Consider the following 56,433-nt stretch of genomic DNA (forward strand, 5'->3'; position numbering starts at 1 on the left):
TTCTGAGAGGCGGCGTTGTGTGATGCCATCAACTCTTGCCGTCAGCCACTGAGCTCAACCTTGCTCTCTGTACTGACTCTCTGCTCAGCTGTCTCACAGCGTGAAGCCACCATCGACGGCGATGGCCTGCCCTGTCACGTGTTCGGCCTGGGCGAGGTAGACCACCAGCTGCCCCATGTCCTCCGGTGTCTGGGCGACTCCCTGGGGTAACAGGCTCTTCTGCAGGCGCTCCCATGCAGCGGGCTCGCTTTCGCCTTCTTCGCTCCAGCGCGCGGAGAGTCCGCTCTCGCCCCGCCACATGCCGGTGCCCACCACGCCAGGGCAGAGCGCATTGACGGTGATGCCTTCCGCTGCCACTTCCTTGGCGACGGCGTTGGTAAAGCCGATGACCGCGAACTTCGAGGCACAGTAGTGCGACAGATCAGGAAAGCCGACCTTGCCGGCCATCGAGGCCACGTTGATGATCCGCCCGACGCGGCGTGAGCGCATCACGGCGACCTCGGCCTGAGTGCACAGGAAGGTACCGCGGGCGTTGACGTTCATGACGCGGTCCCACTCCTCCACTGTCAGCGCATCGATGGAATGGATGCCGATGATGCCAGCATTGTTGACGGCGATATCAAGTGGGCCAAGTCCGGCTTCGGCCTCCTCGATCAAGCGCCGCACGGATGCCACATCCGAGACATCGACTTGTAGCGCCAGACACCGTCTACCCAGTGCCTCCACTTTTGCCGCCGTATCGCGGGCGATGGCGAGATCCAGATCCGCCACCACGACATCCGCGCCCGCCTTGGCCAATGCCAGCGCAATCCCCTGACCAATACCGCGCCCACCCCCTGTCACCAGTGCAATCCTGTCGTTCAGTTGCATGAGTCGTCTCCTGAATCTCTCACTGAAATCTGCAAATGCCGCGCTGCTGCCATGACGCTGGCACACGGTCCAGCGCCACTGGCGTCAGCTCAGGTGGTGGACTTCCTGAAGGCCGTAGACCGGCGTCGGGATACCCTCGAGCCGCGCCTTGAGCTGCAATGCCAGATACTGGGAATAGTGGCGGGACTGGTGCAGGTTGCCGCCGTGGAACCATAACGCCTGCTGCTGGGTCGGCTTCCACATATTGCGCAGCTCGCCCTCCCAGGGGCCGGGGTCCTTGAGCGTATCGGAGCCCATGCCCCAGCATTTACCGACCTTGTCAGCGACCTCCTGCGAGATGATTCTTGCCGCCCAGCCATTCATCGAGCCGTAGCCGGTGGCATAGACGATCAGATCGGCGGGCAATTCCGAGCCGTCGGTCAGAGTGACCGAGCGCGGATTGATGCACTCGATGCCGACGCCACTGCGCAGCTTGATATCGCCATTGGCGACCAGATCACAGGCGCCCACATCGATGTAGTAGCCGGAGCCGCGCCGCAGGTATTTCAGGAACAGACCCGAATCGTCATCACCGAAATCGAGCAGGAAGCCCGCCGCCTCCAGCCGACGGTAGTAGTCGGCGTCGCGCTTGCGGATCGCCTCGAAGATCGGGCGCTGGAAATCGGGCAGTATCCGGTAGGGAATCGAGGCAAAGATCAGGTCCGCCTTGTGGTGATCGATGCCGTTTTGCACCGCCTGCTCGGAATAGAGCGGCCCCAGCGCCTCTTCCATCAAAGAGTTGGACTTCACCACATGCGTGGAGGAGCGCTGCAGCATGGTCACGTCTGCATCGTGCTCCCACAGCGCGGCGCAGATATCGTGAGCGGAATTGTTGGCCCCCACCACGACCACTTTCTTGCCACGGTAGGCGTCCGGTCCCGGGTGCTGACTGGAGTGTTGCTGCTCGCCTTCGAAGGACTCGGCCCCCGGGAAGTGCGGTACGTTGGGCATGCCCGACATGCCCGTGGCCAGCACCAACTGTTTGGGCCGCAAAGTCACGGGCTTGCCGTCGCGCACCACCTCGACCACCCACTCGCCGCTCGCCTCATCGAATTGCGCACTCTCGCAGGCCGTGGAGTTCCAGTAATTGAGCTCCATGATCCTGGTGTACATCTCCAGCCAGTCCGCGACCTTGTCCTTGGGCGCGAACACCGGCCAGTTTGCCGGGAATGGGATGTAAGGCATGTGGTCGTACCACACCGGATCATGCAGACATAGGGACTTGTAGCGATTGCGCCAGGCATCGCCCGCACGCGGATTCTTGTCGATCACGATGGTCGGCACATCCATCTGTCGAAGCCTTGCCGCCAGCCCGATGCCGCCCTGACCACCACCGATGATCACGCAATACGGCTGGCGCTCGTAGCCCAGTTCAGCCTCTTCGCGCTGACGCGACTCAAGCCAGGTCTCACGCTGCTTGTTGGCTCCATGCTCGGCGCCCTTGGGGCGTTGCATGCCCAGCGGCTCAGGGAATTCCTTGAGTTCGCGCATGGCGGTCAACAGCGTCCAGCAGCGCCCCTCTTTCAGCCGCAACAAGCCCTTGCCGCGTGCATCGGCGGTCTCGAAGGCGAACCAGGCTTCGACGATGCCGCCGGCCTCACTGGCCTCACCATCCAGTTGCCAGCGAGAGGGAGCGACATGCTCGAGGGTCGCCGCGAGCATCGACTGGATCTCGTCCTTACCCTCTGAGGTCTTGATATTCCAAGTGAAGGCGATCAAATCGCGCCAGAAGCATTCCTCGCCAAACAACGAGAGAACCCGGGCGATATCGCGCTGAGTCAGGGAGGACTCGAAATCATCGAGCCATTGCTGAGCGATCTGAGTTGGCGTGCGTGCGGTCATGGCGTCTCTCCGCGTGTTGTTGGATGTTGTAGTCACGCCTTCCATCCAAGGCATCAAGCATGCCAGCTTCGTCATGCACGACTGACAAAGCTCGTAACCACTTGTCATCAATGACAAATATTCGCCACTACCGCACCATCACCCTCCTCGTCTCGCGGGGCATTCCCCCTTCCTCGTGACAACTGTACGCCGTACGCCTGACACGGGGCGTTACACCTGTAACGCCCCGACCAAGGATGCAGGACAGGGTGATTGACGCTCCCGCCACACCGCATACGCTTTAAGGAGCACACGCCGCTTTTGCTATGGACGCTGTTGTGACAAGCGCGATTGCCATCGCCACCTGCACAAGAGTCATCGCCACTTTCACAAGCGCCATAGCCACTATCAAAAGAGCCGTCCTGAGACGGCCAGCGCCGAGGCAGCCATGATCCGCCAACTCGATACGATGCCGCCCGACAAGCGGCAGCATATTCAGACCCTGATGCAACTGGGCGAAGGCCGCGACGCCTTCCCTGAGACTCAGCGCGATGTCATCCGCCGTTCCTGGCAGCGCTGTCTGGAGGAATACCAGCTCGACCCCAGCCGCCCTCGCCCCGTCCGCGTTCTCACTCAGCAGGCGCTGCGCGATCACCAAGAATCGGCGGATGAGCTGCTGCACGTGGCGCGTGCCGGTGTGGAGCGGCTCTATAGTCAGATCGCACAACATGGCTACGCGCTGATCCTCACCGATCAACGCGGTATCGCGGTGGATTTTCGGGGTCAACGTGATCAGTTGAGTGAGCTGCGGCGGGCCGGGCTCTACCTCGGCTCGGACTGGAACGAGCGCTATGCCGGCACCTCGGCGGCAGGCACCTGTCTGCACGATGGCGCAGCCGTCACCTGCCATCAGCGTGAGCACTTCGATGCTACCCACATCGACCTGACCTGTACGGCGGCCCCCATCACCGATCCCCAGGGCCGTGTGATCGCCGCCCTCGACATCTCGGCACTGAAATCGCCACGCCCGCAGGAGAGCCAGACCTTTGCCCTCTCCCTGGTCACCCTGCATGCCCGCATGATCGAGGACGCCTACTTCCTGCATCGCTATCGGGATTGCCTGATCCTGCGCTTCGACACGGCGCGGGAATTCGTGCACCTGAATGGTCGTGGCCTGTTTGCCATTCAGGAAGATGGCAAGGTGGTCGCCGCCAATCACGAAGGCCGACGCCTGATCGATGCACATCTGGCGCGCTGGCCACCGTGGACGGTCTCTACCCTGCCCGCGGTCACGCAGCTGTTTGATGGGGAGCTCAATGAGCTGCTGAGCATTCCGCACGCCAGCTTGGATCAGATTCGCGCCTTCCGTCTGCGGGCGGATGACGCCACCGTCTTCGTGACCCTGATCGAGCCACGCGGCTATCCGGTGCGGGCCCTCCCCACCGTCAGTCAGCAGGATGACCCGGTGCCCGAGCTGGACCAGCTCGCGGGAGATGACCCATCCATGCACCGGCTACTCAAGCTGGCGCGCCGCATGCGCCACGAGAACGTGAGCATCCTGATTCGTGGCGAGACGGGTACTGGCAAGGAAGTGTTGGCGCGGGCGCTGCATGACAGCGGGCCACGCGCCAAGGCGCCCTTCGTGGCGGTGAACTGCGCGGCCATTCCGGAATCGCTGATTGAAAGTGAGCTCTTCGGCTATCTGCCGGGTGCCTTCACGGGAGGAAGGCCCAAGGGCATGCGCGGTCTGATCCAACAAGCCGACGGTGGCACGCTGTTCCTGGATGAGATCGGCGATATGCCATTGCCGCTCCAGCCACGCCTGCTGCGCGTACTTGCCGAGCGGGAGGTGTCACCCCTGGGGGCCGAGACGCCCATCAAGGTGGATATTCGCGTCATCACTGCCACGCATCGTGATGTCATGGAGCTGATCGCCAGCGGGCAATTCCGCGAAGACCTCTACTACCGACTCAACGGCGCCGAACTCCTGCTGCCCGCGCTACGTGAGCGCGCCGACCGCCACTACCTCATTCGCAAGCTGCATGCGGAGCTGCAAGCTGAACGTGACCAAGCACTCCATCTCCGCGCCGATGCCATCAGTGCGCTGCTGAGTCATCACTGGCCGGGCAACATACGCCAACTGCGCAATGCGATTGCCTTCGCGATGGCCACCGCGGAAGGTGATGAAATCACTCTGCATGATCTGCCAGAGACCTGCCAGACCCACACCGACAGCACTCGCGAGGCTGCCAGTCCGCTTGCCGCCTTCTCCCCCATTGCATCCAGCGCTTCCTCGAGCACTACCTCTCCAGCGTTCGCGTCTGCAGGGGCTGATGCGGACGCCAGCGAATTACTCGAGCTGTTGCGTCACACAGACTGGAACGTCAGTCAGGTCGCCCGCCAACTCGGCGTCTCGCGGCCCACCATCTACCGCCGCATGCGCCGTCATGGCCTGGTCGCGCCTAATCATCAGCCGCTCGCCTCATGAACCAGCTGCATCTTCATGGCCGAGCGTGAAGAGCATGAAGAGTGCATGAGGATGTTGTGCTCTGAAGCGTCAGGTACCTGCCACACCAGCTGGCCCGAGCGGAAGTTTGGGCTAGCTTGTGCTTACCATTCTTTCCCCTCTTACCCCTCTTACCCCTCTTACCCTTCTTACCCACTCCTCACGTCAACGTCTCTGCGGCTCACATTGCGCACTTGCTGAGCCCGCCTCCTCCGCTCGTTTCGCCTGCTTTCTCAGCGGCAAACATGACGCTCGCCACCATCATGAATTTCACTCAACTTGAACATTAAAAAATCCAGTTTGTCTCATGGAGCTGAGGAATGGATACTCACCTGCATCAGATCGTTGATGAAGACTTCCCATGGCGCTGCACTTCACCGCCGCCAGAGCCTTCACACGGAACGTGATGGCGAGCAGCGTGCCTCTCCCGGCATGGATGCATTCTCACAGAGAGCAACCCGCTCACGAGACGCCTGAAAGATCACGGGAAGATGTCGACGACACAGTGAATTATCTCTCTCAGGATCAAGGTGAACGCCATGAGCAACGAATTCGGTTTCAGCATCAAGAGTCTGCGCTTCGACGAGAACTACACGCCGGCGGAAAACACCCGCCTGACCACCAACTTCGCCAACCTGGCGCGTGGTGAGAGCCGTCAGCAGAACCTGCGCAGCACGCTGAACATGATCAACAACCGATTCAATGCGCTGGCCAACTGGGACAACCCCAAGGGCGATCGTTACTCCGTCGAGCTGGACATCATCTCCGTCGAGCTGAACATCGATGCGGCACGTTCCGACAATGCCCTGCCGATCATCGAGATCCTGCAGACCACCATCGTCGACCACCAGACGAATCAGCGCATTGACGGCGTGACCGGCAACAACTTCTCGTCATACGTACGCGATTATGACTTCAGCGTGCGTCTGCTGGAGCACAACAAGGGCAAGGACTCCTTCAGCGTACCGGAGCAGTTCGGCGAGCTGCACGGCAATCTGTTCCAGGCCTTCGTGGGTTCCCCCGCCTACAAGGAATGCTTCAAGAAGCCGCCGGTCATCTGCATCAGCGTCTCGACCACCAAGACCTATCAACAGACCGAGAACGTGCACCCGATCCTCGGGGTGGAATATCGCCAGGACGACGATTCCCTGACCGATGCCTACTTCAGCAAGATGGGCCTGAAGGTACGTTACTTCATGCCGCCGGGCAGCGTTGCGCCGCTGGCCTTCTATCACACCGGCGACCTGCTCAACGATTACAGCAATCTGGAACTGATCAGCACCATCAGCACCATGGATACCTTCCAGAAGATCTATCGTCCCGAGGTCTACAACGCCAATTCCGTGGCCGGCAAATCCTATCAGGCGAGCCTGAAGCAGCAGGACCACTCACTGACGCGCATCGTGTACGACCGCGAAGAGCGCAGCCAGCTCGCCATCGAGCAGGGCAAATTCGTGGAAGAGAGCTTCATCAAGCCTTACCAGAACCTGCTCGAGCAGTGGTCCGCCAAATGGTCCGCCAACCGATAAATCCATTATTGGTCAGCTCACTGAGCCGCAAACAGCGCGCGCTGATCGACGAACGACTTCCGCTATCTGAACCATTCCAAGGACAAGGTTATTCATCATGACGAGATTACTCCCGACCTCCACCGCTGGCAGCCTGCCGAAACCGTCCTGGCTCGCCGAACCGGAGGTCCTCTGGTCCCCCTGGAAGCTCGAAGGTGAGGCACTGATCGCGGGCAAGCAAGATGCCCTGCGCGTCTCCCTGCAGGAGCAGCAACACGCCGGGATCGACATCGTCAGCGATGGCGAGCAATCGCGTCAGCACTTCGTCACCACCTTCATCGAGCACCTGAATGGTGTGGATTTCGAGAAGCGCGAAACCGTCAAGATCCGGGATCGCTACGAAGCCAGCGTGCCGTCCGTGGTCGGCCCGGTCTCCCGCCAGAAGCCGGTGTTCGTCGAGGATGCCAAGTTCCTGCGCTCGCAGACCGATCAACCGATCAAGTGGGCACTGCCGGGACCGATGACCATGGTCGACACCCTCTTCGATGGTCATTACAAGAGCCGCGAGAAGCTGGCATGGGAATTCGCCAAGATCCTCAACGAGGAAGCCAAGGAACTCGAAGCGGCAGGCGTCGACATCATTCAGTTCGATGAACCGGCCTTCAACGTGTTCTTCGATGAAGTGAATGAATGGGGTATTGCCACGCTGGAGCGCGCGATCGAAGGCCTCAAGTGCGAGACCGCCATCCACATCTGTTACGGCTACGGCATCAAGGCCAACACCGATTGGAAGAACACCCTGGGCTCCGAATGGCGCCAGTACGAAGAAGCCTTCCCCAAGCTTCAGCAATCCAACATTGATATCGTCTCGCTGGAGTGCCACAACTCCCACGTGCCGATGGAGCTAATCGAGCTGATTCGTGGCAAGAAGGTCATGGTTGGCGCCATCGATGTCGCCAGCAACACCATCGAGACGCCGAAAGAGGTCGCCGAGACCCTGCGCAAGGCGTTGCAGTTCGTGGATGCCGACAAGCTCTACCCCTGCACCAACTGCGGCATGGCCCCGCTCTCCCGTGAAGTCGCCCGCGGCAAGCTGCAGGCACTCAGCGCCGGCGCCGCCATCGTGCGCAAGGAACTCGAAGCACAGCGCTGATCGCTTGCCGAGACACTGAACTGGCCAATGCATAGAGCGGGCCCGGACACAGCACTGACAGATAGCGCCAGGCTAGTACCGACCCGAGTTGGCCCGACGATAGTGCTCAAGAGTGGAAGCAGCTGCGGCTGATACCGCCGCAAACAAAAATGGCCATCGTGAAGGATTCACGACGGCCATTTTTTCATCACTTGCCCCCTTGTCACTCAAACTCTCAGTCCCGCGCTATCGCTGCAGCCCCTCCCCCACGGCTGCTCGTTACCACCTCCCCAATTCTCAGGACCTGTCATGTCGCTCTCCAACACTCACTCAGCCCCCACCATCGAACCTGCCAGTTTCCGTGAAGCCCTCGGTCACTTCGCCTCCGGCATCACGATCATCACTACCCAGGTCGACGACGAACCGATTGGCTTCACCTGCCAGTCGTTCTACAGCGTCTCGATGAACCCGCCGCTGGTCTCCTTCAGCGTCAAGGCAAGCTCCTTCAGCTACCCGAAGATCCGCCAGGCAGAGCGCTTTGCCGTCAACATCCTCTCCAGTGAGCAAAGCCATGTCTCCAACCAGTTCGCCATGCGCGGCGCGGATAAATGGCAAGGCATCGACTGGCAGCTCTCCCCTCTCGGCAACCCGGTCATCAATGACAGCCTGCACTGGCTCGACTGCAAGATTCACGCTGAGCACCCCGCAGGTGATCACCTGATCGTGATCGGGGAAGTGAAGGGACTAAATCTGGATGTTGCAGCGACCTCACGGCCGCTACTTTATTTCAAGGGGAAGTATGGAGACTTGGCTTGGGAAGAATGACCCAGCCTCACGCCGGAAATTTCCGCACCACTCGCCAACGCTTACGTGCCCTGTCCGACGGAGCTGATACCGAGCTTCATAAAATTCCTACGCCTACGTAAGACATTGCCAACAAACCCCCAAAATCCACTTTCCCCAGCCCCACGGGAAATTTCCGCCCCGGCACGGAAAATTCCGGTTTTTCCTTTACGTGGAGAGCACAATGACTCAACAACCTGCCTGGTCTGAGTTGGTCCCGACGACACCTGCCGCGATGTTCGATGTCTGGAAGCTGGGGACGACGTCGGTGGAGATGTGGTCGACGGCGATGTCCACCATCATGTCGCGCACGCAGCTGTGGGGAACGCAGTCGCCGCTGGATCCGAAGATGATCGCGGAGAACCAGAAGATGGTGTCGGAGAAGATCGCCGCCAGCTGGGAGATGTGGTTCGTGATGCAGAAGGCGTGGATGAACGCGATGTCGGGTGGCAAGGTCGTGCCGTGGTGGACGACGGGTACGCAGTTCATCAAGCCGCTGCACAAGCGCACGACGGCCAATTCACGGCGCCTATCGTAAGGCTTGCATGTCCAGGCAGGCTTGCCAGATGCGCTCCGCGACCTGTTGTTCGTGCTCGGCATGCCGAAACAGGCAGATATCCAGAGGAGCGGTGTGGCGGTCATCCCCGACGATGCGCAGGCGACCGGCGTTGAGTTCATCCCGTACGGCGCGCTCCGGCACCCAGGCGATACCGCTGCCGGCCAGGGCCCCGCGCTTGAGCACGTCTGACATCGAGCATTCGTAGCAGAAGTTGAGGCGTGTCGAGAGGGATTCCCGATTGAGGATCAGCGCGGTGAGTCGCCCGAGATAGCTGTCACTGGAGTAGCAGAGGTACGGTTGCGCCGTGTCGCTTTCCAGCGAGAACAACGCCTGCCCTGCCCCATCCACTGCACTCACCGGCACCAGACGCTCGGATTCCAGCACGATGGAGGGATAGCGCACCATGTCGGTGAGCGTCGGCAGCAGTGGGCTGTTGTAGGCGAGCATCAGATCACAGTTGCCGCTGATCAGCGCATCGACACAGCCGGCGACGTGGTCCGGCACGATACGCGCCTTGAGCTTGCCCAGCCGGGTCTGGAGCTGTTCATGCCAGTCGACGAAGAAGCTGACCGCCAGCGTATGGGAGGCGGAAATCGACACCACCTCTTCGATCTTGGGCACGAAGCCCAGTGCTTCTTCCCGCCCGACCCGCAAGACTGAGAGCGCATCCTGCGCCGTCCGCTGGAAGGACTCGCCGGCCGGTGTCAGCCCTACCGGAAACAGGCTGCGATCAATCAGGGTCGCGCCCACCCAGTATTCCAGATTGCGTATCCGGCGGCTGAAGGCCGGCTGAGTCACGTTGCGCAACTCAGCCGCGCGCGAGAAATTGCGCGTGACGGCCAGCGTGAGGAAGTCTTCCAGCCAGTTCATTTCCACAGCGATTTCCTGGAGTGAGGCATGTTGCGCCATGGCGATGCAGCGGCGAGCCAGTATCTCCGAGGGGTCCAGCAAGGCCACGCGCTCACGCAACGCGATCGGCAACTCGATCAGCGGCAGCTCCGTACAGCCCAGAATGACCACCTCTGCCCCCTGGGCCAGCAGGTGCTCGATGGCGGCTTCCAACTTCAGACTGCATTCGCCTGAGGTGTGGCCCGCCTTGACGCCCTGCTGCCCGTAGATGGCGTCCATCACGCAAGCCTGATGGGAGGCGTCCGGCACCAGCGTCTCACGCCCCGAGGCTTCGAGGATGTCGTGGTAGACCCGACTGGCCACGGTGCCACTGGTCGCGAGCAGCCCGACCCGCGCCACCGGCGTCTCCCGCGCGGCGATATGATCAACCACCGCCGTCAGCATGTTGATGATCGGGATGCCGATATAGGGCTGGATACGCGCCACGAAGGCATGCGCGGTATTGCAGGGAATCGCGATGGCATTGGCACCGTCCGCTTCCAGTCGCTGACAGGTGGCGAGCATCGGGATGCTCGGGTCTTCCCCGTTGCCGATCAGATTGGCGGTGCGATCGGGAATCTGCGGATTCTGCTCCACCACCATCTTGAGGTGATCCTGATCGCGCTCAGCACGTGTCAGTCCCACCACCTTGCGCATGAAGTCCACCGTCGCAGCGGGCCCGACGCCGCCCAGCACGCCCAGCTTGAACTGCCGCCCTTCCTGCTCGCGATCATGTCCCAGCGCGTACTCGGCGTAGATTCGATTGGAATCCAGCAACGGCACCGGAATCAGGGGCTGCAGCGAGGCCATCATCACCGGGATCTCGCTCAGGCCCGGCACGATGATCTCGGCTCCCTGACGAATGAGATCATCGCAGGCTTCCATCAGCTGCTGCAGACATTCACCGCCATGATGGCCGCTCTTGATGCCGGTCGGGCCATAGATGGCCTCCATCAATGCCTCACGCTGTACGCGCGCCTCCGGGTAGAGCACCTCGAGAGACGACGCGTGAAGATGCCAGAGGCGCGCACGTAGCTTGAGGTCAGCACGCCGATCTTGCGAACGTCAGGGTACTCGCGGCGAATGCGGTCCTGCAGTGCCTCGAAGATATCCACCACGTTCACGCTGATTTCCGGGGTGATCTCGGCCAGGAAGGTATGCGAGAGAAAGCATGGCACCAGCGCATTCTCGACCTTGCCCTGCATGTCCTTGAGCACGTTGTAGACATAGAACTTGCGGCGCAGCGGGTCATAGCCCTCTTCCGCGATGCCGGGGCCATCCTCGAAGTGACGTTGTTCGAAGGCGATGTCCACTCGGCGCGGGGGCTTGCAGTACTGGGCCGCTCGCACGGTCTTGAGCAATACATCCGCGCTGCCCAGCGCTCCGAGCCCGCCGACCACACCGTAGCGGGTGACGGACGCTCAGCTCAAGGTCGAACGCATCACGTGCGGGGTGTTGAACACCTCTTCATCGAGTGCCTTCTCGCTCTTGGCGACCAGACAGCTGACCGCGCAGTCACCGGCCACGTTCAGCCCGGTGCGCGCCATGTCGAGTACGCGGTCGATCCCGGCGATGATGGCGACCCCTTCCAGCGGCAGACCGACGGAGGTCAGCACCAGCGACAGCATGATCAGCCCCGCCCCCGGCACGCCCGCCGTGCCGATGGAGCCCAGAGTGGCGGTCATGATGATGGTGACGTACTCGGTCATGCCCAGATCGACACCGTAGGCCTGGGCGATGAACAGCGCGCAGACACCCTGATACAGCGCGGTGCCATCCATGTTGATGGTCGCGCCCAGCGGCAGCACGAAGCTCGAGACGCTGCGCTTGACGCCCAGATTCTGCTCGGCGGCCATCATGGTCACCGGCAGGGTGCCGGAGCTTGAGGTGCTGGTGAAGGCGAGCATGATCGGCTCGACACTGCCCTGGAAATACCGCACGGGATTGAGGCGCGCGACGAAGCGCAGCAGGCCGCCATACACCACCACGGCGTGCACGATGCAGCCCAGATAGACGATGGCGATCACCTTGGCCAGCGGCGCGAGCATCGCCAGCCCGTAGGTTCCGGCGACCCAGGCCATCAGCGCGAAGACACCGTAGGGCGTGAAGGCGATGACGATGCTGGTCATGCGGTAGATGATTTCCGCCGCGGATTCGAAGAATACCCGTACCGGACGCGCCTTCTCCCCGACCAGCGTGATGGAGAGGCCGAACAGGATCGCGAAGACGATGATCTGCAGCACATTGCCCTCGGCGAAGGCCTCGACGGCATTGGTCGGCACTAGGCCAAGCAATGTCTCGACGGCGGTCGGCGCTTCCCGCACCTCGACACCGGCGGCGCTGCCCAGGTCGATGCCCACGCCCGGCTGGAAGAGAGCCGCCAGCCCCAGGCCGATGGTGATCGCCACCGCCGTCATGCCCAGATACAGCCCCAGTGTCTTGAGACTCAGTCGCCCCAGGCGGGCAAGGTTGTCGAGCGATGCCACGCCGGTGACCAGCGAGACGAAGACCAGCGGCACGATCAGCATCTTGATCGCGCGGATGAACAGATCCCCCAGCGGCTTGATGTCGGCGGCGATATCGGCGCGGCCGGTCTGGTTGAGCAGGATGCCCAACCCAAGGCCCAGCACCAGTGCAATGAAGATCTGTTTCCAGAGCGGCAAGCCTGTCCACGGGGACAGCAAGCGCGCGACGGGACCGGGGGTGCGCGAATCGCGCTCGGCGAACGAATCAGTATCAGCCATGAGCGACCAATTCTTTATTTTGATTTTCCATGCAAGATTTGCATGACGATGTCAGGCGTCCGGCAGGCCAAGCGCCTTCTGCACGGCAGGCCAGGCGGGCTCGCCATCTCGAGTGGTCACCCCTTCCAGCCAGCCCTTTACCTTGGCAGGATTGGCCTTCATCCAGGTGCCAGCCACCTCTTCCTGCGGGCGCTCTTCCTTGCCAAAGCCATAGATCAGCTCGCTCTGCTCCTCGGAGGTGAAGGCGATCTGGTCCAGGAAGACGGTGGCGTTGGGATGCGCTTGCGACCATGCCTTGTTGGCCAGGGTCTTCACGTCACTGGCGCCGCCACCCGGGCCCCACAGGTCCTTGGGGTCCTCCAGGAAGACCATGTCGTATTCGACCCCCATCCAGTGCGGGGTCCAGCCGACGAACATGACCCACTCATCGCGCTTGATGGCATTGGCCACCGTCCCCAGCATGCCGGCGGTGGAGGATTCCTTGAGGTCCCAGTCACCCAGCCCGTAGATGTCTTCGTCGACGGCACGGTTGGCGATCTCGCTGGAGCCCGAGCCGATCTCGATGGAGTAGATGGTCTTGTCGAACTTGTCGGCGAATTCCGGCTTGTCGACATCGTTCAGTGAGGTGACGCCGGCTTCGGCCACATAACGCGGTACGGCGAAATTGGCTCGCGCGCCGTTCACGTTGTTGCCCAGATCGACCATGGCGCCTTTTTCCATCGCCGCGTTGTACATGGTGCTCTGCCCCGGCAGCCAGGCGGCCAGATAGACATCCACTTCCCCGAGCGAGATGCCTTCATAGGTGATCTGCGCGCCCAGCTGACGCGTGGTGGGGGAATAACCCAGCGCCTCGAAGATCTCGGAGGCGATTTCGGTCTTCATGGTCACGCCAGGCCACGGCGGCGCCGCGAATACCACACTGGCATCTTCCGCGGCGCTTGCCGGTGCCGAGAGGGTCGCCAGCAGCAGGCCACTGCCCGCCAGCGCCATGCGCAGCGGAAGGGGTTTCATCAGGTGGGACTTGGTGAAGGGGGACGACATAGTGGATTTTCCTCGTTGTTGTTATGGAGACGCCATTGTCATGAAAATACTGGAAACAAGCGTTTACCTTAAGCGCGATCGTTGGATCGATACAAGGCTCGGCGGCCAACGACGCGCATGAAAAAGCCCCCGCCACTGAAGAAAAATGACGGGGGCTTTTCATGACGATATGGCGCTGATGGTCAGAAGCTAACAATCAGACGCTGACAATCAGACGCTGACAATCAGAAGCTGGCGATCTCTTCCGGACGCAGGAAGCGACATTCGCCGGGTTCCAGCTCCGGGTCCAGCTCCACGTCGCCGATGGCTTCGCGGTGCAGGGCTTCGACATGATTGCCGATGGCCGCGAACATGCGCTTGACCTGATGATAGCGGCCTTCGGTGATCCACAGCAGACCCACGGTGGCCGTTTCCATCTCCAGGCGTGCCGGACGCGTCGGCTTCTCTTCGCCGTCCAGCATCAGGCCGTGTTCGAAATCTTCCACGGCACGCGCCAGCTCATCCCCTTCCAGCGGGCGCGCCAGGGTCACGCGATAACGCTTGGCACAGGCTTTCTTGGGTGAGGTGACGCGGTGGTTCCACTGGCCGTCATCCGTCATCAACACCAGACCGGTGGTGTCGACATCGAGACGCCCGACGATGCTCAGGCGCTCGACATTGGGCAGCTCGATCAGGTCGTGCGCGCGCTCATACAGGCCCGGCTTGGTGGTGCATTCGACATTGGCCGGCTTGTGGAGCATCAGATAGCGCAGGCCCATCAGTTCCAGGTGCTCGCCGTTCCATTCGACGCGCATGCCATCCTTGACGGCACGCGCGGTGTTCTTGACTACCTCACCATCCACGGTGACATCGCCGCGATGCACGACCTTCTTGGCATCGCTGCGGCTGAGATCCGTGGTTTCGGTAAGGAATTTGTCCAGGCGCATCAGGCCTCCAGAGTGAAATGATCGGCGTCCATCCACGCCGGAAACTTGGTTCGAAACTCGTCGAGGGCGCCGCGTTCAAGCGTCACCGTCTCGATGAAGGGTTGGTCTGGCGAGGGGTCGAGGATGGGCTCGCCCTTGTAATCGCAGACCATGGAATCGCCGGTATAGTGCAGCCCGTTGGCATCGTCACCCACTCGGTTGACGCCCACCACATAGGCCAGATTCTCAATGGCGCGCGCCTGAAGCAGGGTGCGCCACGGATGCCGCCGTACGCCCGGCCAATTGGCCACGCACAGCAGCAGGTCATATTCGAAGGCGCTGCCGGTGGCACACTCCGCCGCGCTCATGCCGCCAATCACGGGGCGTTGACGCAGCCAGGTCGGGAAGCGCAGGTCATAGCAGACGGACAGCTGGATCCGGAAGCCGTTGAGCTCGACGATCACCCGCTCATTGCCCATGCCATAACGCTCATGCTCGCCTGCCATGCGAAACAGATGGCGCTTGTCGTAATGCCTCAGCTCACCACTCGGCGTGGCCCACAGCATGCGGTTGTAGCACTCGTCTCCCTCGAGTACCGCAATGCTGCCCGTCATCACGCAACCGCGCGCGACCGCCTGCGCCTTGAGCCAGGCGACACTCTCGCTGGTCTCCATCGGCTCGGCCATCTCACGGGAATTCATGGTGAAGCCGGTGGCGAACATCTCGGGCAGCACGATGAGGTCGGTCAGGGCATTGTGGCCGTCAGGGTCGGCCGTCAGGCCAGCGGCGTCCAGCTGCTCGCCCAGCAGGCGACAGTTCTCTGCCGGGTCTTCCCAGCGCAGATCGGCCTGCACCAGGCTGACGCGCATGAATGCGCCCATTCTACCGTCTGTGGCGCTCAGATGTGAGAGGCAATGCGGGAACTGGCGCGCTGTCACCCCCACTCATTCGTGCTCCAGGAGCCCTGCATGCCTCAGCTTCGCTTCCATGGCGTTACCCCCGCCCGTCTCGCCCCCGTCTCGCGCACGCTTGTCGACCAGCTCAGTGAGGCCACGGCGACGCCGCGCGATGAGTTCACGCTGGAGTGCATCAGCACGCAATATGTCTTCGACGGCCAGACGGTGGATGCCTTTCCCTTCGTCGAGGTGCTGTGGTTCGAACGCGGCCAGCAGGTCCGTGACGTCTGTGGCGAGGCCATCCACCAGGCAATGCGCGAAGCCGGCTACCCCGAGGCCGAGACCTTCTTCCTCGCGCTGAGCCCCTCGGGCTACTACATCGCGGGCAAGCCACTGGCTCAGGATGGCGAGAGTGGCTCGCGATGAGCCAGGCGCAGAGCTCGCCCGAGAGCGATGAAGCGGCAGCCCTGGCCCGTCGCGAAGGCCTCAAGGGGGTCGGCTACGGCCTGACGGCCTATGCCATGTGGGGCTGCTTTCCGCTGTACTTCGCGCTGTTTTCCGGCATCCCCGCCTGGGAGGTGTTGCTGCACCGCATCCTGTGGAGCTGCGTGTTTCTCATCCTCCTGATCAGCCTGCTGAAGCGCTGGTCACCGATTCGCAGCGCATTGTCCAGGCCACGGCAACTATGGCCGGGGCTGGCGTGCGCCTTGTTGATCGCGGCCAACTGGGGGATCTACATCTTCGCGGTGGAGCAGCATGAAGTGCTGCAGGCAAGCCTCGGCTACTTTCTGACGCCATTGGTCAACGTGGCACTGGGCATGCTGGTACTCAAGGAACGCCTGACTCGCCTGCAGGGCGTGGCGCTGGGGCTGGCGGCGCTGGGCCTGAGTCTGCAGTTTCTCAATCTCTCCGAGCTGCCCTGGATCACCCTCTCGCTGGCGCTGTCCTTCGGCACCTACGGGCTGCTGCGCAAGCGTGTCGCGCTGGATGGCCTATCGGGGCTGTTCGTCGAGACGCTGATGCTGGCGCCCCTCGCCCTGCTGTTGATCGCGGGTCTGTGGCAAGCAGGCGAGTCACGCTTTCTGGCCACGGGCATCGGCCCGCTGGAGCTGCCCGCCAGCGTGCTGCTGATGTCCAGCGGTATCCTGACGGCGCTCCCGCTGCTGGCCTTTGCCGGCGCGGCACGCCGCCTGCGCCTCGCCACCGTCGGCTTTCTGATGTACATCAACCCGAGCATGCAGTTCGCCATCGCGTTGCTGGTATTCCACGAGACCTTGCAGCCCTCGATGCTGCTCACCTTCGTGTTGATATGGTCAGGCCTGGCGCTCTATTCGACCTCGACCCTGCTGGCACATCGCGCCGAAAGCCGCAGCCGACCATTGATGCCGGACACGGCTGACGATACCTGGCGCGCGCGACTACTGCGCTTTCTCCCCCGCCTGATCGCCTTCGCCTGGCGGGTACTGGGCCAGTTCATCGCCAATCGTGGCGTACTGCTGGCGGGGGGAGTGGGCTACAACATCCTGCTCTCCAGCGTGCCGTTGTTCGCCCTGAGCTGCGTATTGCTGACGCATCTGGTCGATGAGTCACGTCTGATGAGCATCATCGCCATCCAGGTCCAGCATCTGGGACCCGGGCAGGAAGACGTGCTGCTGGATGCCGTGCGCAAGCTGCTGGACAACCGTGACGTGATCAGCTGGATCGGGATGGGGGGCTTGCTGTTCTTCGCCGGGCTGGCCTTTCGCATGCTGGAGGATGCCATCGCGCTGATCTTTCATCAGCACCCGGTGATTCGCAAACGCAGTGCCTGGATCTCGGCCCTGCTGCCCTATGCCTTCGTGATGGTACTGGGGGCTGGCCTGCTGGCACTGACCCTGCTGGTGGCACTGGCCTCGGCGATGAATGATGCCCTGACCCTGCTGACGGGTATCGAGGTCACTCTTGGCGAAGCGGGCAGTGAAGTGATCTACCTGATCAGCATCGTCGGCATGTTCGGGCTGTTCAGCGCCATCTACAAGATCCTGCCCCAGACACGCGTCTCCACTCGCCGTGCACTGGTCGGCGGGCTGGTCGCGGCGACCCTGTGGGAGCTGACACGTCTGGCGCTGAGCTGGTACTTCACTCACCTGTCCTTCGTGGGCGCCATCTATGGCTCGCTGGCCACCTTGATCGTGTTGCTGCTGGGCCTGGAGGTTGGCGCCATCATCCTGCTGCTTGGCGCTCAGGTGATCGCGGAACTCGAGCAATGCTCACGCGAGAACATCCGCTGGTACCGCACGCCCAGCCGTACCCCTCTGACGCGTCTGCAATCCCGCCGCAACGCCATGCAACATGCCGGGGCGATCAGCGAAGAGGACGTCTCAGCTGTCGAGAGACGCCTCAAGGGTGATCTCGGCAGTGAACAGCTTGGAGATCGGGCAGCCGGCCTTGGCCTTCTCGGCGGTCGCCTGGAAGTCCGCGTCACTGATGCCCGGCACCTTGGCCTTGGTCACCAGCGCGATCCTGGTGACGCTGAAACCGCTGTCATCCTTGTCCAGATGCACGGTCGCGCGGGTATCGATGGCGCTCGGCTCATGGCCTGCCTCTCCCAGCATCATCGACAGCGCCATGGAGAAGCAGCTGGCATGCGCTGCGCCGATCAGCTCTTCAGGATTGGTACCCGCGCCGTCTTCGAAACGCGTATTGAAACCATAGGGCTGATCCTTGAGGGCACCGCTTTCACTGCTGACGGTACCTTTACCCTGCTTGACGCTACCTTCCCAATGCGCGGAACCGGTTTTCTTGATCGTCATGCGTGTCTCCTTGACTGGGGCGCTACGGTGTCGGCATCGCCGCCGTGATGCTGGGCTGCCTGAGCCTGTCACCGGCCTATGCCTTCGACGAAATGAATACCGAGACGGGAGTCAGTGGTGCCGCTGCCTCCCAGCACTCCTCGAACGGCGAGCCGACCACCAGCCACTCCACGCGTACCGCTGAGGATTCCCGCGACAATGGGGCGAACTACCAGCAGCACCAGCAGCCCGAGGCCAGCCAGCAATCCAAGGATGAGGCCAAGCGTCAGGTACAGAAAAGCCTCGATGGTGGGGATATCGGAAGCCAGGGGGGACGACATGCCAATACTGGCCAGGCCAAGCCGACCGAGAACTGGTTCGGCTGCCCACCTTCCGGCGGCAATGACAGACACCAAGACACTGTTCACCGCTCACACGCTTGGCGAGCTTGAGCTTCGCAATCGCCTGGTGCTCGCGCCGATGACCCGTACCAGCGCCCAGGAGGATGGCCTGGTCCACTTCGACATGGTCGATTACTACCGCGATTTCGCGCGCGGCGATTTCTCGTTGTTGGTCACCGAGGGCCTGTACACCGATGAGGCCTTCAGCCAGGGCTACGCCAATCAGCCGGGACTGGCCACTCAGGCCCAGCAGGACAGCTGGCGCCCGGTGGTCGAGGCCGTGCATCAACAAGGCGGCCGACTCATCGCCCAGTTGATGCATGCCGGCGCCCAGACTCAGCACAACCGCTTCAAGGATGAGGTGGTCGCGCCCTCAGAGAGCCGGGCCAGTGGCGAGATGCTCAGCTTCTACGGCGGCTCCGGCCCCTTCCCGCTGGCTCGCGAGATCAGCGAATCGGAGATTCACGAGGCCATCACCGGCTTTGCCACCAGCGCTCGCCTGGCCAAGGAAGCTGGCTTTGACGGGGTCGAGCTGCACGGTGCCAACGGCTACCTGATCCACCAGTTCATCAGTGAGCGCTTCAACCAGCGCGACGATGCCTGGGGCGGCGATGCCACTGCCCGGCTGGCCTTCCCGCTCGCGGTGATCCGCAGTGTGCGTGAGGCCGTCGGCGACGACTTCCCACTCGGCATGCGGCTGTCACAGGGCACCGTGACCGAGCCGGATCTCCGCTGGGCCGGTGGACCTGACGCGGCTCGTGCGCGCTTCTCGCACCTGATCGAGGCTGGCCTGGACTTCCTGCACCTGACGGGTGGCGATGTCGCCGCGCCCGCCTTCCCCGAGGCAGCGAATGCTGACGAGCGCTCGCTGAGCCTGACGGCGCTTGCCGACCAATCGCGCAAGGCACTGGAGTCAGACATCACGCTGATCACCAATGGCGGCGTGGACAGCCCCGAGAAGGCAGTGGCAGCGCTTGAGCACGCCGACCTGGTCGCGATCGGGCGTTCGGCACTGGCCAATCACGACTGGCCCAAGCGCGTGAAACGCGACACCTGCCTGACGCCCTTCGACTTCGCGATGCTGTCTCCATTGGCCACCCTGGCCAACGAGGAAGACTGGCGCATCGCCAACGACAAGCCGGCCAACTGCGAAGGTCGCTGCTGATGTCGGCCGCCTCGTGCTCTCGCTCATCCTGCGTCTCGCTCAGCAGCGACGGATAGTGCCGCGCCCACTCGGCCAGCTCCTCAAGCCCCGTGGCAAGACTGACCGTGGGCCGAAAGCCGGTCAGCGCCTGGAGTGCCGAGGTGTCAGCCCAGGTGCGCTCGACATCGCCCGGCTGCATCGGCAGCAGACGTCTGCGGGCCGTGATGCACAGCGCCGCTTCCAGTCCGTTGATGAAATCTCCCAGCGCGATGGGCTCGCCACGGCCGAGATTGAGCACCCGTGACGGTGCCGCGCTGGACACCTGAGCGGGTGGCAGCGGCATGAGACGGAAGATGCCCTCCACGATGTCACTGACATGAGTGAAGTCACGTGCCATCTGCCCCCGGTTGTAGACATCGATCACCTCACCGGCCAGCAGCTTGCGCGCGAATCGCAGCGGCGCCATGTCCGGTCGGCCACGCGCGCCATAGACGGTGAAGAAACGCAGCCCCGTCACCGGCATGCCATAGAGGTGCGAGTAACTGTAGGCCATCAGCTCATTGGCTCGCTTGGTGGCGGCATACAGCGACAGCGGCCGCTCCCCCACCTGGGCTTCCTGCAGAGGCTGAGCGGCGTCATCCCCGTAGACGGAGCTGCTGGAGGCGTAGAGCAGATGACTCGGACGCGCGGCACGGCACGCCTCGAGAAGATTGACGAAGCCGACCAGATTGCTGTCGACGTAATCGAAGGGCTGGCTGATGGAATGCCGCACCCCGGCCTGGGCGGCCAGGTTGACGACCACCTCGAAGCCCTCGTCCTTGATCAAGGCGAGCAACGCCTCGCGCTCGACCAGATCCAGCGGCACGAAGCGGAAACTGCCCGGCCGGCGGCCATCGCCGCACTCTCCCGCACACTGGCTGGCCAGCGTCTCGAGGCGCGCCAGACGATGCCTCTTCAGCGCCAGCGGATAATAGGGATTGAGGTTGTCGAGTCCGACGACCTGCATGCCTTCCTGCAAAAGGCGCTCGCACAGCGCGGCGCCGATGAAGCCTGCGGCTCCCGTGACCAGAATCTTCATGCTCGTTGTCTCTCCTGCGCGGACATGTCCCGCTTTGATGACGCGGACGGCAAGCCGCCCAACGCCGCTGCGGGAATCGTCATCACTCGATGGCGTCCCTGATGGAAGATCCGTGAGGTATCCGCCTTGCCATCCGCTGCCGCCTGACACCAGTCGCGCATGCCGGCCAGCGGGCCTTGCGTGCCTGGCAGACGCAGACACTTCTCCGCCTCGATCACCAGCCAGCCATCCGGATGCGCCGCCTGCCAGGCGCTAAGCGACCCCGCATCCCGCGTGAGCGTCTCCAGTGGCCGGGTCAGACGGCCGGTGAATTGCCAGGTCGCTTGATAGTCCCAGCCGACGACAGCCACCTGCTGGCCAGCCTGCTGTCGGCCATTGATCCATTGCGCGATGGCGGTCTGATCCAGATGCGGCCACAGCGGGCGCAATGTCAGGCTCAACAGACAGGTCACCAGCAACACGCTGCCCAGCACCAGACGGCGCTGCGCATTCAGGACGCCGTCGGGACGGCCACAGGCCTGACATCAATGCCAGCAAGCCTGCGCCAGCCAGGAAACTCGACAGGCTGGCACTGCTTGAGGCCACCAGTGCAGAGTCCGCCGACCATCGTGCAAGGCCTGTCGGCGCCAGTGACGGCATCACGATGACCGCCAGTGCCAGACTGGCAACGCCCAGTCCACCGCTTGTCATCGCCAGCAGCCGCAGCGCCCCATGAGCCGGTGGCTGACGAAGCGCCGCCCAGGCCAGCAACAGGCTCAGCGGCACCAGCAGCGGCATCAGGTAATGCACCTGCTTGCCGGAGATGAGCGAGAAGATCAGCAGGCCACTCAGCGCCCAGACGCGTCCCAGCCTCAGCAATGGCTGCTCGGCCGTCGGCCGCTGGGCAATCGAGGCCAGAAACCCTTCCAGCAGCAGACGCGGACGCAGGCTGAACGGGAAGATCAACACCACAAGCCATGGCAGATACCACCACAGCGGCCGCGCATGATCCTGCGCGGCGACGACCCGATGCGCCGTCTGCCCCCACAGCAGGTCCTCCACGTAGCTGGCCGGCCCGGTGATGACGGCGGGCAGCAACCACACGCACAGCACCACGAGCCCCAGCAGCAGACTCATTCCCCAGCCGCGCCACTCGCCGGCCCAGACCTGGCGGGCCTTCGCCTGAGTCCACCAGGGGCGCGAGCCGACCACCACAGCAAACCACAACAGCGCCACCGGCCCCTTGGCCAGCAGGGCAAGTCCCAGCCACAGCCCACTCTCCGCCACCGCCTTCCAAGGCAAGGGCTGAGCCCCCAGCGGCGAACACCAGGGCCGCAGCGCCCCCAGCAGACAGGTGGTCAGCAGTACATCGAACATCAAGGCCTGGCTGTAGAGCATCCACATCAGGCAACCGGCGAGCGTCCAGCGGGTCAGAGAGACCCACTGCTCACGCACCTGCCATTCATCGCCCTCCCCCGCGGCCACCGGCCACAGGGTGCGAGCGACACGTCCCAGCTGCCAGATCCCCAGCAGACTGACCAGCGGCATCAGCACTTTCGGCCAGACTTCATTGACCCCTAAGACCGCCCAGCCAGCGTGGATCAACCAGAACAACAGCACCGGCTTGTCCGCGTAGGGAGCGCCATTCATGCTCGAGACGAACCAGTGACCGGAATGCCACATCTCCCACGCCACCGAGACATAGCGGGTTTCATCGATGGGCAGATAGGGTCGCGCCAGCGCTCCTGCCATCAGCAAAGTCAGCCACAGTGCCCAGCACAGCCGCTCGCTGGCACACAGGTTGGCCCCTGAGCTGACGGCGCTTCCGGCCAGCGCCATATCACACGTGAGCGGGGTGTCTGACGTTTCATGGGCGGGCCTCCGTCATCACGTCATGGCGCCCGGGGAGACCGATCAACCGCGCCGCCTCCTCGGAGACCGAGGTCGGCGCCAGATACATCGGCGCGGCATCGGCATCGCCACGACACGCCAGCGCCGCTCCTCCGGGCAGCAGGGCCCAATGTTCATCCGGTTCACTCAGCGTGATGGCCTGCGTCGCCTCCAGGCAGGCATGCCGCTTGAGCATCCCGGGAGTCATCAGGGCCCAGCGATGCTGCGGCGCCGCTTGCAGCCAGGCATACAGCCGCGAGAACTGGTCCGCCTCCGACGTCTTGTAGCCGAAGTGCCATAGCGGCTGGCGCGCCTGCAGGAGGTACTGCTCCCGGAAGTCAGGGATCGCCAGCGCCTGGTGATCACTTTGCTCGGCGACCTGAGCCATCAGTGCCGCCGGATTGCGCACCGGGTCCATCAGTCGCGCACCCCAGGTCCCCCACAGGACCCAGAAGACCACCAGCCAGCTGCCCAGCGCGAGCAGGCCACCGCGCGGTTTCCACCATGCGCACAGCGCCACGCCAGCCCCTCCCAGAAGCCCCCACCATCCCCAGGGCACCAGGCCTTCCTGCTCGGCAAGCCTCGTCAATGCCGGAAGTCCAGCGGCCCCCAGCAGTGCCGCGCCCAGAAAGATGCCGGCAAGTCCCGCGCACAGCACGAAGGCCAGCCAGGCGACATGCCGCTTTCTGGACAGGCCGGGCAACAAGGGCGCCAGACCGACCACCAGCAGCGGCAGCGCCGGCAGGAGGTAGACGCCCCGCTTGCCGGGAGACAGCGAGAAGAACACCACGATCAAGACCGCACCGCTCAACGGCAGCCAGACGCGCAGATCACGACGCCACAAGCGGGTGGCGAGTGCCTTCGGCCACCAGGGCAGCGTCAACAGCAGCGGCATCCACGCCCAGGGAATCACCTGGGTCAGGAAGTAGTGCCAGGGCTTGAGGTGGTGCCAGCTGTCGGCGTAGCGCTCGGCGGTCTGCTTGAGCAGGATATTGTCGCGATAGGCTGCCAGCTCCGGGTCGGCAGAGAGCAGCGACATCACCAGCATCGGCCCGACCCAGGCCAGTGGTGCTGCCAGCAACCAGCAGAGCCCGATCAACAGCTCACGCCAGGACAGCTGACCGGCACGCTGGCCACCACTGCGCCAGCGCGACGCTCGGCGCATGGCCAGCAGCCAGAACGGCAACATCAGGAGCGGCAGGAAGCCGACTCCCTTGGTGATGATGCCCAGCCCCATCGCGAAACAGCCAAGATGGAAGTAGCGCACACCATCATCGAGCAGTGCATGGCGCAGCATCCCCCAGCAGCCAAGCATGATGAAGGCGGTGACCAGCATGTCGATCTGCGCGGTACGTGCCTGCAGCACGAACTGCAGCGTGGCGATCAGCCACAGGCCGGCGATGAAGGCGACGCGCTTCCCGTGCAGGCGACGGATCAGGTCCACGCTCAGCGCCAGCGTCACCACCCCGGCGCCCAGCGACGGCAAGGCGAAGCCGATGCGAATGTCGCCACTCACGCCGGTGGCCAGGCCACTGAGCCACATGAAGATCGGCGGCTTGTCGGGATAAAGCTCTCCCCCGCGATGCGGCAGCCACCAGTGGCCGGTGACCCACATCTCGAGACCGTTGAGCGCGAAGCGTGGCTCATCCGCCGGCCAGGGCATGCGCATGCCGAGCCCGATGGCCGACACCAGCAGATACAGCAGCGCAAGGCTCCACCAGGGGTGACGGGCGAGGCGTTGATAGAGACCACTGGCCGCCTGCTGGCGTGAGGCGCGGTCCCGCTTGATCAGGCTCAGGTTGCGCAGATAGATGAGGAGTCCGGCCCCCTGGCCGGCGATGAACACCGGGTCCTGGCGGTGGATGGCATACGCCAGCAAGGTCATGCCACCTGCCAGCGAGAACCACCAGAAGGCGCGCGGCACGATGGAACGACGCGCCTTCTCGCTGGCCAGCCACTGGATGATGAAGCGCGCCGAGAACAGCGCCTGACCACCGAAGCCGAGGGCCACCCACCACGGATTGACATCCATCAGTGTGCTCCCCGCGCCACGCCGGCGTGGTCTCACTGACGGCATTGCCGGAGAGATTCTGCAGCGGCGAGGGCAGGCGCGAGCGACGCACCAGCCACATCACGCCGATGATGTCGCTGATGCCGACCCACAATCGATCGAAGAAGCCGTACTTGGAAACCCCGGCGACACGCTCACGATGGCGTACCGGCAAGGACTGCACCTTGCCGCCCTGGGCCCGCACCAGCGCAGGCAGGAAACGGTGCATGTGATCGAAATACGGCAGACGCAGGAAGACGTCACGACGTGTGACCTTGATGCCGCAGCCGGTATCCGGCGTATCGTCATGCAGCAGCGCCTGGCGGATGGCATTGGCCAGTCGGGAGGACACGCGCTTGACGGCGTCATCGCGGCGTTCGGTGCGATGCCCCGCCACCATGTCCAGTCCCTCGAGACTGGCCAGTGACAGCATGTCCGGCAGGTCTGCCGGGTCGTTCTGGCCATCACCATCCAGGGTCGCCAGCCATTCGCCACGCGCCAGACGTGCGGCCTGCCACAAAGAGGTGCTCTGCCCGAAACTGGTGTCATGGTGATAGGGACGCAGCCGCGAATCTTCCAGGGCTGCCTGCGTGAGCCAGCGCCAGCTGTCATCGCTGGAGCCATCATCGACCACGATGATCTCGTAACGCCGACCGGCGAGTGCCGCATGCACCTCGGCGATCAGCTTCGGCAGGTTGTCTCGCTCATCACGCCCGGGTATCAGCACCGAAATCCCCTCGCTCGAGGAATCCTCCTGCCAGTGGTCCCGCCCCCACTGCCGGCGCTCGGCCGGCGTCAAGAATGACCAGACCACACAGCGACTGATCTTCTGTCCCTGGGACATCTCGATCACCCGCACCTCGCTGGCACCGCTTGCCGCCAGTGCCTGCTTGATCCCCGGCAGACTGCTGGCATGCGCCACCAGCGAGCTGAACCACAGACAGCGCGACGCCACGTCACGACTCTCGCTGACCATGCGCGTCACGAAGGCTTCCTCTCCTCCCGGACACCAGAGTTCGGCCGCCTGACCTGCGAAATTCAGCGCGGGTGCAGGTCACTGCCGGTCAGTGCCCCACGCGCGTTGGCACGCTGGTCGACTCGGCGCGCCTGGGCACGGCGTGCCGTGGGACGCTCGATGGCCAGCGGGCAATTGCTGCAATAGCCAAGGCATTCGATACGGTAACGCACGCAGCATACCTTGCGGGGCACATGCCGTTCGCCATGGCGGTCCATCACCTCGCTGACCGGCTGATACAGCGGATTGCGCCGCCCGTCCGCCAGCACCCTGGTCGCCATCAGCTGGCGTGCCGGCGCGGCCTGCGCGACCCACCCCTGCTCCTCCAGCATGCCGACGATGTACACGAAGTAATGTGCCGCGTTGCTCCAGAAGACCTTGGGACCCAGCGGGGTATGCGGCACGAGGCGCTCAATGACGGCCTCGAGATGTGCCAGATAGCCCTGGAAGCGCACCTGCAGCCGCGCCTCCTCCTCTGCCGCCGCGATATCCGCCGTGAGGCTGACGCCCTGACCTGCCGCGTCATCGAGTATCAGCTGGGTGACCACACCATGCTCGCCAAGGCGCAGCGAGAGATGGCGCAGCTCCAGCGGCAGTTGATGATCGAGCAGCAGATTGGCCGCCAGCGGCAGCGATACCATCGAGGACAACAGGTACTTGGACCACTGGGAAAGCAGTGCCCGCTCATCCGGTGCCTCCGCGCCCGACTGCCCCTCGTACTGCATGCCATGTGCGGCGATGCAGGCCGAAAGCCAGCCGGGGCTGAGCACATCACGTGCCGGCACGACACGGTCCAGCGATGACTCGCCACCTGCCTGCGCCTGAGCGCTGGTAGTGATCAGGTCCCGATAAGCAACCATCGGACCGGCAAAGAGCGGGGAAAGCGCGTCGATCATCGGTAGGCTCGCAGACATGAGGAGACGGACGGTGCCTCACATACTAACGAAAACTATTAGCATTTGCATATCAAAAAAGCGTGATGGACCATCAGGAAGCCGCGCCGATCCGCTCGGAATACTGCTTGTCTTCATAGCGATGCAGCGGCGCATCCTCGCCACAGTCCGGCGTGGTCTGGAAGGTCTTGCGCACGTCGAGCACGCCCAGGCTCTGGATGGTGCGACGCCCCAGCAGTACCGGGTAATTCATGCCATCACGATCCCGCAGACTGAACTGCTCCTCGTAACGTTCGCCCCCCATGCACAGGGTCATCAGGACCACCGGGCGCGTATCACGTCCGCCGGCACCGGAGACGGTCAGGTCACGATAGAGCGGGCGCTCGAAGGAATTCTCGACCATGTCGCCGCTGGCCTCATCCTCGACCTCCACGTCAAAGCGCACCCATTCCTCGTCGTCACGCGTGAACGTCTCGATGTTCTCGGCGTGCATCGAGGATGTCAGCGCGCCGCTGTCCAGCTTGGCCTTGACCAGCACGCCCCAGGGCTCGATGGTCGCCTTCTCCACCCAGCCGAAGACCTTGTCCTCCTCGGCCTGAGCCGCCGTTGGCAATGCCAGCGAGGCGATCAGCCCGAGCCCGGCACGACAGGAGGTCCCATGCAATCCGCGCTACGTGATCTACTTTCCGACTGGAGCCTGTTTCTCGGCTGGTTACTGCTCATGCTGCCGTCACTGGTCTGGGTCCTGCGTGACCTGACGACCAGCAATGCCCATCTGGCGCCGATGATGAAGTGGGTCTGGGGGCTGACCACGCTGTACTCCGGAATAGTGGGCCTTCTCGTCTATCGCTTTGCCGGGCGCCGCCAGATCGCGGACAACCGTGATGCACGCAAGGGACTGAGAAGCGTCGCGCACTGCTATTCGGGCTGTGGACTCGGGGAGTTCGTGGGGGTTGTGCTGGCGGTGGGTCTGCTGGCACTGGGCAACTTCGCGACGGCGATCATCACCTTCCTCTTCGCCTACCTGTTCGGCTTCCTGCTGACCGTCGGCCCGATGCTTCAGGCCGGCAGCGATGACAAGCGCAAGGTCATCCAGGATGCGTTCAGAAGCGAGACCGCCTCGATCTTTGTCATGGAGCTGGTGGCCATCTCGGTCGACCTGTGGCTGGGAGGCAGATCAGGCATGCATGACGCCCTGTTCTGGAATTCGATGGTCATCTCGCTGAGCCTTGGCCTGCTCGCCGCCTGGCCCGTCAATGTCTGGCTGGTGAAGCGTGGCATCAAGGGAGGCATGGCCGACCCACGCGAGACGGACCCGCATGCCCAGCATCACGCTCACTGCTGAGCCAGTCGCCGTGATGGCTCGGTCAGACGAACTCGCCATTGTGATGGACCTGCTGCACGTCTTCGCAGTCATCGAGCATCTCGAGCATCTTGTTGAGCAGCTCGGCGTCGTCACCGCTGACCTCGGTGTGGATCTGCGGGATGAAGCTGATCTCGTCGACTTCGAAATCAAGGTCTTCCCCGAAGAGGTCGGTCAGTGCGCCCTTGGCCTTGAAGTGCTCGGTGGTCGGCGTCAACACGGTGATGATGCCGTCATCCAGCTCGATGTCGCTGACATCGACGTCAGCTTCCATCAGTGCCTCGAGCACCTTCTCCTCGTCGTCTTCTGCCCCCTTGAAGGACAGGATGGCGCGGTGATCGAACATGTGCGAGACCGAACCCTGGGCGCCCAGCTTGCCCTTGCCCTTGTTGAAGCAGGTACGCACTTCACCGAAGGTACGGTTGTTGTTGTCGGTCAGGCAATCGACGATGACCATGACATTGCCCGGACCGAAACCTTCATAGCGGGCCAGCGCGAAATCTTCACCGCCGGCGCCCTTGGCCTTGTCGATGGCCTTGTCGATGACGTGAGTCGGCACCTGATCCTTCTTGGCCTTCTCGATCAGACGACGCAGGCTCAGGTTACCGTTGGGGTCGACACCACCGCTCTTGGCCGAGACGTAGATCTCGCGTCCGTAGCGTGAATATACGCGCGCCTTGTTGAGTGAAGTACGCGCCATTGACTCTTTACGGTTCTGGAATGCTCTTCCCATGCAAGTCGACTCTTGTCCGCCTGAATTCAAATGCCCTTGCGATCGTGTCGCGGGACCTGATGCACCGCCGCCTCACAGGCAGTTGGTCGGCTTGGGCAGTCCTGCCAGGCGCGCGCCCACCTTGGGGGGACTGTCAGGAAACAGGCGCATCAGATGCAGCGAGCGCCCCTTTTCCGGCCCGAAGCGCTGGGTCATCGCCTTGGTCAGCGGCCGCATGGCCGGGGAAAGCGAGAAACGCTGATAGAAATCCCGCAATACCTCGATGACCTCCCAGTGTTCAGGGGTCAACTCACGGCCTTCTTCCGCCGCCAGCCGCTCGGCCAGCGCAGGGCTCCAGTCCTCGAGATCCACCAGATACCCCTCGGCATCCAGACCGATCTCACGTCCGTCGAGAGAAAGCGTACGTACCGTTTCACTGCTGGCCATGCGCCGCGCCGCTCAGAACCAGGAGATCGTCTTGTCCGCGGCCTCGGTCAGCGCGACGAAGCCATCCACGTCCACCACGATCACGCTCGCGCTACAACGGCCCGACAGGCCACGTGACTCGAGATCCTCACGCAAGGCGAACAGACGCCCCTCCAGGCCGACGAAATAGTGCTCCGCGCCAGCCAATGCGCCGTTGACACCATCCTCGATCAGCAGCAGCTGGTCCTCGGGTCCCATGGCATTGAGCGCATCATCCAGAATGCGACTGGAAAATGGCGAGCGATTGAGAAGATGAAGATTCATGCAATTATCCAGTCAAGGGAGGCAGGGAGCATACCAGCCGCACGCCCGGGCGTCAGGCAGGCCTCAGAAGCTCAAGACCCGCGAGAAGGCGCCGGTCAGCACCACGATATCGTCGTGCTCCATCAGGGTCACCGGCAACAAGGCGATATCCTCGACGCTCAGGCCCCGTGCGCGCAGGGCGGCGGCATCCACATAACAGCGCTGGACATCGTACATGTCCAGCGCTGCCAGGAGATTGTCACTGCCCTTCTGCCCCAGCGCGCCCGGTTGCTGGCCTTCCAGCAGGGCCAATACGCCATCCCCACTGAACAGCAACCCGACCTCGCGCCCGAAGGCCGCCGCGACCATCGCCGCCTCCAGCCCCTCGCGCAGCCAGCTGCTGCCATGCGGCGCGTGACGCAACAGGATCAACAGATCGCCTCAGCGCGAAGGTGATCAGGTGGTCATTCTCGAGCGTGGCTTCCACCAGCTGCCCGAGTCCGGTCAACTCGAAGGGCGCCTCGAGGGTCGCCCCCTGCTTGCCGTGTCGCGCGGCTTCACGCTCATCGAGCATGCCACGCCTGAGCCCGGCTGCCACGCACACCTGCAGACGGGTCTCGCCCTGCTCCGCCAGCGCGATCCAGCGGTCCCGCAGATGTGGCTCATCCTGAGGAGGTGCCATCATCGTCGCCGCGTTGTAGACGCCGTCGTGATAGAAGAACACCGTGCTCAGACGATGCCCGCGGGCCAGCAACGCCTCGGCGAAGCGCAGGGCCGAATGACTGGCCTGCTGACTGTAGGGACCGCCGTAGACGGCCAGAGCGTAACGCATGTGAACCTCGAGTCGTCTGACGATCAATCGTCGGATGCAAAGCCCAGCAGCGCCAGCAGGCTGACGAACATGTTGTAGATGGAGACGTACAGGCTGACCGTCGCCAGCAGATAGTTGGTCTGCCCGCCATGGATGATCTGGCTGGTCTCGAACAGGATCGCCGCGGAGGCGAACAGCACGAAGCCGGCCGATACTGCCAGCGCCAGACCACTGATGTTGAAGATCATCGCCGCCAGCATCGCCAGAATCAGCACGATGGCACCCGCGAACAGGAAGTTGCCAAGGAACGAGAAGTCCTTGCGCGTCACCAGTGCGACCGCGGACAGACCGGCGAAGGTGATGCCTGTCATGCCGAGTGCCGTCATCACCAGCTGAGCGCCGTTGGGCATGCTCAGGTAGGCATTGAGCACCGGGCCGAGCGTGAAGCCCATGAAGCCGGTGAAGGCGAAGGTGGCGAAGATGCCAGCGGTGGAATTCGCGGTCTTGTGGACCAGGAACATCAGACCGTAGGCACCGATCAGCAGCACGAAGATGTTCATGCGGCCCACGCCCATGCTCATCGCCACGCCAGCGGTGAGCGCAGAGAACAGCAGCGTCATCGCCAGCATCATGTAAGTGTTGCGCAGTACCCGGTGGGTACTGAGTGAGCGGCTCGCGGTATCCTGCGAGACCTGCCAGGAGCTGTTAGCCATGGTGTCTATCCTCAGGTTGCTACGATGGATGCATCGAATTGACCCCAGCATGCCCGTCGGGGTTTCCCTAATCAAGAGACAGGACGATGAAAAGCCCGTTTCATGCAACTATCCAGCGCGCAAAAGGCAACCTCATCCCCACTCTCCCCGCACAGTGTAGCACTCGCTACCTTTCAAGCATCTGAACGGAAAGGAAATTTACCCCAAGTCCTTGACGCGGCCAGAGAAATCCGTAGTATTTCATCCCGTGAGTCGGAGGGATGGCAGAGCGGTTGAATGCACCGGTCTTGAAAACCGGCGTAGGTTAATAGCCTACCCAGGGTTCGAATCCCTGTCCCTCCACCACCTTGAATTCCAAAAGCCCCGTCTACTTCAGGTAGACGGGGCTTTTTCGTGCCGCAAGTGATTGTCCGCGATGGCTTTTCCGAAGATTTTTCTTCGCCCACCTCTTGCTATTCTCATCAGTTTCGGTAGTATTTCGCTCCGTGAGTCGGAGGGATGGCAGAGCGGTTGAATGCACCGGTCTTGAAAACCGGCGTAGGTTAATAGCCTACCCAGGGTTCGAATCCCTGTCCCTCCACCACCTTGAATTCCGAAAGCCCCGTCTACTTCAGGTAGACGGGGCTTTTTCATTGCCCTCCTCCCCTTGAAAAATCGAGACACCATGCCATTTTCCGCCCTTGGATTGAGCGACCCCATCGTCAAGGCTGTTACCGAGCAGGGTTATCAGACCCCGACCCCGATTCAGGCGCAGGCGATTCCCGTCGTGCTGGCCGGCGACAACCTGATCGCCGCCGCGCAGACCGGCACCGGCAAGACGGCAAGCTTCGTGCTGCCCCTGCTGCAACAACTGATAGACGCCCCCGAGGTCCGCGCCAAGCGAGTGCATGCCGTCATCCTGACGCCGACGCGTGAGCTGGCCATCCAGGTGGAAGACAACATCCGCCAATATGCCGCACATCTCACGCTCAGCTCCATGGCGATGTATGGCGGCGTGGACATCGCCCCGCAGCAACAGCGCCTGATCGAAGGCGTGGACATTCTGGTCGCGACGCCAGGGCGTCTTCTCGACATGTTGACCCGACGCGCGATCCATCTCGACGAGACACGCACCCTCGTCATCGATGAAGCTGACCGCATGCTCGACATGGGCTTCATCGCCGACATCAACAAGATCGTCGAGAAACTGCCCAGCCAACGTCAGAATCTGCTGTTCTCCGCCACTCTGTCGACCCAGGTACGCATGCTGGCCAGAACGGCGGTGACGGACGCCGTGGAGATTTCCATCGCGCCGGAAAACACCAGCGCTCCCGAGATCACCCAGAGCCTGATCACGGTCGACAAGGAATTCAAATCCGCGTTGCTCAGCCACCTGATCCAGAGTGGCGACTGGCAGCAGGCGCTGATCTTCATCGAGACCAAGCGCGGTGCGGCCAAGCTGGTCAGCCAGCTGGAGAAGCGCGGCATTGGCGCCGAATCCTTCCACAGCGGACGCAGCCAGGCGGTCCGCGAGCAGCTGCTGGCAGACTTCAAGGCAGGCAAGGTGCCATTTCTGGTGGCGACGGGCGTCGCGGCGCGCGGCATCGACATCGATGACCTGCAGCGGGTGGTCAACTATGACCTGCCGGATGAGGCAGAGAACTATGTGCACCGTATCGGACGCACCGGACGCGCCGGAGCAAGCGGTGAAGCCATCTCACTGGTATCGCGTGATGATTTCCGCAACCTGTGCGCCATCGAGCAGCATCTGGGCAACTTCATCGAGCGTGTGGTGATCGAAGGGTTCGAGCCCGGACTCGCCGTGCCCGCCTCGATACCGGCCCCAGCTGGTTGTCGCTGACGAAACGATTGCAGCCTTCGCGCTTGGCGCGGAACAGGTTGACGTCCGCCTTGGCGATCAGGCTTTCCAGATCCTTGTCCCCGGACTGGCGTTGGGCGACGCCGATCGAGAGACTGACATCGAGACTGTTGATGCCGTCATTGATGACGAAGGGCAATGCCGAGGCCCCCTTGCACAGACGCTCCGCCACCTGGTCGGCGCGCTCACCATGCAGCCGCGGACTCAGCAGCACGAACTCCTCCCCGCCATAGCGACCGATCAGATCCTCTCCGCGCAGGATACTGCGCATGCGCTTCACCAGCTCCTTGAGCACCTGGTCGCCCGCCGCGCGTCCCCAGGTCTCGTTGATCAGCCCCAGGTGGTCGACATCCACCATCATCACGCTGATGGGCTGTGTTCCCATCAACATCTCACGCCCCTTGTCGATCAGTTCCGCGCGACTCAGCGCCCCGGTCAACTCATCGAACCGCTCGCGTGACTCGAAACGCTGGCGCAAGCGATCCGCCGACCACCCCATCTGTACCAGCACGAGGGTGAAGAACACGGTCAGAACGCAGAGATTGATCAGTCGGAACGCGAATGCCCACCCGGGCGGTAGCGGATTGGCCACCCCCTGGAACATCAGCACGACATAGGCCAGCAGCGGCATGCTCAGGCAGATGAGACACAGCAGCAGACGTCGCGTGAAGGGCATGCGAATGCAGTAGATGCACAGCAGCGCACCGAAATAGAAATAATCGAAACCGGGGGCTGGACCGAAATAGCCCAGAGACAGACTTATCTGGGCACAGGTACCCAATGCCAGCAGGTTGGCGGCCAGCACCTCTCGGCGCGCGCGATGCAGCTGCAGACAGACAAGGTCCACCACCAGCATGCCCAGATCCAGCGCCAGAATGCCCATCTCTCCCAGCCAGAGCATCAGACCGGCATACAGCAGGTGACTCGCTATCGCGAGCACATACACCACATTGAAGGTGGCGTGGAAGGTCTTCTCGTCCTCGGTGAGGCCTGGTGGGAAATCCTCGAATCGCAACAGCCAGCGCGCAAGGTGTGGATGTGGACTGCCCATGAGACTATCTCCTTGTCAATGCAGGCGCAGCCCCACCTTGGTGATGCGATTGCCCTCGACCTCATTCACCACCCAGTGAATGCCATGCCAGTCGACATCATCCCCGACCACCGGCACCCCGCCGACTCTGCGGGTGATGAACTCGGCGATGGTCAGGTGCTGCTCGCCCTGAGAGAGCGTCAGTCCGTAGACATCGGCGATATCCTGCATGTTGGCATCCCCTTCCAGGGTGAAGGTGCCGAAGAAGGCGCGCTGTTCATGCTGCAGACTCTCGCCATTGAACATGCGATTGAGGCTTGGCACATCACAGGAGCGCCCGACGACGCACAGCACGTCCTTCTGATGCAGACAGGTGCTGCCCTTGGGATGGATCAGCACCTTGTTGCGGAACAGTGCCCCGACCTTGGCCCCGGAGGGGAAGCGCAGCATGCGCAATGCCACGCCTTCCAGCGCCGTGTTGTCGACCCGGTAGACCAGCATCTCGTAATCGTTGACGGGCATGATGCCCAGCAGATTGCGGCGGCTGGGCTGTGCACCCGGCGGCACCACCACCCTGAGCTTGCGCGCCATGGGAGCCAGCGACGAGCCCTGCACCAGCAGCGAGATGATCACCACGAAGAAGGCGACATTGAAGTAGACACCGGCATTCTCGACCCCGGTGATCACCGGGAAGATCGCCAGCACGATCGGCACCGCCCCCCTCAACCCGACCCAGCTGATGAACCACAGCTCTCGCCAGCGGAAGCGGAAGAAAGGCTTGAGACACAGGATCACGGCCAGGGGGCGCACGAACAGGATCAGCGCCACACTCAGAATGGCGGCCGGCAGCGCGAACTGCAGCATCGTGGAGGGTGAGACCAGCAGACCCAGCATCAGGAACAGCACGATCTGGGACAAGTGGGCCAGTCCGTCATGCACCGGCAGGATGTGTTCGAGGTGGCGCCCCGGATGATTGCCGATCATCAGGCCACACAGATAGATGGCCAGGAAGCCACTGCCACCGAGCTCATTGGTCGTCGCGAACAGACTCAGGCCCAGCGCCAGCGCCAGCAGGGAATAGAGGCCGGGCGCCAGATCCAGATAGCGCATCAGACGGGCGATCAACCAGCCACCGGCGATCCCCATGCCCGCGCCGACCCCGAACTGCAGCGCGAAGCTCATGAGTCCGGCGGCGACCCCCGACAGCTGTCCGGTCAGTATCTCGGCCAGAGTGATGGTGAGGAAGATGGCCATCGGGTCGTTGGTACCGGACTCGATCTCCAGCGTCGCCCCGACCCGCTCGTTGAGGTGCACCCCCTGCCCGCCCAGCAGCGAGAACACGGCGGCGGCATCGGTGGAGCCGACGATGGCACCGACCAGCAGGCCTTCGATCAGGGTGAGGTCAAACAGCCACATGGCCAGCAGCCCCACCAGCCCGCTGGTCATGAAGACCCCGACGGTCGCCAGCACCAATGCCGGCTTGAGACCCGCGCGGAAGGTCGAGAGACGGGTGCGCAGACCGCCATCGAGCAGAATGAGTGCCAACGCCAGATTGCCGATCAGATACGCGGTAGAGGCATCATCGAACTGGATGCCGAGCACGCCATCCTCCCCCGCCAGCATGCCGAGTCCCAGGAACAGCAACAGCAGGGGCATGCCGAGACGAGCCGAGACCCGACTTGCCAGCACGCTCAAGGCGATGAGCATGCCCGCCAGCAAGAAGTAATAGTTCAGATTCTCTACCACGTGTGCTCCCCCGCCATTCCCGGCACCAAGTCTCGAATCACGTCTGCGACGGCCCAGAGACAGTATTCCATGTCAGCGACGAGGCTGCAGAGAAATTTCTCAAATATTCATGGACTTGCGATCAACATGTCAGGCTTCTCGGCGACACCCAGGCCGGGGCTGCCGCCAGCTCGGCGTAGCGGGTCGGACCGAAGGCTTCCATCGCCCACAACAGGGCTCGGCACAGCTCACGCTGACCGTCGATATCGACCATGCGCCCATGACGCGAATAACCGGCGAGGAAGGCCTCACGCTGACTCGGCGTCTCCAGCAACAACTCGATCAGTGCCCAGTCGAACTCGATCGGGGCCCACACCAGAGCCTCCCAGTCGCTCCATACCCAGCCGGTGGCGGCGCACAGATATTGGTCCGCGCGCAGGTCCGGCAGACTCCAGACGGCGCGAGCGGGATGCGAGAAGGTGCGTGATGGCAGGTCCCCCAGCTCGTGGGACAGGGGATGGCGCGCGAGAAAACGCGTCACGCGGGCATTCCAATGCAGCAACGGCATGGGCTGGGCAAGGGGCTGACCAAAGCCGGACACGGTGTCCTGATGCAGCCGCCCGACCTGATCTCCCAGCAACTCACAGAAGGTGTCACTGAGATCACTGGGCTGACCGCTGGACCACGGCAGGTGCCAGACGGGCGCGCCATCGAGACGTCCCAGATAGGTCAGCGGCAGCGGAGGGATGGGCAACCGCGCCGGCAACGCGCCCGCCAGCCGTGTCAGGGCCTCAGGTTGCGCCCAGCGATCGGCGCCGAAGACACCGCGCATCGCTCGCCAGAAGGGGTCGTGATCCGGGCCGGTTCGCGCCAGCTTGATCAGGCCGGGGGTGCCGCCACGCTGCCGCCACAACCAGTTGGCACTATCCGGCCAGGCAAGTGCCAGCGGCTCCAGCGCATGCCCCAGATAGGTGGAAAGACGGCGAGTCAGCGCATCCTCCGGCCAGCCATTGGGCACGGACCGGCGGGCAGGTGACGGTACACTGTCGGCCTGGATGGGGGTGCCCGAAAGTGGGCTGAGAGCCGATGCGTCACGTCGCATGGCAACCCCTGGAACCTGATCCGGTTGATACCGGCGGAGGGAATTCCGGTCACCTGCCCAAGCGTCAGGCGCCCTGCGTGCTTCCTCCCCTCGGCATGCCGCCTGACCACGGATGACACTGTGTCGCTGGGACTCTCCCTCAACAACGCTCGCATCGATTACGCCAGCCATACGCTGTTTCGTGATCTGTCGGCGCGTCTGGATGCCGGAAGCTGGACGGCCCTGCTGGGCCGCTCGGGCTGTGGCAAGAGCTCACTGCTGCGCCTGCTGGCCGGCCTCGAGATGCCCGACCATCACACGCTGGAACTCACCACCGATGACGGCAAGCCACTGGCGGGTCGCGTCGCCTGGATGGCGCAGCAGGACCTGCTGCTGCCCTGGCGCCGGGTGCTGGACAATCTGTGTCTGGGAGATGACCTCCATCGTCGCCCTCGCGATACCGAGCGGGCCCGCGAACTGCTGGCAGCGGTGGGTCTGGAGGGGCGCGAGCAGGCCTGGCCAGACGCCCTCTCCGGCGGGCAACGCCAACGCGTTGCATTGGCGCGAACGCTCTATCAGCAGGCTCCGGTGGTGATGATGGATGAACCCTTCTCCGCAGTGGACGCCATCACGCGACTCGAACTGCATGATCTCGCCAGCCGGCTGCTGGACGGACGCACCGTGCTGATGGTCACGCATGACCCGCTCGAGGCGTTGCGCCTGGCCGACCAACTGCTGGTGCTGCGTCCGGGCCGCGACAGCCAGCAGGGGGCAGTGCTCGACTGCCTGCCCGGGCTCTCGCCGCCTCGCCCGGTGCCGCTGGACCTGCCCGCCCTGCAGCAGGCCCAGTCCGAATTGATCACACGCCTGCGCGACGGCGAGGAGACGCCATGAAACGCCTGCATGCCCTGCGTCATCTCGCCATCAGCGCCGCCGTCCTGCTGGGACTCTGGCAACTGGTGATCATCACCACGGCCGTGCCGCCCTACATCCTGCCAGCGCCACTGGCAGTCGCGGAGGTGCTGGTCCGTCAGGCCCCGATGCTGGCACACCACGCCGGCATCACCTTCGCCGAGATTCTTGGCGGGCTGGTACTGGGGGTCCTTCTCGGGCTGAGCACCGCGCTGGCACTGGCGTTCATCCCTCGTCTGCGGCGCACCCTGCTGCCATTGCTGCTGATCAGCCAGGTGATCCCGCTGTTCGCGATCGCTCCACTGCTGGTGCTGTGGCTGGGCTATGACATGCTCTCCAAGGTCGTGATGGCCACGCTGATCATCTATTTCCCCGTGGCCTCCACCGGCTACGACGGCTTGCGCCAGACTCCTCAGGGCTGGCTGGATCTCGCCCATACCCTGGGTGCCAGCCCGTGGCGACTGCTGCTGCATGTCCAATTGCCCGCCGCGCTGCCGGCATTGGCCTCCGGCGTGCGCATGGCAGCGACAGCCGCCCCCATCGGGGCCGTCATCGGTGAGTGGGCCGGCGCAAGCCAGGGCCTCGGCTATCTGATGCTCAATGCCAATGCCCGCATGGAAATCGACCTGATGTTCGCCGCCCTGCTGGTGCTGGTCGCCTTTTCGCTGCTGCTGTATTTCACGCTGGATGCCCTGCTGCGTCGCCTGATGCCCTGGCATCGAGATCGCCTGACCCGTTTGAACTGAGCCGCCACCGATGCCAAGCCCCTCACGCACCTCAAGGTCATGCTCGACTGGTACACCAATCCCGGCCACGGGCCGCTGGTGCTGGCTCAGGAACTGGGCCTGTTCAAGCAACATGGTCTGGACGTCGAGCTGATCGCTCCGGCAGACCCCAGCGTCCCCCCCAAGCTTGCCGCAGCGGAGCGCGTCGACATCGCCATCAGCTATCAGCCCCAGCTGCACCTGCAGGTGGATCAAGGGCTGCCGCTGGTGCGCATCGGCACGCTGGTGGCCACCCCGCTCAACGTGGTGGTCGTGCGCGCGGACAGTGACATCCAGTCGATGGCCGACCTCAAGGGCAAGCGTGTCGGCTATTCCGTCGGTGGCGTGGAGGAAGTCCTGCTGTCCACCATGCTCCAGAACAGCGGCCTGACACTGGATGACATCACCCTGACCAACGTCAACTTCTCGCTGACGCCGTCACTGCTGACCCGCAAGGTCGACGCCGTCACCGGGGCATTCCGCAACTTCGAACTCGCCCAGATGGCACAGGAAGGCGTCAAGGGCCGCGCCTTCTACATCGAGGAAGAAGGCGTGCCGACCTATGACGAACTGATCTTCGTCGCCAACAGCGACAGCTATTCTCGCAAGCACGAGCAGTACGCCGCCTTCCTGTCCGCCGTCGGTGAAGCCACCGCCTGGATGATCAACCACCCTGACAAGGGCTGGAAGCTGTTCCGCGAGTCCGACCCGGCACTCGATACCGCGCTCAACAAGAAAGCCTGGTATGCCACCTTGCCGCGCTTCGCCCTGCGTCCGGCCGCACTGGATGCCGGCCGCTACCGTGACTTCGAGAACTTCCTGTACGAGCGCGGCATGATCAAGCAGCGCCAGTCACTCGACCACCTGGCCATCGACGTCAACGCGCGCCTGAGCCAGACGCCGCGCCAGCCACGCCATCAGCACAGGCTGGATCACCAGCGCGACCACCAGCACCGCCACGAGCAGTGGCATGCCCTCAAGGGCGCCACCCGGCGAGCTGACCAGCAGCGCCGCCCCGAGATAACTGCCCGCGGCAGAACTCAGGTGCTGAACGGCGCTCTGGGTGCTGGTGAAGGCGGCCCGCTCGTGCTCGGCAGGAATGAAGCTGTTGAGCGTGTTCTGTGCCACCCGCCGCGCCGAGGAGAACAGCATGTAGGCACCAAACCCCACCCACACCAGCGACGGCCCCGGCGAATGAAGCAGGAAGGCCCAGCCCACCAGCGCCGTCAGCAGACAGGTAATGGTGCCGGGCCAGACACTGCCGAAGCGATCACACAGCCGCCCGGTCAGCTGCATGCCCACCAGCGACAGTCCCCCTCCGATCATGTAGAGCCCGCCGAGATCCTCGCGAGGCAGATCGAGATTGAACAGCAGATAGCTGGAGAGATTGGGGATCACCAGGAAGTTGCTGAACATCGCGGTGGCGATCAGCGCCAGCCCGAGCCGGTGATTCGGCTGCGCGAGAATGGTGGCGATGGAGGTACCGGCGCGACTGCGAGGATTGTCCAGATGCCCCCGGATCGGCGGCAGCACCCAGGCCAGCAACCCGCAGACCAGCAACGCCAGCAGCGCAACGGCCCGGAACGGCGCCTGCCAGCCAAAGCCTTCGGACAACCACAGCGCGAAGGGCAGCCCCAGCACCGAGGCCACCGAGAAGGCCCCCATCACCATCCCCATGGCGCGCCCACGCCGGATTCCCGGCACGACATCGATCACGATGGCCAGTGCCGTGGCCGCCGCCGGCCCACCGAACAGCCCGCCCAGCATGCGCGCGGCCAGCAGCGTCTCGAATCCGGTGGCGAAGCTCGCGATCAGATGACACAGCGCAGCACCGAACAGAAAACCCAGCACGGCCCAGCGACGATCGAAACGATCCGCATGCCGCGTCCACAGCAAGGTGCCCACCGCCGCCGCCAGCGGATAGCTGCCGACGATGTAGCCCAGGTGGTCCAGCGGAATGCCCAGCGACTGCGCGAAATCCGGCCCCAATGCCATCACCATGGTGAAGCCCATGATGACGGCGAACTGCAGCAGCGTGACCAGCGCGATCACCAGACGCTCGTGACGCGTCACCGGCTCAAGCGCGTGCGACGCGTTCAAGAAACGTCTCGACGGCTTGCTGGAACTCGCTTGCTCGCTCGGCATGCAGCCAGTGGCCGGCATCCAGCGAGGCATCTTCTAGCCGCGGGAAGCGCTCACGCATTGCCTGGAGCCCGTCGGCCTGCACGTAACTGGAACGTTCGCCCCACAGCAGCAGGGCCGGCAGTTCCACCTCGCCGTGTGCCTGAGGCGCCTCGACGATCTGGGGGTAACCCGCCGCGATGTGATCGAGCCCGACTCGCCAGCCCATGCTGCCGTCCTCATCGCGCACCAGGTTGGTGGCGAGGAACTGACGGATAGCCGGCGTTTCCACATGGCGTGCCATCACGTTGTCAGCGTCCTTGCGCGAGGCAGGACGCGCCTCACGCACGGCCTCGAAGGCCGCGAATATCTCATCGTGCCCGTGTCCGTAGGCGATGGGCGCGATATCCGCCACCACGAGACTGCGCAGTCGTTCAGGTGCCTGCAGTGCGACCTGCATGGCCACCTTGCCCCCCATGGAGTGCCCCATGAGATCACAGGTGGGGATATCGAGCTGATCGAGCAGAGCGATCACGTCAGCGGCCTGCTCCGCGTAGCTCATGCCCGCCACATGCGGGCTGCGACCATGATTGCGCAGATCCACCGCGATGACGCGACGCGACTGCGACCAGAACTTGATATGCGAGCGCCAGTTGTCCGCGCTCCCGAACAGACCATGCAGAATCACCAGCGGCGTCGCATCCTGCTCACCCGCCTCATTGCCCTGTGCGGCTTCACGGGCATCACTCTCGTTGTAGAAAAGCTCGACCGTCGTGCTTGTCGCAGTGCTCATCATCATCTCCATGGACGCTAGACAGACCCTCAGACGCTCCCGGCTCACCGCGGACTGGCTTCCAGATAGACCTTGACCGCCTGCCACAGGGGGCTTCGATAGCGCTCCGGATGCCAGAGCATGGAAAAATGCCGCTTGAGGTTGAGCTGGGGCGTCTCCAGCACGACCAGCTCCCCACGTGACAGCTCCGCATCCACAGACAGGCGTGAAAGGCAGCCCAACCCGAGGCCGGCAAACACAGCCTGCTTGATGGCCTCATGCTGCCCCAGCTCCATGCGCACCTTGAGACGCTCGATTCGCCCATGCAGTGCACGTTCGAAGACCGCACGCGTGCCCGACCCTCCCTCGCGCAGAATCCAGTCGGCATTGGCCAGATCCTCGTCATCGAGTGCCGTTGCGCGTATCGCCAGCGGGTGGGACGGCGGCGCCACCACCACCAGCTCATCCTCGCGCCAGGTCTGGCTCATCAGGCGTGGCGCGTGACAATCCCCTTCGATCAGCCCCAGCTCGGCATCGTAGTTGAGCACCGCCTCCACCACCTGATGGGTATTGCGCAGGCGCAGGTTGAGCTCGGTCCCGGGGTTCTCACGCATGAAGGCCCCTGCCAGGCCGGGCAACAGCCAGGTCCCGATGGTCGCGCTGGCGGCGATTTCCAGCTCGCCTCGCAGGAACCCCTCCTCCAGCCCGGGCTCACGGGCCTCCAGCTCCAGTGCATGGGTCTGTTCCAGCAGCTGTTCGGCACGCGCCAGCAGACGACGCCCATTGGCATTGAGGGCCAACCGGCGCCCGAGCCGCTCGAACAGCGCGACGTCAAGGTGGCGTTCCAGCTCTGAGAGCGCCTGACTCGCTGCCGATTGCGAAAGCCCTATCTCTCGGGCGGCACCACTGACCGAGCCCTGGCGAGTCACGGCGACGAAGACCTGTAATTGGCGCAGGGTGATATGGATCTGCATATCGGTTTTTCCGGTAAGTGGTAAAGGGATAATCGACTAACTATCCAATGATATTCCTGCATAAACTATTCATCAAACCAGAAGCACTAAGCATGCAACGTCCTCACAAGCACTCCAAGGAGAAAGCCAATGGACGCACAGACGCTGACTGCCCCCCCTGTCACGGAACGGCTGCGCCGAATGGTGCCGGGACTCGCGCTGTGCGGCGGGCTGACACTGGCGGGGCTGGGGCTGCACGCCATTCCGACCCTCGCCGCGACCGGCGTCAGTCCGCTGGTCTTCGCGCTGCTGTGCGGCATCGTGGTCGGCAACCTGCCCGTCACCAGCCGCCATGCCCGGGCACTGGCACCAGGGCTGCATGTCGCGACCAAGAAGCTGCTGCGACTCGGCATCATCCTGTTCGGACTGTCGATCACCTTGCAGCAGATTCTCGGCCTGGGGTGGAGCGTGGTCGTGCTGGATGTCATCGTCATCGCCGCCGTGTTGAGCTGCGGCTATTTCCTGGGCACGCGCTGGCTGGGTCTGGATCGCGATACCGCCTTGCTGACCAGTGCCGGCTCTGCCATCTGCGGCGCCGCGGCCGTGCTGGCGACGGAATCCATGATCAAGGCACGCCCGGCAGCCACCGCCATGGCCGTGGCCACGGTGGTACTGTTCGGCTCGCTGGCCATGCTGGCCTACCCCTTGCTCTACCCGCTGACCGGCATGCATGAAGGGCTGTTCGGCATCTACATCGGCTCGACCATTCACGAGGTCGCGCAGGTCGTGGCGGCAGGTGAGGCGGTAGGCCCGGACGCCCTGGCCAATGCCCTGATCGTCAAGTTGATGCGTGTGATGATGCTGGTCCCCTTCCTGCTCCTGCTGCCCAAGCTGTGGGCCATGCGCAGCCGCAGCGAGGGGGATGACCGCGATGCCGGCGGCAGCATGACCATTCCCTGGTTCGCCCTCGGTTTCATCGCCATGGCCGGGATCAACAGCACCGGCGAGATTCCTGCCGCCCTGCACGCCAACCTGTCCGTGCTGGGGAGCGTCGCCCTGACCATGGCGATGGCGGGACTCGGGGTCGAGACACGCATGGATCGTCTGCGCTCACTGGGCATGAAGCCCTTCCTGCTGGCACTGATCCTGTTCGTGCTGCTCATGGTCGGCGGCTTCGGGGCCAACCTGCTGTTGATGGGGTGATAGGAGAATCTCATGCTGGCAGTCATCTTCGGTCGTCCGGGTTGCCCGTTCTGCGTCCGCGCCAAGGAACTCGCGGAAGAACTTACCGCCAAGCGCGATGATTTCGATTTCCGTTACATCGACATCCACGCCGAGGGCATCACCAAGGCCGACATGGAAAAGACCATCGGCAAGCCGGTGGAAACCGTGCCGCAGATCTTCGTCGATCAGACCCACATCGGTGGCTTCACCGAGTTCAACCAGTACGTGCAGGACGAGGCACTGATGCCGCAGGCCTGATCAACGCCCTTTCTCCGCACGTAGCTGGACAAGGAAGCAAACATGAACATGTTGATGGAAGGCGCCGTGCTGCTGGGCTGCGCCGTGGTTGCCGTGCCGCTCTTTCAGCGCCTGGGGCTGGGGTCCATCCTGGGGTATCTGGCGATCGGGGTGCTGCTGGGGCCGTCATTGATCGGCTTCATCTCGGAACCGACCGAGGTGCTGCACTTCGCGGAGTTCGGCGTGGTCATGCTGCTGTTCATGATCGGACTGGAACTCGAACCCAAGCGCCTGTGGGACATGCGCCTCAAGCTTGCCGGGCTTGGCAGCGCACAGATGCTGCTATGCGGAGCGCTGCTGACGCCCGTCGGGTTATGGCTGGGCCTTGAACTGCCGGCCGCCGCCTTGCTGGGCCTGATTCTGGCGCTGTCCTCTACCGCCTTTGCGCTGCAGGTGCTCAGCGAGAATCAACAACTGGCGACACCCCATGGCCAGTCAACCTTCGCCATCCTGCTGTTCCAGGACCTGGCCGTAATTCCATTGCTGGCGCTGCTGCCGCTGTTCGCCGACAACTTCGACGCTTCCACCGGCTCCGGCTGGGCCGGTGTCGTCAAGGGCATCGGCATGGTGGCGGCGGTCATCATCGTTGGCCGCTTCGTCGTTCCGCGCCTGTTGAAGATGGTGGCACGCAGCGAGATCCACGAGATCTTCACTGCCGCGGCACTGTTCGTGGTGATCAGTACCGCTCTGCTGATGGAATGGGTCGGGCTTTCCATGGCACTGGGGGCCTTCCTCGCCGGGGTGCTGCTGGCGGATACCGTCTATCGCCACGAACTCGAAGCCAACATCGACCCCTTCAAGGGCCTGCTGCTGGGGCTGTTCTTCATGGCGGTCGGGATGTCGGTGGACGTCTCGCTGGTCATGGAGCGCCCGCTGACGGTGCTGGGCCTGACACTGGCGCTGATGGTCGGCAAGGTGCTGGTCATCACGCTGGTGGGCCGCGTCGCACGCCTGAAGCTTGCCGAGGCACTGCCACTGGCCGCCGTACTGGCTCAGGGCGGAGAATTCGACTTCGTGTTGCTGACCGCCGGCATGGCCGCCGGCATCTTCGATCAGACGCTTACCAGTCTGGTCATCAGCGCCGTGACGCTGTCCATGGCCGCCACGCCCTTCCTGTATCGCTATGCGCGCAAGTTCGGTGCCGCGCGCGAAGCCAAGCGCCCCTACGATGAAGACTTCGGTCAGGAAGCCCCGCCGGTACTGATTGCCGGTTTCGGACGTTTCGGTCAGATGAGCGCGCGCATTCTCAAGACCCAGGGCATCAACTTCACCGCCCTCGACCCCAACATCACCCAGGTCGAGTTCGTGCGTCAGTTCGGCTCGCGCATCTTCTACGCCGACGCCAGCCGATCGGAGCTGCTGCGAGCGGCTGGCGCCGAGCACGCACAGATCATGCTGGTGGCGGTCGATGACGCCAGGATGACCACCCAGATCGTGCGTACCGTTCGACAACAGTTCCCGCATCTCAAGCTGTTCGTGCGGGCCCGCAATCGCCACCATGCCTGGGAGCTGATGGAGCTGGGCGTGGAACACGTGATCCGCGAGACCTACGCCAGCAGCCTGGAAATGGGCAACGAACTGCTGGTTGCCATGGGCTATCCAAGCGCACGTGCCGCCGAAGTGGTCCGCGCCTTCCGCGAGATGGATGACACCATGCTCAAGAGCGATTTCGAGAACCGCCATGACCCCGAGGCGCTGGTCACCAGCGCCAAGAGCGCCATGGAAGAGCTCAAGCGCCTGTTCCAGACCAACAGGCGAGCGCGCCACTGCGGCCCGAAGAGATAGGCACACAGGCCCACGACGATGAAGAGCGCCCCCGCCAGCACGCGGCTGGAGACTATCTCGCCATTCAGGGCAGCGCCGAGACTCATGGCGAATATCGGCGTGATCAGGGTGGCCAATGCCACGGTACTGGCGGACAGGCGTGCCAGCACGAAGTAATAGCACAGATACCCGATCAACGAGCCGAAGATACCCAGGTAGACGATCGCCCCCAGCGGGCGCTGTGTCGGCCATGCCTGCGGCACACCATCGACCAGCAGGGCCGCGAGAAGATAGAGCGGAAGCGAGACGAGCAGCGCGCCCTCGGTCTGCACCAGCGGATGAAGCCCTGCTCGCTCTCGCTGGACCAGTACGCCGGAAGCGGCAAAGCAGTTGACCGCCAGCAACATGGTCACCACCCCCTTCCAGCTGCCCGGCGGTAGCGCCAGCGAGTCCGAGACGGCGATGGCCAGTCCGCCCAATGCCAATGCGAAACCTAACCATTGCAGCTTGTCAAGAGGCGCACTTTTCAACCACCAGCGCGCGTAAAGTCCTGATAGCAGAGGAGCTAAGCCGAAAAGTAACGACATGATACCGCTTGGTAACCAACCGGCAGCAATATAGGCGAAGTACATCCCACCCCATATCCCCAGTGCAGCCGCCACGTAGCTGCGAATTGCCACGCGACCGAAATCCATTTTCAGCCCGAGCAAGCGTAACAATGGGTAACCGATACATGCGGCAATTAACATTCTCCCCATGGCAGACCAGGCCGGCAGCCATCCGGAAGCACTCCATGAAATCGCCAGCGGTGTGGTTGACCACACCATGAGAACCACGCAATACGCCACCAGCACTGGCATTTTCACACTCCGAACAGTCGGTCAGAAAAAAAGGACAATGTCGTTGAATGGCCTTCAAGGAGGCTTCATGCAACGCGAGGAATTTCTACAACAGCTATGGCTGGACTTCGTTCACCGCCATCCGGATATCGGAGCGCTGGACATCTGGCCGGATGGCATCAGGCCCGAATATCTGATGTTCGTGACACTGGATCAGGGGCCATTTCGCAGCGAGAAACTGCGTCCCAGCCTCTATCATCAGGGCTATCGACGCGTGAAGCAGTACGCCATGGCCGACCGTGGCCTACTGGTGGATCTGCTGCTGCCGCCGGATGGCGGCTCGGCTGTCATGCTGGCCGAACTTCAGGCCAATAGCCTGCCTCCCCTTCACCGAGACCTGCTGAAGACGCTCATCAGCCAGAGTCACCGTGACGACTGCAAGGGACAGAACCTGCTGGCGCCGTGCCGCCCATGGGACATGCCGGACTGGCCCACCTTCGAGCGTCTGCTGGAAGCCAACCCGCTGGCGGCATGGCTATCGGTGATGGGCCCGCGCCTGCATCACGTGGGCTTCAACGCCGACGAGCTGGGAGAAACGCTTGAAGCTGTCTGCGAAGGCATGCTGATGCACGGCATGTCGCCGCAGAGCGGGCGCCACCATGCCGTACTCCCCATCAACCCCAAGCTGCAATACCACTACTATCCCGCGCACGCACAACGCATGGTATTCGCCGAAGGTGATGAGCACATGGTGGTGCTGGGAGGGCTGGCCCTGCTGGCGACGGCGTCGCAAGCAGGTTATCAACAGAAGCTGTGGAAAAAGCTGTGAAGAATCTCTGTACATCCACTCATCGGCTTCGCGATCTGGCGACCAATGTCAGATTGATCAAAAATTCACCACTTCACCGCGCGTGTCGGTGACCTGGCCCCCCAGCCAGTAGGCGCCGACGTATCCGACGCTGTACGCCAGCAGCAGCGCCGGGAAGAAGCGCAGGTAGCTCATGAAGGTCACCTCGCGCACCTTGGAGAGCGCAATCACTCCAGCGGCCGACCCGATGATCAGCAGTGATCCGCCCACGCCAGCGGCGTAGGTCAGCGCCAACCACTCAGCATCGTTCATGCCGACATCCGCCTTGAGCACCGCAGCCGTCAACGGCACGTTGTCGACCAATGCCGACAACAGGCCGATCAGATAATTGGCCTGCATGGCAGGCATCACGTCATAGAGCTGTGCCAGCCCTTCCAGCAGGCGGGCTTCCTTGAGCGCTCCCACCATCAGCAGGATGCCGAGGAAGAATAGCAGAGTGTCGAATTCAATTATCCTGATGTAATCAAGAATTCTGCGCTCCTCGCTGTCACTGCGTCGCTCGGCCACATGCCCGAGCAGGAACATGATCGACATCCCGAACAGGAAGGTCAGCAAGGGGGGGATACCGAACAGCACGTTCAGGCCCAGCGTGGAGAGGATGGTGGCGAGAAACAGCCAGGCCACGAAGCGGTCCAGACGCCGGGTGGGACGGCGTTCACGCGACAGATGGACTTCTCCCCCAAGCCCGGGCAGCAGCAGCGTCGCCAGCAGCATCACGCTGACGAAGGCCGGGATGGCCAGCAGCATCAGCTCACTGATACGCACCTTGTCGGCGAGGAAGATCATCAGTGTGGTCACATCACCGGTGATCAACGCCACCCCGCCGGAATTGACGGCAAACACCGCCAGCACCGCGAAACGCAGCGTCTTCTTCGGCGGCAATCCCAGAGACAGCACCAGCGTCAACGACACCAGCGTAGCGGTGATGTTGTCGGCCAGAGAGGAGAAGGCAAAGGCGAAGGTGCCGGTCAGATACAGCAGGCCTCGCTCACCGATGCGGCCCGGCAGCAATCGATAGATGAGATTGGCGATCAGTCCCTTGGCATTGAGAAACGCCACGAAGGTCATCGCCGCCATCAGAAACAGCCACAAGGTGGCGATTTCCAGCAGATTCTCGTTGAGCGACTCACCGACGTCATCGACTCCCAACGCACCGGGGCCGAAGATGAACAGCAGCAACCAGCTGAACGTCCCCAGCAACAAGGTCGTCTTGGCCTTGTTGAGATGAATCACGTCCTCGATGGCGATCAACACGAAGGCCCCGATCGCCAGCCCCACCAACACTCCCTGCAACCACATGTCGCTCTCACCACAGCTCACGAACCGCCACCATTCGACATCAGATGCGTACGGTTTGCGCAACGTCGAGTTGCTGTCCTCCACGCAAGCGGGGTGGGTTTCCTGTCACGGGTGAATTAGGATGGCGCGATCTGCTGAAGGAGTCGTTCATGTCGAGTATCAGAGGCGTCATCAGCCTGTTGTTTCTGATCACCAATACCCTGTTCTGGTCGGTACCGCTGTACCTGCTGGCATTGCTCAAGCTGCTCAGCCCGTCCCGTCGTCTGCAGCTTCATCTTCTCGAAGGGCTGAACCGTCTCGCCATGGGGTGGATCGGCACCAACAATCTGTGGATTCGCGCCTGGATACGCCCCCATTGGCAGGTCAACGTGCCGGACGCCCTGAAGGATGGCTCCGCCAGGCGACGCTGGTGGCTGGTGATCTCCAACCACCGCAGCTGGACGGATATCTTCGTGCTGCAGTATGCATTGCATCATCGCACGCCCATGCCCAAGTTCTTTCTCAAGCGCGAGTTGATCTGGGTCCCCGTCATCGGCCTGGCCTGGTGGGCGCTGGAGTTCCCCTTCATGCGCCGCTACAGCCGGGAACGGCTGGCCAATGACCCGCGCCTGGCGGAACGCGACCGTGCCGCGACACGCCGCATCTGTGAGCGAGCGGGCCAGTCGCCCATGTCAATCTTCAACTTCGTGGAAGGCACGCGCTTCACGTCAGGCAAGCATGATCAACAGCAAAGCCCGTACACTCATCTGCTCAGGCCGCGCGCCGGCGGCAGCGCTCAGGTGATCAGCATTCTCGGCGACCGCCTGTCAGGCATACTCGACGCCACGCTGGACTATCGTCACGCCAGCGCGAGCTTCTGGGAGTTTCTGTGTGGCAAGGGGGGAGATATCCATCTGGATATCGTGCAACGCCCGGTGGAACCCTGGATGCTGAACGGGGATTATCACGCGGACGCTGCCTACCGCGAACGGTTTCAGCAATGGCTCAATCAGGTCTGGAAGGACAAGGATGCCCGACTGTCACGTGCAGGACACGACATTGAACAACTCTGACGCTGCGGCGACTGGCGTGGCTGAGCCTGGCACTGTGGCTGACAGGCTGCGCCACCGGCAGCTACTCCGGCTCACCGGCAGGCCAATGGATCACGATCCAGAAGGGCGACACCCTGGGGCAGATCGCACGCGACGCTGACATTCCCCTGTTGCGCCTCACCCGCTTCAACCCCGGCGTCAAGATCCGTGACCTCAAGGTCGGGCAGCGCATCCTGGTGCCCACCGCGCGTGAGCGTGCCCCCTCCGGTGGCCCCTATCGCTATCAGCTGCGCCCCGGGGACACCTACTCGAAGATAGGCCGTTACTTCGGAGCCAATCCTCAGCGCATCCAGACCGCCAATCCGGGGCTTCCCCCCAATGACCTGAAAGTCGGCACCCTGATCTCGGTTCCCCTCAATGGTGGCCCCAGCCGAAGCGCTTCCAATGCGCGTGCCAGCGTCGGCAGTCTCGTGGCACGCCCGGATCCGGGTCCGCTGAAGAAGCCGCGTCAATCGTGGCGCTGGCCTGCCGCCGGCGAAGTCATCAGCGAATTCGGCACCAACCGCAATGGCCAACTGGCCCCGATGCGGATTCGCACGGCCAGCAATGGGGTCGCCAGCGCGCCGGCCAGCGGGGAAGTCCGCTTTGCCGACAACATGCGGCAATTGGGCAATGTGGTCATCCTCCACCATTCAGGCAATCTGCAGAGCGTATTGGCGCAGTGCGGAGAGATACTGGTCAAGGTCGGTCAGCAGGTCACGCCGGGCACCCCGCTGTGTCGCGTGGCACGTCGCAATGACGGCCAGCCTGAGCTGCTCTTCGACGTGCGCCATGGCGGCAAGCCGATCAATCCACGCGAGCTGCTCGAGAAACGCTGAAGGAGCCGTCATGGAGCGTATCGCCTTTGTCAGTGAAACCTGGCACCCGGAAATCAATGGCGTGGCTCACACGCTGAGCCATCTGTGCGATCAACTCATCACGCGTGGCTGCGAGCTGCAGCTCGTGCGGCCCGCACCCCGCGACGGCAGCCATGAACCACGAGTCGCGCAGGAGCTACAGGTACGCGGCTTCCGTCTTCCGGGCTATGACACCGTTCAGATCGGCGCCCCTGCCCTGAGACGGCTGACGGCGCTGTGGCGCCAGCATCCGCCCTCCGTCATTTACATCGCCACCGAAGGACCGCTGGGGGTCAGTGCCCTGATGGTCGCGCGTCGCCTCGGCGTGCCCGTGGTGGCAGGCTTTCATACCAATTTCGACCAGTACAGCACCCACTATCATCTCAGGGCATTACGCCCCCTGGTACGTCAGGGGCTGAAGCACTTCCACAATGCCGCCAACCTGACACTGGTCCCGACACGCACCCAGGCCGCCACTCTCGCGCAACAGGGTTTCAAGCATGTCCGGGTCGTGGGACGCGGGCTGGATTGTCAGCGCTTCTCGCCCGTTCATCGCAGTGAAGCGCTGCGTCGCCAGTGGGGCGTCGGCCCTCAGCAGCCCGTCGCGCTGCATGTCGGCCGCCTGGCGGCGGAAAAGAACATCGAGCTGTTGATTCGCAGCTACGAGGCCATGCAGGCCGTGCAGCCGGATATCGCGCTGGTACTGGTGGGCGATGGCCCGCTGCGCGAACGCCTTGAGCAACGCCTGCCGGAGGCGATCTTCGCCGGCTTCCAGACCGGCGAGGCGCTGGCTGCCCATTACGCCAGTGCCGACCTGTTCCTGTTCCCCTCGCTGTCGGAGACCTTCGGCAACGTGGTGCTGGAAGCCATGGCCAGTGGATTGGCCGTAGTGGCCTTCGACTACGCGGCCGCTGCGGAAGTGATCCGCGATGACCACCAGGGGTTGCTGGCCCCCTGCACCCAGCCGGACAGATTCATCGAACAGGCAGTGGAAGTCTGCCAGCGACCAGCGCGTATCGCACGCCTCGGAAGAGCGGCCCGTGTACGCGTCGAGCCCATGGCCTGGAGCCAGGTCGCCGAGCATTTTCTTGCCTGTCTACGCCTCGCCGAGGAGAAGCCCGATGCACGATCGCAGCCTTCCCGTCTTTGAGCGACTCGACCTGCTGGAGTGGCGGCTGTGTCGCCAGGTGGCACGTCTGGCGCTGTATCGGCCGATCCTGACCCTCTTTCGCGTGGTCTCGCGCCTCGGCGACTGGCCCGTCTGGTTGCTGCTGACACTCAGCCTGCCCTTCCATCACGTGCAAGGTGGCTGGTTGATGCTGGAATTCGGACTGGCGGCGGGGGCCGGCGCCCTTTTGTATCGCGCCCTCAAGACCCGGCTGTGCCGTGAGCGCCCCTTCATCACCTTCACGACCATCCAATGCACCATGCCACCGCTGGATCGCTACAGCTTTCCAAGTGGCCATACACTGCATGCGGTGCTGTTTGCCAGCCTGACGGCTCAGCAGCTACCGGAACTGGCCATTCTCGTCACGCCGCTTGCCATGTTGATCGCGCTTTCCCGCGTGATCCTGGGACTGCACTACGTCAGTGACGTGCTGGCGGGGGCGCTGCTGGGACTCGGGCTGGCTGAAGTGGCCATCCTGAGTCTTGAGTCCCTGCGACCGGCCGGCCTGCCGGACGACTGGCAGACACTGGCCCATGGCTGGTATCGCCATCCGCTGCACCCGCTCTATCTCAAGCCAACCGCTCTGACTCCCCTGCAGGCCGACCAGGCACTGGTCACGCTGGATACCACGCTCGACTGGCAGCGGCCGAGCTTGAGCGTGCATGGCAAGACGCATCCCATCCCTCGCCGTCAGGTATGGATGGGGGACGCCGGGGCTCGCTATCGCTATTCCGGCAGCCTGTTCGAGCCAGCACCCTGGCGTCCGATGGCCTGGCATCTGGGGGAGCTTGCCCGTCACGCCATCAACCGCGAGCTGAGCGCGCAGCCGGGGCAGGAACGCCATATCGACCAGCACTTCAACAGCCTGCTGGCCAATCGCTACGCCGATGGCAATGACCGCATGGGCTGGCATAGTGACAATGAACCGGAGCTTGGCGACCGCCCCATCGTGCTGGCCCTGTCACTGGGACGAGAGCGGCCACTGCGCTTCAAGGGACACCCCCGCAGCCCCTACGCACAGGACCCTGCCTTCAACCTGTGGCTGCCCCATGGCTCATTGCTGGTGATGGGGCGCGGCTGTCAGGACCGGCTGCATCACGCCCTGCCGCCGCGCAAGCTCGAGGGCGTGCGCATCAGCCTGACCTACCGACAGCTATTGACGGCGTCACGCTAGATCCTCATCAGGCACGGGCGGCGGCGAGACGGGATAACGGGCCCGCAGGGTGTCCAGCATCGCCTGGACCGCGACCGACAGCTCATGACGGCCGCGGCGAATCACGCCGACCCGTTGCTCGATGACCGGCCCTTCCAGCTCCAGGCACCGACATCCCAGCGCTGACATCTGATCGGCGCTCATCGCCGGCACCGCGCTGACGCCAAGTCCCTCTGCCACCATGCGTCCGCAGGTCACCAGCTGGTGAGTCTCGAAGGCGACGGTGAGCTTGAGCCCCGCCTCTGCCAGGCGCCGCTCCAGCATGTGTCGCACGCCCGAGGGACGTTGCAGGGTGATGAAATCCTCTTCCAGCAGCTGATCCCAATGGATGGTCTCGGGAGCGCCCTGCAACAGGGCGTGCCCCTCGGGAATGATCGCGATGTAGCGATCCTCGAAGAGTGATTCGAAGACAAGGTCCTCGCGTACCCCGGGATCAAAACAGATCCCCAGTTCCACGCGCCCATCGGTGACACGCTCCACGACTTCCTCGGCGATCACGTCATTGACCTCGATGGTGATCTCCGGGAACTGCCGTCGAAAATCCGCCAGTACTCCTGGCAGCAGATTCCCGGCGAAAGTCGGCATGGCAGCCAGTGCCACACGCCCGCGTCCGAGACTGAATCGCTGGCGCATCTCGTCCTCAGCATGCTCCCAATCCGACAGTATCCTGCGAGCCAGCGGGAAGAAGGCCCGTCCTTCCGGCGTCAGGCTGACCTGTCGAGTGGAACGCTGGAACAGACGCCCACCCAACGACTCCTCCAGATTCTTGACGGCCAGCGACAATGCCGGCTGGGAAAGATGCACCAACGTGCCCGCTTCCACGAAGGACAGGGTTCTGGCCACTGCGACAAAGGCTTTCAACTGTTTCAAGGTCATGCGGCATCCTGATGCTCAAGGAGAACTTCATGGCAGGATTCAACAAGGTAGTGACCCGCTACGCCGATGCCATGGCGGGCCTGGAAGACGGCATGACGGTGATCGCCGGCGGATTCGGACTCTGCGGTATTCCCGAGAACCTGATCCAGGAGATCAAGCGTCGTGGCGTGAAGGACCTGACCGTCGTCTCCAACAACTGCGGCGTGGACGGCTTCGGGTTGGGCATCTTGCTGGAAGATCGCCAGATCAAGACCATGATCGCCTCCTACGTCGGCGAGAACGCCCTGTTCGAGCGCCAGCTGCTGGACGGAGAGCTCGAGGTCATCCTGACCCCCCAGGGCACGCTGGCCGAGAAGATGCGCGCCGCCGGGGCCGGCATCCCCGCCTTCTTCACCGCGACCGGCTACGGGACGCCCATCGGAGAAGGCAAGGAAGTCCGCGAATTCGACGGTCGCCCTTATATTCTCGAGGAAGCCATCAAGGGTGACTTCGCGATCGTCAAGGCGTGGAAGGCCGACCGCTACGGCAATGTCGTCTACCGTCACACGGCACGCAACTTCAACCCGCTGGCCGCAACCGCAGGCAAGATCACCGTGGTCGAAGTCGAAGAGCTGGTGGAACCCGGCGAGCTGGACCCGGCCGAGATCCACACTCCGGGCATCTATGTCGACCGCGTCATCAAGGGCAGCTTCGAGAAGCGCATCGAGAAACGGACCGTTCGCTCGCGTTGAGCCTAGGCTCGATGGCGCTTCAGACAAGGAATACATCATGGCTTTGACACGCGAACAGATGGCCCAGCGAGTGGCACAGGAAATCCAGGACGGCTCCTACGTCAATCTGGGCATCGGCATTCCGACCCTGGTCGCCAACTACATCCCGGATGGCATCGACGTGATGCTGCAGTCCGAGAACGGCCTGCTTGGCATGGGACGCTATCCCTATGACGACGAGGTCGACGCCGACATGATCAATGCCGGCAAGGAAACCGTGACCGCCATCGATGGCGCCGCCATCTTCGACTCCGCCGAATCCTTCGCGATGATTCGCGGCGGGCACGTCGATCTGACGGTACTCGGCGCCTTCGAGGTGGACGTGAACGGCAACATCGCCAGCTGGATGATCCCCGGCAAGCTGGTGAAAGGCATGGGCGGCGCCATGGACCTGGTGGCGGGTGCCGAGAACATCATCTGCACCATGACCCACGCCTCCAAGCATGGTGAGTCCAAGCTGCTCAGCCAGTGTGAGCTGCCACTGACCGGTGCCGGCTGCATTCGCCGTGTCCTGACCGACCTGGCCTTCCTCGAGATCAAGGACGGTGCCTTCCACCTGCTGGAACGCGCGCCAGGCGTCAGTGTCGAGGAGATACAGCGCCTGACCGCAGGCAAGCTCATCGTGCCCGACAACGTCCCCGAGATGCAGCTGGACGCCTGAGACGACCAAAGGCGAAGTTTTTGATATTTCATTTGACCTTGGAGGCGCGGCAGCGCAGTATTGATCTCGTTGGTTAGCAAGTCGTATATCGTCAGTCGTGATCGAAACACTTCGGTACCTGGTGCATATCCTCCTTGTTTTACCCACGTATATCGGGTAACTCCCGGCAATATCATCAGTAAGGAATTACGATCATGGCAACTGGTACAGTCAAGTGGTTCAACGACACCAAAGGTTTCGGCTTCATTTCTCCGGACGACAACGGTGACGACCTGTTCGCACACTTCTCCGAAATCCAGGCTGAAGGCTTCAAGTCTCTGCAAGACGGTCAGAAGGTTTCCTTCGACGTCACCCAGGGCAAGAAAGGCCTCCAGGCCGCTAACATCAAGATCATCGACTGATCATGAGTTAGCTGAAAGAGACTAACCTCTCTTTCCACGGAAAAGCCCGCTTCGGCGGGCTTTTCTGCGTCTGGAGATTGCTCAGCCGCGGTAATAGCGCTGCTCGACGAAGGGCATCTTCGTCACGGTCATCGGCAGTCGCTTGCCGCGTACGTCCGCGAAGACCTGAGTGTCCAGCACGCTGTGTGCGATCGCCACATAGCCCATGGCGACCGGCTTGCCGTAGCTCGGGCCGAAGCTGCCTGAAGTCACGACACCGATGCGGTTGCCCTCGCCGTCGAAGAGCTCGGCACCTTCGCGAATCGGAGCACGCCCTTCAGCCACCAGACCGACTCGCTTGCGGGTGTGATCCTTGTTGGCGATCTGGGTCAGGATGACGTCCGCCCCCGGGAAGCCGCCTTCACGTGCACCGCCCTGACGACGCACCTTGCCCAGCGCCCAGATCAGGCTGGCTTCCACTGGCGTGGTCGTGGTGTCCAGATCATGACCATACAGGCACAGGCCCGCCTCGAGACGCAGTGAATCCCGCGCCCCGAGACCGATGAACTCCACCTCTTCCGCCGCCAGCAGCAGACGCGCGAAGCGCTCCGCCTCAGCATCGGGGACGGA

General features: G+C 63.1%; 51 protein-coding genes, 2 tRNA genes, 6 pseudogenes and 1 riboswitch (1 of these 60 running past the window's edge). Of the genes and pseudogenes, 27 read left to right on the plus strand and 32 right to left on the minus strand.

All coding sequences use genetic code 11. The features are described 5' to 3' along the window. Nucleotides 1–93: 93 nt before the first annotated feature. Complete coding sequence (locus CU110_RS09820) at nucleotides 94–870, minus strand: SDR family NAD(P)-dependent oxidoreductase (RefSeq protein WP_084208960.1); 777 nt, start codon at nucleotides 868–870, stop codon at nucleotides 94–96. Nucleotides 871–954: 84 nt separating this feature from the next. Further along, complete coding sequence (locus CU110_RS09825) at nucleotides 955–2,751, minus strand: NAD(P)/FAD-dependent oxidoreductase (RefSeq protein WP_084208961.1); 1,797 nt, start codon at nucleotides 2,749–2,751, stop codon at nucleotides 955–957. Between the two features lie 427 nt (nucleotides 2,752–3,178). Here CU110_RS09825 and CU110_RS09830 point away from each other — a divergent pair, with 427 nt between their 5' ends. The 5 genes from CU110_RS09830 (at nucleotide 3,179) to CU110_RS09850 (ending at nucleotide 9,257) form a co-directional block, all read left to right on the plus strand. Further along, nucleotides 3,179–5,218, plus strand: a complete 2,040-nt coding sequence (locus tag CU110_RS09830) for a sigma-54-dependent Fis family transcriptional regulator (RefSeq protein ID WP_240499550.1) — start codon at nucleotides 3,179–3,181, stop codon at nucleotides 5,216–5,218. 557 nt (nucleotides 5,219–5,775) lie between these two features. After that, nucleotides 5,776–6,765 (plus strand): DUF1852 domain-containing protein, encoded by a 990-nt coding sequence (locus CU110_RS09835; RefSeq protein WP_084208962.1) that lies wholly within the window; start codon nucleotides 5,776–5,778, stop codon nucleotides 6,763–6,765. 97 nt (nucleotides 6,766–6,862) lie between these two features. Then, nucleotides 6,863–7,897: a methionine synthase gene (locus CU110_RS09840; protein ID WP_084208963.1), complete on the plus strand. Its 1,035-nt coding sequence runs from the start codon at nucleotides 6,863–6,865 to the stop codon at nucleotides 7,895–7,897. Nucleotides 7,898–8,185: 288 nt separating this feature from the next. Further along, complete coding sequence (locus CU110_RS09845; RefSeq protein ID WP_084208964.1) at nucleotides 8,186–8,701, plus strand: flavin reductase family protein; 516 nt, start codon at nucleotides 8,186–8,188, stop codon at nucleotides 8,699–8,701. Nucleotides 8,702–8,903: 202 nt separating this feature from the next. Continuing rightward, nucleotides 8,904–9,257, plus strand: coding sequence for a hypothetical protein (locus CU110_RS09850; RefSeq protein WP_240499551.1), 354 nt, complete (start codon nucleotides 8,904–8,906; stop codon nucleotides 9,255–9,257). On the opposite strand, the gene CU110_RS16245 is transcribed toward CU110_RS09850, so the two are convergent. From CU110_RS16245 to CU110_RS09880, 6 genes are all read right to left on the minus strand, one after another. Then, the gene (locus CU110_RS16245; protein WP_205694029.1) at nucleotides 9,249–11,120 is read right to left on the minus strand and encodes an amino acid racemase; all 1,872 of its coding nucleotides are present in this window, start codon (nucleotides 11,118–11,120) and stop codon (nucleotides 9,249–9,251) included. The genes CU110_RS09850 and CU110_RS16245 overlap by 9 nt on opposite strands. Beyond that, nucleotides 11,120–11,566 carry an aspartate/glutamate racemase family protein gene (locus tag CU110_RS16250; protein WP_276317862.1) on the minus strand — a complete coding sequence of 149 codons (447 nt, stop codon included), beginning with the start codon at nucleotides 11,564–11,566 and terminating at the stop codon, nucleotides 11,120–11,122. Before CU110_RS16250 ends, CU110_RS16245 begins: the two co-directional genes overlap by 1 nt. A gap of 21 nt (nucleotides 11,567–11,587) precedes the next feature. Then, nucleotides 11,588–12,910: a dicarboxylate/amino acid:cation symporter gene (locus tag CU110_RS09865; protein WP_084208976.1), complete on the minus strand. Its 1,323-nt coding sequence runs from the start codon at nucleotides 12,908–12,910 to the stop codon at nucleotides 11,588–11,590. A 51-nt stretch (nucleotides 12,911–12,961) separates the two neighbouring features. Next, the gene (locus tag CU110_RS09870) at nucleotides 12,962–13,951 is read right to left on the minus strand and encodes an ABC transporter substrate-binding protein (protein ID WP_240499552.1); all 990 of its coding nucleotides are present in this window, start codon (nucleotides 13,949–13,951) and stop codon (nucleotides 12,962–12,964) included. Between the two features lie 224 nt (nucleotides 13,952–14,175). After that, nucleotides 14,176–14,877 carry a pseudouridine synthase gene (locus tag CU110_RS09875; protein WP_077372850.1) on the minus strand — a complete coding sequence of 234 codons (702 nt, stop codon included), beginning with the start codon at nucleotides 14,875–14,877 and terminating at the stop codon, nucleotides 14,176–14,178. Beyond that, nucleotides 14,877–15,725: a nitrilase family protein gene (locus CU110_RS09880; protein WP_240665348.1), complete on the minus strand. Its 849-nt coding sequence runs from the start codon at nucleotides 15,723–15,725 to the stop codon at nucleotides 14,877–14,879. Before CU110_RS09880 ends, CU110_RS09875 begins: the two co-directional genes overlap by 1 nt. Before the next feature lie 99 nt (nucleotides 15,726–15,824). On the opposite strand from CU110_RS09880, the gene CU110_RS09885 reads away from it, so the two are divergent. Beyond that, on the plus strand, nucleotides 15,825–16,178 hold the full coding sequence (locus CU110_RS09885) for a DUF1904 family protein (RefSeq protein ID WP_164850345.1): 354 nt from the start codon (nucleotides 15,825–15,827) through the stop codon (nucleotides 16,176–16,178). A gap of 95 nt (nucleotides 16,179–16,273) precedes the next feature. Then, nucleotides 16,274–17,986 (plus strand): annotated as a pseudogene (rarD, locus tag CU110_RS17985) (EamA family transporter RarD); the annotation flags it as partial. Nucleotides 17,987–18,112: 126 nt separating this feature from the next. Here the strand turns inward: rarD and CU110_RS09900 are convergent. Further along, nucleotides 18,113–18,544 (minus strand): OsmC family protein, encoded by a 432-nt coding sequence (locus CU110_RS09900; RefSeq protein ID WP_077372838.1) that lies wholly within the window; start codon nucleotides 18,542–18,544, stop codon nucleotides 18,113–18,115. Between the two features lie 44 nt (nucleotides 18,545–18,588). Between CU110_RS09900 and CU110_RS09905 the strand changes: the two genes are divergently transcribed. Both CU110_RS09905 and CU110_RS09910 read left to right on the plus strand, forming a co-directional pair. Continuing rightward, nucleotides 18,589–18,975: a hypothetical protein gene (locus tag CU110_RS09905; protein ID WP_127735751.1), complete on the plus strand. Its 387-nt coding sequence runs from the start codon at nucleotides 18,589–18,591 to the stop codon at nucleotides 18,973–18,975. Further along, nucleotides 18,926–20,089, plus strand: coding sequence for an NADH:flavin oxidoreductase (locus CU110_RS09910; RefSeq protein WP_084208979.1), 1,164 nt, complete (start codon nucleotides 18,926–18,928; stop codon nucleotides 20,087–20,089). Before CU110_RS09905 ends, CU110_RS09910 begins: the two co-directional genes overlap by 50 nt. 88 nt (nucleotides 20,090–20,177) lie before the next feature. On the opposite strand, the pseudogene CU110_RS09915 reads toward CU110_RS09910, so the two are convergent. From CU110_RS09915 to CU110_RS09940, 7 genes and pseudogenes are all read right to left on the minus strand, one after another. Continuing rightward, nucleotides 20,178–21,146: pseudogene (locus CU110_RS09915) on the minus strand (NAD-dependent epimerase/dehydratase family protein); the annotation flags it as partial. Then, complete coding sequence (locus CU110_RS15810; protein WP_164850346.1) at nucleotides 21,143–21,364, minus strand: hypothetical protein; 222 nt, start codon at nucleotides 21,362–21,364, stop codon at nucleotides 21,143–21,145. The pseudogene CU110_RS09915 and the gene CU110_RS15810, both read right to left, overlap by 4 nt. A 34-nt stretch (nucleotides 21,365–21,398) precedes the next feature. After that, a complete protein-coding gene (locus tag CU110_RS09920; protein ID WP_127735754.1) occupies nucleotides 21,399–22,964 on the minus strand; it encodes a hypothetical protein in 1,566 nt (521 codons plus the stop codon). A gap of 28 nt (nucleotides 22,965–22,992) precedes the next feature. Further along, the gene (locus CU110_RS09925; protein WP_164850347.1) at nucleotides 22,993–25,047 is read right to left on the minus strand and encodes a lipid-A-disaccharide synthase N-terminal domain-containing protein; all 2,055 of its coding nucleotides are present in this window, start codon (nucleotides 25,045–25,047) and stop codon (nucleotides 22,993–22,995) included. 283 nt (nucleotides 25,048–25,330) lie between these two features. Next, a pseudogene (locus CU110_RS09930) lies at nucleotides 25,331–26,107 on the minus strand (RlmF-related methyltransferase); the annotation flags it as partial. Then, complete coding sequence (gene fhuF / locus CU110_RS09935) at nucleotides 26,104–26,976, minus strand: siderophore-iron reductase FhuF (RefSeq protein ID WP_164850348.1); 873 nt, start codon at nucleotides 26,974–26,976, stop codon at nucleotides 26,104–26,106. The gene fhuF and the pseudogene CU110_RS09930, both read right to left, overlap by 4 nt. Before the next feature lie 91 nt (nucleotides 26,977–27,067). Next, nucleotides 27,068–27,637, minus strand: coding sequence for a RimK/LysX family protein (locus CU110_RS09940; protein ID WP_127735763.1), 570 nt, complete (start codon nucleotides 27,635–27,637; stop codon nucleotides 27,068–27,070). Between CU110_RS09940 and CU110_RS09945 the strand changes: the two genes are divergently transcribed. Further along, complete coding sequence (locus CU110_RS09945) at nucleotides 27,632–28,318, plus strand: DUF4396 domain-containing protein (protein ID WP_084208988.1); 687 nt, start codon at nucleotides 27,632–27,634, stop codon at nucleotides 28,316–28,318. The two genes, CU110_RS09940 and CU110_RS09945, sit on opposite strands and share 6 nt — an antisense overlap. 22 nt (nucleotides 28,319–28,340) lie before the next feature. Here the strand turns inward: CU110_RS09945 and CU110_RS09950 are convergent, their stop codons facing one another. From CU110_RS09950 to CU110_RS09975, 6 genes and pseudogenes are all read right to left on the minus strand, one after another. Continuing rightward, nucleotides 28,341–29,069, minus strand: coding sequence for a YebC/PmpR family DNA-binding transcriptional regulator (locus tag CU110_RS09950; protein WP_077372806.1), 729 nt, complete (start codon nucleotides 29,067–29,069; stop codon nucleotides 28,341–28,343). A gap of 72 nt (nucleotides 29,070–29,141) precedes the next feature. Continuing rightward, nucleotides 29,142–29,495 carry a TusE/DsrC/DsvC family sulfur relay protein gene (locus CU110_RS09955; RefSeq protein ID WP_077372803.1) on the minus strand — a complete coding sequence of 118 codons (354 nt, stop codon included), beginning with the start codon at nucleotides 29,493–29,495 and terminating at the stop codon, nucleotides 29,142–29,144. A 12-nt stretch (nucleotides 29,496–29,507) separates the two neighbouring features. Then, nucleotides 29,508–29,798: a sulfurtransferase complex subunit TusB gene (gene tusB, locus CU110_RS09960; RefSeq protein ID WP_084208989.1), complete on the minus strand. Its 291-nt coding sequence runs from the start codon at nucleotides 29,796–29,798 to the stop codon at nucleotides 29,508–29,510. Between the two features lie 63 nt (nucleotides 29,799–29,861). Further along, nucleotides 29,862–30,209 carry a sulfurtransferase complex subunit TusC gene (tusC, locus tag CU110_RS09965; protein WP_346427122.1) on the minus strand — a complete coding sequence of 116 codons (348 nt, stop codon included), beginning with the start codon at nucleotides 30,207–30,209 and terminating at the stop codon, nucleotides 29,862–29,864. 28 nt (nucleotides 30,210–30,237) lie between these two features. Next, a pseudogene (gene tusD / locus CU110_RS09970) lies at nucleotides 30,238–30,609 on the minus strand (sulfurtransferase complex subunit TusD); the annotation flags it as partial. Between the two features lie 23 nt (nucleotides 30,610–30,632). Then, nucleotides 30,633–31,301 (minus strand): Bax inhibitor-1/YccA family protein, encoded by a 669-nt coding sequence (locus tag CU110_RS09975; protein WP_065392578.1) that lies wholly within the window; start codon nucleotides 31,299–31,301, stop codon nucleotides 30,633–30,635. Nucleotides 31,302–31,555: 254 nt separating this feature from the next. On the opposite strand from CU110_RS09975, the gene CU110_RS09980 reads away from it, so the two are divergent. The 3 genes from CU110_RS09980 (at nucleotide 31,556) to CU110_RS09990 (ending at nucleotide 33,141) form a co-directional block, all read left to right on the plus strand. Next, nucleotides 31,556–31,646: transfer RNA gene (locus tag CU110_RS09980), tRNA-Ser, on the plus strand. Between the two features lie 147 nt (nucleotides 31,647–31,793). Further along, nucleotides 31,794–31,884 (plus strand) — tRNA-Ser (locus CU110_RS09985). An 81-nt stretch (nucleotides 31,885–31,965) separates the two neighbouring features. Then, on the plus strand, nucleotides 31,966–33,141 hold the full coding sequence (locus tag CU110_RS09990; protein ID WP_127735769.1) for a DEAD/DEAH box helicase: 1,176 nt from the start codon (nucleotides 31,966–31,968) through the stop codon (nucleotides 33,139–33,141). Here CU110_RS09990 and CU110_RS09995 read toward each other — a convergent pair. From CU110_RS09995 to CU110_RS10005, 3 genes are all read right to left on the minus strand, one after another. Next, a complete protein-coding gene (locus CU110_RS09995) occupies nucleotides 33,059–34,210 on the minus strand; it encodes a GGDEF domain-containing protein (protein ID WP_127735772.1) in 1,152 nt (383 codons plus the stop codon). The two genes, CU110_RS09990 and CU110_RS09995, sit on opposite strands and share 83 nt — an antisense overlap. 15 nt (nucleotides 34,211–34,225) lie before the next feature. After that, nucleotides 34,226–35,935, minus strand: a complete 1,710-nt coding sequence (locus tag CU110_RS10000) for a potassium/proton antiporter (protein WP_255303023.1) — start codon at nucleotides 35,933–35,935, stop codon at nucleotides 34,226–34,228. A gap of 121 nt (nucleotides 35,936–36,056) precedes the next feature. After that, a complete protein-coding gene (locus tag CU110_RS10005) occupies nucleotides 36,057–36,932 on the minus strand; it encodes a hypothetical protein (protein ID WP_127735775.1) in 876 nt (291 codons plus the stop codon). A 29-nt stretch (nucleotides 36,933–36,961) separates the two neighbouring features. Next, nucleotides 36,962–37,075, plus strand: a riboswitch (TPP riboswitch). Between the two features lie 61 nt (nucleotides 37,076–37,136). Between CU110_RS10005 and CU110_RS10010 the strand changes: the two genes are divergently transcribed. The 3 genes and pseudogenes from CU110_RS10010 to CU110_RS10020 form a co-directional block, all read left to right on the plus strand. After that, the gene (locus CU110_RS10010; RefSeq protein WP_077372784.1) at nucleotides 37,137–37,889 is read left to right on the plus strand and encodes an ABC transporter ATP-binding protein; all 753 of its coding nucleotides are present in this window, start codon (nucleotides 37,137–37,139) and stop codon (nucleotides 37,887–37,889) included. After that, nucleotides 37,886–38,653 (plus strand): ABC transporter permease, encoded by a 768-nt coding sequence (locus CU110_RS10015; RefSeq protein WP_077372781.1) that lies wholly within the window; start codon nucleotides 37,886–37,888, stop codon nucleotides 38,651–38,653. Before CU110_RS10010 ends, CU110_RS10015 begins: the two co-directional genes overlap by 4 nt. 39 nt (nucleotides 38,654–38,692) lie before the next feature. Then, nucleotides 38,693–39,292 (plus strand): annotated as a pseudogene (locus tag CU110_RS10020) (ABC transporter substrate-binding protein); the annotation flags it as partial. Between the two features lie 231 nt (nucleotides 39,293–39,523). Here CU110_RS10020 and CU110_RS10025 read toward each other — a convergent pair. From CU110_RS10025 to CU110_RS10035, 3 genes are read right to left on the minus strand one after another with little or no spacing between them, the layout of a single operon-like run. After that, nucleotides 39,524–40,771, minus strand: a complete 1,248-nt coding sequence (locus CU110_RS10025; RefSeq protein WP_164850349.1) for an MFS transporter — start codon at nucleotides 40,769–40,771, stop codon at nucleotides 39,524–39,526. Next, nucleotides 40,749–41,585 carry an alpha/beta fold hydrolase gene (locus CU110_RS10030; protein WP_084209764.1) on the minus strand — a complete coding sequence of 279 codons (837 nt, stop codon included), beginning with the start codon at nucleotides 41,583–41,585 and terminating at the stop codon, nucleotides 40,749–40,751. Before CU110_RS10030 ends, CU110_RS10025 begins: the two co-directional genes overlap by 23 nt. A 44-nt stretch (nucleotides 41,586–41,629) precedes the next feature. Continuing rightward, a complete protein-coding gene (locus tag CU110_RS10035) occupies nucleotides 41,630–42,538 on the minus strand; it encodes a LysR substrate-binding domain-containing protein (protein WP_077372772.1) in 909 nt (302 codons plus the stop codon). A 129-nt stretch (nucleotides 42,539–42,667) separates the two neighbouring features. Between CU110_RS10035 and CU110_RS10040 the strand changes: the two genes are divergently transcribed. Genes CU110_RS10040 through CU110_RS17085 form a run of 3 tightly spaced genes read left to right on the plus strand, consistent with a single transcriptional unit; the run spans nucleotide 42,668 to nucleotide 45,823 of the window. Next, nucleotides 42,668–43,720, plus strand: a complete 1,053-nt coding sequence (locus CU110_RS10040) for a YeiH family protein (RefSeq protein WP_240499556.1) — start codon at nucleotides 42,668–42,670, stop codon at nucleotides 43,718–43,720. Between the two features lie 12 nt (nucleotides 43,721–43,732). Further along, complete coding sequence (locus CU110_RS10045; protein ID WP_077372769.1) at nucleotides 43,733–43,999, plus strand: GrxA family glutaredoxin; 267 nt, start codon at nucleotides 43,733–43,735, stop codon at nucleotides 43,997–43,999. Between the two features lie 42 nt (nucleotides 44,000–44,041). Then, nucleotides 44,042–45,823 (plus strand): monovalent cation:proton antiporter-2 (CPA2) family protein, encoded by a 1,782-nt coding sequence (locus CU110_RS17085; RefSeq protein WP_127735781.1) that lies wholly within the window; start codon nucleotides 44,042–44,044, stop codon nucleotides 45,821–45,823. 11 nt (nucleotides 45,824–45,834) lie between these two features. Here CU110_RS17085 and CU110_RS10055 read toward each other — a convergent pair. Then, a pseudogene (locus tag CU110_RS10055) lies at nucleotides 45,835–46,662 on the minus strand (DMT family transporter); the annotation flags it as partial. Nucleotides 46,663–46,729: 67 nt separating this feature from the next. Between CU110_RS10055 and CU110_RS10060 the strand changes: the two are divergent. After that, a complete protein-coding gene (locus tag CU110_RS10060) occupies nucleotides 46,730–47,470 on the plus strand; it encodes a DUF1338 domain-containing protein (protein ID WP_127735787.1) in 741 nt (246 codons plus the stop codon). A gap of 57 nt (nucleotides 47,471–47,527) precedes the next feature. On the opposite strand, the gene nhaD is transcribed toward CU110_RS10060, so the two are convergent. Next, entirely contained in the window at nucleotides 47,528–48,808 is a 1,281-nt protein-coding gene (gene nhaD / locus CU110_RS10065; protein WP_127735790.1) for a sodium:proton antiporter NhaD, read from the minus strand. A 149-nt stretch (nucleotides 48,809–48,957) separates the two neighbouring features. Between nhaD and CU110_RS10070 the strand changes: the two genes are divergently transcribed. From CU110_RS10070 to CU110_RS17990, 4 genes are all read left to right on the plus strand, one after another. Then, a complete protein-coding gene (locus CU110_RS10070) occupies nucleotides 48,958–49,860 on the plus strand; it encodes an acyltransferase (protein WP_084208996.1) in 903 nt (300 codons plus the stop codon). Nucleotides 49,861–49,955: 95 nt separating this feature from the next. Further along, complete coding sequence (locus tag CU110_RS10075; protein WP_276317925.1) at nucleotides 49,956–50,717, plus strand: LysM peptidoglycan-binding domain-containing protein; 762 nt, start codon at nucleotides 49,956–49,958, stop codon at nucleotides 50,715–50,717. Nucleotides 50,718–50,727: 10 nt separating this feature from the next. After that, the gene (locus CU110_RS10080; protein WP_084208998.1) at nucleotides 50,728–51,885 is read left to right on the plus strand and encodes a glycosyltransferase family 1 protein; all 1,158 of its coding nucleotides are present in this window, start codon (nucleotides 50,728–50,730) and stop codon (nucleotides 51,883–51,885) included. Further along, nucleotides 51,857–53,077 carry an alpha-ketoglutarate-dependent dioxygenase AlkB gene (locus CU110_RS17990; RefSeq protein WP_346427123.1) on the plus strand — a complete coding sequence of 407 codons (1,221 nt, stop codon included), beginning with the start codon at nucleotides 51,857–51,859 and terminating at the stop codon, nucleotides 53,075–53,077. Before CU110_RS10080 ends, CU110_RS17990 begins: the two co-directional genes overlap by 29 nt. Here CU110_RS17990 and CU110_RS10095 read toward each other — a convergent pair. After that, entirely contained in the window at nucleotides 53,069–53,992 is a 924-nt protein-coding gene (locus CU110_RS10095; RefSeq protein WP_084209000.1) for a LysR family transcriptional regulator, read from the minus strand. The genes CU110_RS17990 and CU110_RS10095 overlap by 9 nt on opposite strands. A 29-nt stretch (nucleotides 53,993–54,021) precedes the next feature. On the opposite strand from CU110_RS10095, the gene CU110_RS10100 reads away from it, so the two are divergent. The 3 genes from CU110_RS10100 (at nucleotide 54,022) to CU110_RS10110 (ending at nucleotide 55,824) form a co-directional block, all read left to right on the plus strand. After that, on the plus strand, nucleotides 54,022–54,723 hold the full coding sequence (locus CU110_RS10100; RefSeq protein ID WP_077373240.1) for a CoA transferase subunit A: 702 nt from the start codon (nucleotides 54,022–54,024) through the stop codon (nucleotides 54,721–54,723). A gap of 37 nt (nucleotides 54,724–54,760) precedes the next feature. Next, nucleotides 54,761–55,423, plus strand: coding sequence for a 3-oxoacid CoA-transferase subunit B (locus CU110_RS10105; RefSeq protein ID WP_084209001.1), 663 nt, complete (start codon nucleotides 54,761–54,763; stop codon nucleotides 55,421–55,423). Nucleotides 55,424–55,617: 194 nt separating this feature from the next. Next, entirely contained in the window at nucleotides 55,618–55,824 is a 207-nt protein-coding gene (locus CU110_RS10110) for a cold-shock protein (RefSeq protein ID WP_077372737.1), read from the plus strand. A gap of 81 nt (nucleotides 55,825–55,905) precedes the next feature. Here the strand turns inward: CU110_RS10110 and gcvT are convergent, their stop codons facing one another. After that, nucleotides 55,906–56,433, minus strand: partial view of a glycine cleavage system aminomethyltransferase GcvT gene (gcvT, locus tag CU110_RS10115; RefSeq protein ID WP_084209002.1) — the 3' portion only. 606 nt of this gene lie beyond the right edge of the window; only the last 528 of its 1,134 coding nucleotides appear in the window; its start codon lies beyond the right edge, outside the window; it ends in the stop codon at nucleotides 55,906–55,908.

Source organism: Cobetia sp. ICG0124, assembly GCF_004006355.1.
Lineage (GTDB): Bacteria > Pseudomonadota > Gammaproteobacteria > Pseudomonadales > Halomonadaceae > Cobetia > Cobetia marina.

Excerpts from the sequence above, each read along its gene's own strand:
- CU110_RS10035 (WP_077372772.1), bottom strand. The coding sequence starts at position 42,538 with ATGCAGATCCATATCACCCTGCGCCAATTACAGGTCTTCGTCGCCGTG.
- CU110_RS10080 (WP_084208998.1), top strand. The coding sequence starts at position 50,728 with ATGGAGCGTATCGCCTTTGTCAGTGAAACCTGGCACCCGGAAATCAAT.
- CU110_RS10015 (WP_077372781.1), top strand. The coding sequence starts at position 37,886 with ATGAAACGCCTGCATGCCCTGCGTCATCTCGCCATCAGCGCCGCCGTC.
- CU110_RS09920 (WP_127735754.1), bottom strand. The coding sequence starts at position 22,964 with ATGGCGCTGGCCGGAAGCGCCGTCAGCTCAGGGGCCAACCTGTGTGCC.
- CU110_RS10105 (WP_084209001.1), top strand. The coding sequence starts at position 54,761 with ATGGCTTTGACACGCGAACAGATGGCCCAGCGAGTGGCACAGGAAATC.
- CU110_RS16245 (WP_205694029.1), bottom strand. The coding sequence starts at position 11,120 with ATGGAGGCCATCTATGGCCCGACCGGCATCAAGAGCGGCCATCATGGC.
- CU110_RS17085 (WP_127735781.1), top strand. The coding sequence starts at position 44,042 with ATGAACATGTTGATGGAAGGCGCCGTGCTGCTGGGCTGCGCCGTGGTT.
- CU110_RS10070 (WP_084208996.1), top strand. The coding sequence starts at position 48,958 with ATGTCGAGTATCAGAGGCGTCATCAGCCTGTTGTTTCTGATCACCAAT.
- CU110_RS10040 (WP_240499556.1), top strand. The coding sequence starts at position 42,668 with ATGGACGCACAGACGCTGACTGCCCCCCCTGTCACGGAACGGCTGCGC.
- CU110_RS09955 (WP_077372803.1), bottom strand. The coding sequence starts at position 29,495 with ATGGCCAGCAGTGAAACGGTACGTACGCTTTCTCTCGACGGACGTGAG.
- fhuF (WP_164850348.1), bottom strand. The coding sequence starts at position 26,976 with ATGATCGACGCGCTTTCCCCGCTCTTTGCCGGTCCGATGGTTGCTTAT.
- CU110_RS09950 (WP_077372806.1), bottom strand. The coding sequence starts at position 29,069 with ATGGGAAGAGCATTCCAGAACCGTAAAGAGTCAATGGCGCGTACTTCA.
- CU110_RS09825 (WP_084208961.1), bottom strand. The coding sequence starts at position 2,751 with ATGACCGCACGCACGCCAACTCAGATCGCTCAGCAATGGCTCGATGAT.
- CU110_RS09995 (WP_127735772.1), bottom strand. The coding sequence starts at position 34,210 with ATGGGCAGTCCACATCCACACCTTGCGCGCTGGCTGTTGCGATTCGAG.
- CU110_RS10060 (WP_127735787.1), top strand. The coding sequence starts at position 46,730 with ATGCAACGCGAGGAATTTCTACAACAGCTATGGCTGGACTTCGTTCAC.
- CU110_RS17990 (WP_346427123.1), top strand. The coding sequence starts at position 51,857 with ATGCACGATCGCAGCCTTCCCGTCTTTGAGCGACTCGACCTGCTGGAG.
- CU110_RS10100 (WP_077373240.1), top strand. The coding sequence starts at position 54,022 with ATGGCAGGATTCAACAAGGTAGTGACCCGCTACGCCGATGCCATGGCG.
- CU110_RS09840 (WP_084208963.1), top strand. The coding sequence starts at position 6,863 with ATGACGAGATTACTCCCGACCTCCACCGCTGGCAGCCTGCCGAAACCG.
- CU110_RS09990 (WP_127735769.1), top strand. The coding sequence starts at position 31,966 with ATGCCATTTTCCGCCCTTGGATTGAGCGACCCCATCGTCAAGGCTGTT.
- tusB (WP_084208989.1), bottom strand. The coding sequence starts at position 29,798 with ATGAATCTTCATCTTCTCAATCGCTCGCCATTTTCCAGTCGCATTCTG.
- CU110_RS09885 (WP_164850345.1), top strand. The coding sequence starts at position 15,825 with ATGCCTCAGCTTCGCTTCCATGGCGTTACCCCCGCCCGTCTCGCCCCC.
- CU110_RS10110 (WP_077372737.1), top strand. The coding sequence starts at position 55,618 with ATGGCAACTGGTACAGTCAAGTGGTTCAACGACACCAAAGGTTTCGGC.
- CU110_RS09875 (WP_077372850.1), bottom strand. The coding sequence starts at position 14,877 with ATGCGCCTGGACAAATTCCTTACCGAAACCACGGATCTCAGCCGCAGC.
- CU110_RS09975 (WP_065392578.1), bottom strand. The coding sequence starts at position 31,301 with ATGGCTAACAGCTCCTGGCAGGTCTCGCAGGATACCGCGAGCCGCTCA.
- CU110_RS09850 (WP_240499551.1), top strand. The coding sequence starts at position 8,904 with ATGACTCAACAACCTGCCTGGTCTGAGTTGGTCCCGACGACACCTGCC.
- CU110_RS09900 (WP_077372838.1), bottom strand. The coding sequence starts at position 18,544 with ATGACGATCAAGAAAACCGGTTCCGCGCATTGGGAAGGTAGCGTCAAG.
- CU110_RS09880 (WP_240665348.1), bottom strand. The coding sequence starts at position 15,725 with ATGCGCGTCAGCCTGGTGCAGGCCGATCTGCGCTGGGAAGACCCGGCA.
- CU110_RS10030 (WP_084209764.1), bottom strand. The coding sequence starts at position 41,585 with ATGAGCACTGCGACAAGCACGACGGTCGAGCTTTTCTACAACGAGAGT.
- CU110_RS09845 (WP_084208964.1), top strand. The coding sequence starts at position 8,186 with ATGTCGCTCTCCAACACTCACTCAGCCCCCACCATCGAACCTGCCAGT.
- CU110_RS09870 (WP_240499552.1), bottom strand. The coding sequence starts at position 13,951 with ATGTCGTCCCCCTTCACCAAGTCCCACCTGATGAAACCCCTTCCGCTG.
- CU110_RS09910 (WP_084208979.1), top strand. The coding sequence starts at position 18,926 with ATGACAGACACCAAGACACTGTTCACCGCTCACACGCTTGGCGAGCTT.
- CU110_RS09820 (WP_084208960.1), bottom strand. The coding sequence starts at position 870 with ATGCAACTGAACGACAGGATTGCACTGGTGACAGGGGGTGGGCGCGGT.
- CU110_RS10045 (WP_077372769.1), top strand. The coding sequence starts at position 43,733 with ATGCTGGCAGTCATCTTCGGTCGTCCGGGTTGCCCGTTCTGCGTCCGC.
- CU110_RS09835 (WP_084208962.1), top strand. The coding sequence starts at position 5,776 with ATGAGCAACGAATTCGGTTTCAGCATCAAGAGTCTGCGCTTCGACGAG.
- CU110_RS09865 (WP_084208976.1), bottom strand. The coding sequence starts at position 12,910 with ATGGCTGATACTGATTCGTTCGCCGAGCGCGATTCGCGCACCCCCGGT.
- CU110_RS09945 (WP_084208988.1), top strand. The coding sequence starts at position 27,632 with ATGCAATCCGCGCTACGTGATCTACTTTCCGACTGGAGCCTGTTTCTC.
- CU110_RS09830 (WP_240499550.1), top strand. The coding sequence starts at position 3,179 with ATGATCCGCCAACTCGATACGATGCCGCCCGACAAGCGGCAGCATATT.
- nhaD (WP_127735790.1), bottom strand. The coding sequence starts at position 48,808 with ATGTGGTTGCAGGGAGTGTTGGTGGGGCTGGCGATCGGGGCCTTCGTG.
- CU110_RS10095 (WP_084209000.1), bottom strand. The coding sequence starts at position 53,992 with ATGACCTTGAAACAGTTGAAAGCCTTTGTCGCAGTGGCCAGAACCCTG.
- CU110_RS09925 (WP_164850347.1), bottom strand. The coding sequence starts at position 25,047 with ATGGATGTCAATCCGTGGTGGGTGGCCCTCGGCTTCGGTGGTCAGGCG.